Source organism: Pseudomonas sp. FG29 (assembly GCF_057809355.1).
In genome coordinates this window covers 110,372-164,892 of sequence record NZ_JBMDJU010000010.1, presented here as the reverse complement: position 1 = coordinate 164,892, position 54,521 = coordinate 110,372, and the positions used below count along the sequence as shown (strand labels likewise).

At 64.4% G+C, this 54,521-nt stretch carries 52 protein-coding genes (1 of these 52 cut by a window edge); 34 read left to right on the top strand and 18 right to left on the bottom strand.

The genetic code is table 11. The features are described 5' to 3' along the window. Window positions 1–127: 127 nt before the first annotated feature. Genes ACODS1_RS13175 through ACODS1_RS13155 form a run of 5 tightly spaced genes read right to left on the bottom strand, consistent with a single transcriptional unit; the run spans window position 128 to window position 4,661 of the window. Window positions 128–2,164, bottom strand: coding sequence for an LTA synthase family protein (locus ACODS1_RS13175; RefSeq protein ID WP_489085998.1), 2,037 nt, complete (start codon window positions 2,162–2,164; stop codon window positions 128–130). Further along, the gene (locus ACODS1_RS13170) at window positions 2,161–2,751 is read right to left on the bottom strand and encodes a hypothetical protein (protein WP_268180258.1); all 591 of its coding nucleotides are present in this window, start codon (window positions 2,749–2,751) and stop codon (window positions 2,161–2,163) included. Before ACODS1_RS13170 ends, ACODS1_RS13175 begins: the two co-directional genes overlap by 4 nt. Continuing rightward, window positions 2,744–4,024, bottom strand: a complete 1,281-nt coding sequence (locus ACODS1_RS13165) for a sialidase family protein (RefSeq protein ID WP_268180256.1) — start codon at window positions 4,022–4,024, stop codon at window positions 2,744–2,746. The genes ACODS1_RS13170 and ACODS1_RS13165 overlap by 8 nt, the downstream gene beginning before the upstream one ends. 10 nt (window positions 4,025–4,034) lie before the next feature. Beyond that, window positions 4,035–4,337, bottom strand: a complete 303-nt coding sequence (locus tag ACODS1_RS13160) for a PepSY domain-containing protein (protein WP_268180254.1) — start codon at window positions 4,335–4,337, stop codon at window positions 4,035–4,037. A gap of 54 nt (window positions 4,338–4,391) precedes the next feature. Further along, window positions 4,392–4,661, bottom strand: a complete 270-nt coding sequence (locus tag ACODS1_RS13155; RefSeq protein WP_489085997.1) for a PepSY domain-containing protein — start codon at window positions 4,659–4,661, stop codon at window positions 4,392–4,394. 212 nt (window positions 4,662–4,873) lie between these two features. Between ACODS1_RS13155 and ACODS1_RS13150 the strand changes: the two genes are divergently transcribed. From ACODS1_RS13150 to ACODS1_RS13070, 17 genes are all read left to right on the top strand, one after another. After that, window positions 4,874–5,902 (top strand): histone deacetylase family protein, encoded by a 1,029-nt coding sequence (locus tag ACODS1_RS13150; protein WP_428642595.1) that lies wholly within the window; start codon window positions 4,874–4,876, stop codon window positions 5,900–5,902. Window positions 5,903–5,966: 64 nt separating this feature from the next. Further along, window positions 5,967–7,061 carry a polyamine ABC transporter substrate-binding protein gene (locus ACODS1_RS13145; protein WP_489085996.1) on the top strand — a complete coding sequence of 365 codons (1,095 nt, stop codon included), beginning with the start codon at window positions 5,967–5,969 and terminating at the stop codon, window positions 7,059–7,061. A gap of 1,093 nt (window positions 7,062–8,154) precedes the next feature. Continuing rightward, entirely contained in the window at window positions 8,155–9,123 is a 969-nt protein-coding gene (locus tag ACODS1_RS13140) for a PstS family phosphate ABC transporter substrate-binding protein (protein WP_322979612.1), read from the top strand. A gap of 176 nt (window positions 9,124–9,299) precedes the next feature. Then, window positions 9,300–11,579, top strand: coding sequence for an ABC transporter permease subunit (locus ACODS1_RS13135; RefSeq protein ID WP_489085995.1), 2,280 nt, complete (start codon window positions 9,300–9,302; stop codon window positions 11,577–11,579). A 16-nt stretch (window positions 11,580–11,595) separates the two neighbouring features. Continuing rightward, window positions 11,596–13,278: a phosphate ABC transporter permease PstA gene (gene pstA, locus ACODS1_RS13130; protein WP_322979610.1), complete on the top strand. Its 1,683-nt coding sequence runs from the start codon at window positions 11,596–11,598 to the stop codon at window positions 13,276–13,278. An 89-nt stretch (window positions 13,279–13,367) separates the two neighbouring features. After that, the gene (pstB, locus tag ACODS1_RS13125; RefSeq protein ID WP_322979609.1) at window positions 13,368–14,201 is read left to right on the top strand and encodes a phosphate ABC transporter ATP-binding protein PstB; all 834 of its coding nucleotides are present in this window, start codon (window positions 13,368–13,370) and stop codon (window positions 14,199–14,201) included. Between the two features lie 115 nt (window positions 14,202–14,316). Then, window positions 14,317–15,042 carry a phosphate signaling complex protein PhoU gene (gene phoU, locus ACODS1_RS13120; RefSeq protein ID WP_322979608.1) on the top strand — a complete coding sequence of 242 codons (726 nt, stop codon included), beginning with the start codon at window positions 14,317–14,319 and terminating at the stop codon, window positions 15,040–15,042. Window positions 15,043–15,176: 134 nt separating this feature from the next. Next, the gene (locus ACODS1_RS13115) at window positions 15,177–16,091 is read left to right on the top strand and encodes a response regulator (protein WP_489085994.1); all 915 of its coding nucleotides are present in this window, start codon (window positions 15,177–15,179) and stop codon (window positions 16,089–16,091) included. 252 nt (window positions 16,092–16,343) lie between these two features. Continuing rightward, on the top strand, window positions 16,344–17,240 hold the full coding sequence (locus ACODS1_RS13110) for a peptidoglycan DD-metalloendopeptidase family protein (protein ID WP_489085993.1): 897 nt from the start codon (window positions 16,344–16,346) through the stop codon (window positions 17,238–17,240). A gap of 238 nt (window positions 17,241–17,478) precedes the next feature. Continuing rightward, window positions 17,479–18,774 carry a flagellar filament capping protein FliD gene (gene fliD / locus ACODS1_RS13105; RefSeq protein ID WP_489085992.1) on the top strand — a complete coding sequence of 432 codons (1,296 nt, stop codon included), beginning with the start codon at window positions 17,479–17,481 and terminating at the stop codon, window positions 18,772–18,774. Next, a complete protein-coding gene (fliS, locus tag ACODS1_RS13100) occupies window positions 18,774–19,172 on the top strand; it encodes a flagellar export chaperone FliS (protein ID WP_322979604.1) in 399 nt (132 codons plus the stop codon). The genes fliD and fliS overlap by 1 nt, the downstream gene beginning before the upstream one ends. Then, on the top strand, window positions 19,156–19,473 hold the full coding sequence (locus ACODS1_RS13095) for a hypothetical protein (protein ID WP_489085991.1): 318 nt from the start codon (window positions 19,156–19,158) through the stop codon (window positions 19,471–19,473). The genes fliS and ACODS1_RS13095 overlap by 17 nt, the downstream gene beginning before the upstream one ends. A gap of 12 nt (window positions 19,474–19,485) precedes the next feature. Further along, window positions 19,486–20,571 (top strand): flagellar hook-length control protein FliK, encoded by a 1,086-nt coding sequence (locus ACODS1_RS13090; protein WP_489085990.1) that lies wholly within the window; start codon window positions 19,486–19,488, stop codon window positions 20,569–20,571. Window positions 20,572–20,597: 26 nt separating this feature from the next. Beyond that, window positions 20,598–21,068, top strand: coding sequence for a flagellar basal body-associated FliL family protein (locus ACODS1_RS13085; protein ID WP_322979601.1), 471 nt, complete (start codon window positions 20,598–20,600; stop codon window positions 21,066–21,068). 44 nt (window positions 21,069–21,112) lie between these two features. Then, window positions 21,113–21,847, top strand: coding sequence for a FliA/WhiG family RNA polymerase sigma factor (locus ACODS1_RS13080; protein ID WP_322979600.1), 735 nt, complete (start codon window positions 21,113–21,115; stop codon window positions 21,845–21,847). Between the two features lies 1 nt (window position 21,848). Further along, the gene (gene motA / locus ACODS1_RS13075) at window positions 21,849–22,721 is read left to right on the top strand and encodes a flagellar motor stator protein MotA (protein WP_322979599.1); all 873 of its coding nucleotides are present in this window, start codon (window positions 21,849–21,851) and stop codon (window positions 22,719–22,721) included. Continuing rightward, entirely contained in the window at window positions 22,718–23,659 is a 942-nt protein-coding gene (locus tag ACODS1_RS13070; RefSeq protein WP_489085989.1) for a flagellar motor protein MotB, read from the top strand. The genes motA and ACODS1_RS13070 overlap by 4 nt, the downstream gene beginning before the upstream one ends. 8 nt (window positions 23,660–23,667) lie before the next feature. Here ACODS1_RS13070 and ACODS1_RS13065 read toward each other — a convergent pair whose 3' ends face one another. From ACODS1_RS13065 to glcD, 12 genes are all read right to left on the bottom strand, one after another. After that, a complete protein-coding gene (locus ACODS1_RS13065) occupies window positions 23,668–24,141 on the bottom strand; it encodes a hypothetical protein (RefSeq protein WP_489086004.1) in 474 nt (157 codons plus the stop codon). Further along, window positions 24,141–24,974, bottom strand: a complete 834-nt coding sequence (locus ACODS1_RS13060) for a winged helix-turn-helix domain-containing protein (RefSeq protein WP_489085988.1) — start codon at window positions 24,972–24,974, stop codon at window positions 24,141–24,143. Before ACODS1_RS13060 ends, ACODS1_RS13065 begins: the two co-directional genes overlap by 1 nt. Before the next feature lie 292 nt (window positions 24,975–25,266). Continuing rightward, window positions 25,267–26,178, bottom strand: a complete 912-nt coding sequence (gene lafA, locus ACODS1_RS13055) for a lateral flagellin LafA (protein WP_489085987.1) — start codon at window positions 26,176–26,178, stop codon at window positions 25,267–25,269. A 139-nt stretch (window positions 26,179–26,317) separates the two neighbouring features. Next, entirely contained in the window at window positions 26,318–27,154 is an 837-nt protein-coding gene (gene lafA, locus ACODS1_RS13050; protein WP_489085986.1) for a lateral flagellin LafA, read from the bottom strand. A 134-nt stretch (window positions 27,155–27,288) separates the two neighbouring features. Continuing rightward, window positions 27,289–28,128: a lateral flagellin LafA gene (gene lafA / locus ACODS1_RS13045; protein WP_322979593.1), complete on the bottom strand. Its 840-nt coding sequence runs from the start codon at window positions 28,126–28,128 to the stop codon at window positions 27,289–27,291. A gap of 217 nt (window positions 28,129–28,345) precedes the next feature. Further along, window positions 28,346–28,513, bottom strand: a complete 168-nt coding sequence (locus ACODS1_RS13040) for a rubredoxin (protein WP_003242223.1) — start codon at window positions 28,511–28,513, stop codon at window positions 28,346–28,348. 113 nt (window positions 28,514–28,626) lie between these two features. Then, entirely contained in the window at window positions 28,627–30,327 is a 1,701-nt protein-coding gene (locus ACODS1_RS13035; RefSeq protein WP_489085985.1) for an L-lactate permease, read from the bottom strand. A 293-nt stretch (window positions 30,328–30,620) separates the two neighbouring features. Next, window positions 30,621–32,798, bottom strand: coding sequence for a malate synthase G (locus ACODS1_RS13030; RefSeq protein ID WP_489085984.1), 2,178 nt, complete (start codon window positions 32,796–32,798; stop codon window positions 30,621–30,623). Window positions 32,799–32,932: 134 nt separating this feature from the next. Next, window positions 32,933–33,331 carry a heme-binding protein gene (locus ACODS1_RS13025; protein WP_489085983.1) on the bottom strand — a complete coding sequence of 133 codons (399 nt, stop codon included), beginning with the start codon at window positions 33,329–33,331 and terminating at the stop codon, window positions 32,933–32,935. A gap of 76 nt (window positions 33,332–33,407) precedes the next feature. After that, complete coding sequence (glcF, locus tag ACODS1_RS13020) at window positions 33,408–34,625, bottom strand: glycolate oxidase subunit GlcF (protein ID WP_489085982.1); 1,218 nt, start codon at window positions 34,623–34,625, stop codon at window positions 33,408–33,410. 3 nt (window positions 34,626–34,628) lie between these two features. Further along, complete coding sequence (glcE, locus tag ACODS1_RS13015; protein WP_489085981.1) at window positions 34,629–35,684, bottom strand: glycolate oxidase subunit GlcE; 1,056 nt, start codon at window positions 35,682–35,684, stop codon at window positions 34,629–34,631. Continuing rightward, the gene (gene glcD, locus ACODS1_RS13010; RefSeq protein ID WP_489085980.1) at window positions 35,684–37,183 is read right to left on the bottom strand and encodes a glycolate oxidase subunit GlcD; all 1,500 of its coding nucleotides are present in this window, start codon (window positions 37,181–37,183) and stop codon (window positions 35,684–35,686) included. The genes glcE and glcD overlap by 1 nt, the downstream gene beginning before the upstream one ends. A gap of 238 nt (window positions 37,184–37,421) precedes the next feature. Here glcD and glcC point away from each other — a divergent pair, with 238 nt between their 5' ends. After that, entirely contained in the window at window positions 37,422–38,195 is a 774-nt protein-coding gene (glcC, locus tag ACODS1_RS13005) for a transcriptional regulator GlcC (protein ID WP_322979586.1), read from the top strand. 351 nt (window positions 38,196–38,546) lie between these two features. Here glcC and flgA read toward each other — a convergent pair whose 3' ends face one another. Continuing rightward, window positions 38,547–39,242 (bottom strand): flagellar basal body P-ring formation chaperone FlgA, encoded by a 696-nt coding sequence (gene flgA / locus ACODS1_RS13000; protein ID WP_489085979.1) that lies wholly within the window; start codon window positions 39,240–39,242, stop codon window positions 38,547–38,549. A 188-nt stretch (window positions 39,243–39,430) separates the two neighbouring features. Here flgA and ACODS1_RS12995 point away from each other — a divergent pair, with 188 nt between their 5' ends. The 16 genes from ACODS1_RS12995 to ACODS1_RS12920 all read left to right on the top strand — a co-directional run. Continuing rightward, window positions 39,431–39,784: a flagellar basal body protein gene (locus ACODS1_RS12995; protein ID WP_322979584.1), complete on the top strand. Its 354-nt coding sequence runs from the start codon at window positions 39,431–39,433 to the stop codon at window positions 39,782–39,784. A 2-nt stretch (window positions 39,785–39,786) separates the two neighbouring features. After that, window positions 39,787–40,215 (top strand): flagellar basal body rod protein FlgC, encoded by a 429-nt coding sequence (flgC, locus tag ACODS1_RS12990; protein ID WP_322979583.1) that lies wholly within the window; start codon window positions 39,787–39,789, stop codon window positions 40,213–40,215. Continuing rightward, window positions 40,215–40,892: a flagellar hook assembly protein FlgD gene (flgD, locus tag ACODS1_RS12985; protein ID WP_489085978.1), complete on the top strand. Its 678-nt coding sequence runs from the start codon at window positions 40,215–40,217 to the stop codon at window positions 40,890–40,892. The genes flgC and flgD overlap by 1 nt, the downstream gene beginning before the upstream one ends. A 35-nt stretch (window positions 40,893–40,927) precedes the next feature. After that, on the top strand, window positions 40,928–42,115 hold the full coding sequence (gene flgE / locus ACODS1_RS12980; protein WP_489085977.1) for a flagellar hook protein FlgE: 1,188 nt from the start codon (window positions 40,928–40,930) through the stop codon (window positions 42,113–42,115). 9 nt (window positions 42,116–42,124) lie between these two features. Next, window positions 42,125–42,856 carry a flagellar basal body rod protein FlgF gene (locus tag ACODS1_RS12975; RefSeq protein WP_489085976.1) on the top strand — a complete coding sequence of 244 codons (732 nt, stop codon included), beginning with the start codon at window positions 42,125–42,127 and terminating at the stop codon, window positions 42,854–42,856. A 188-nt stretch (window positions 42,857–43,044) separates the two neighbouring features. Further along, window positions 43,045–43,830, top strand: coding sequence for a flagellar basal-body rod protein FlgG (flgG, locus tag ACODS1_RS12970; protein ID WP_322979579.1), 786 nt, complete (start codon window positions 43,045–43,047; stop codon window positions 43,828–43,830). Between the two features lie 5 nt (window positions 43,831–43,835). After that, window positions 43,836–44,498, top strand: coding sequence for a flagellar basal body L-ring protein FlgH (flgH, locus tag ACODS1_RS12965; protein ID WP_489085975.1), 663 nt, complete (start codon window positions 43,836–43,838; stop codon window positions 44,496–44,498). Between the two features lie 12 nt (window positions 44,499–44,510). Next, a complete protein-coding gene (locus tag ACODS1_RS12960) occupies window positions 44,511–45,605 on the top strand; it encodes a flagellar basal body P-ring protein FlgI (RefSeq protein ID WP_489085974.1) in 1,095 nt (364 codons plus the stop codon). A 3-nt stretch (window positions 45,606–45,608) separates the two neighbouring features. Further along, the gene (locus ACODS1_RS12955; RefSeq protein WP_489085973.1) at window positions 45,609–46,766 is read left to right on the top strand and encodes a lytic transglycosylase domain-containing protein; all 1,158 of its coding nucleotides are present in this window, start codon (window positions 45,609–45,611) and stop codon (window positions 46,764–46,766) included. Next, window positions 46,763–48,130, top strand: coding sequence for a flagellar hook-associated protein FlgK (gene flgK / locus ACODS1_RS12950; protein WP_489085972.1), 1,368 nt, complete (start codon window positions 46,763–46,765; stop codon window positions 48,128–48,130). Before ACODS1_RS12955 ends, flgK begins: the two co-directional genes overlap by 4 nt. 26 nt (window positions 48,131–48,156) lie before the next feature. Then, window positions 48,157–49,071: a flagellar hook-associated protein FlgL gene (gene flgL, locus ACODS1_RS12945; protein WP_489086003.1), complete on the top strand. Its 915-nt coding sequence runs from the start codon at window positions 48,157–48,159 to the stop codon at window positions 49,069–49,071. Window positions 49,072–49,084: 13 nt separating this feature from the next. Next, entirely contained in the window at window positions 49,085–50,119 is a 1,035-nt protein-coding gene (locus ACODS1_RS12940) for a hypothetical protein (protein ID WP_489086002.1), read from the top strand. Between the two features lie 293 nt (window positions 50,120–50,412). Further along, window positions 50,413–51,195 carry a type IV pili methyl-accepting chemotaxis transducer N-terminal domain-containing protein gene (locus ACODS1_RS12935; RefSeq protein WP_489085971.1) on the top strand — a complete coding sequence of 261 codons (783 nt, stop codon included), beginning with the start codon at window positions 50,413–50,415 and terminating at the stop codon, window positions 51,193–51,195. Between the two features lie 78 nt (window positions 51,196–51,273). Next, window positions 51,274–52,245: a GGDEF domain-containing protein gene (locus tag ACODS1_RS12930; RefSeq protein WP_489085970.1), complete on the top strand. Its 972-nt coding sequence runs from the start codon at window positions 51,274–51,276 to the stop codon at window positions 52,243–52,245. A 105-nt stretch (window positions 52,246–52,350) separates the two neighbouring features. After that, window positions 52,351–54,012 (top strand): malonate decarboxylase subunit alpha, encoded by a 1,662-nt coding sequence (gene mdcA, locus ACODS1_RS12925; protein WP_489085969.1) that lies wholly within the window; start codon window positions 52,351–52,353, stop codon window positions 54,010–54,012. Next, window positions 54,012–54,521: the 5' portion of a triphosphoribosyl-dephospho-CoA synthase gene (locus ACODS1_RS12920; RefSeq protein WP_489085968.1), read on the top strand. Its footprint extends 369 nt past the window's final position; the window shows 510 of its 879 coding nt (coding positions 1–510); the start codon lies at window positions 54,012–54,014; its stop codon lies off the right edge, out of view. The genes mdcA and ACODS1_RS12920 overlap by 1 nt, the downstream gene beginning before the upstream one ends.

The following is a 54,521-nucleotide window of genomic DNA, read 5'->3' as shown; positions in this document are numbered from 1 at the left end:
GGCGAAAGTTCGACCCCGAACTCCATGTCGCTTGCGTCAAATAACAGTATCTACGAGCTCACACGCCCCGTAGGAGCGGCTTTAGCCGCGATAAAGCTCGCCGCTGAAGCGCCTCCCACAGGTGTGCTCACTCCTCTGTTTGCACGTTACGATACATCTGCAACCGCGCCGCCTCGTGCAGGCCACGACTCAGCGCCAGCAAGCGCTGGAATTCCTTGGGATGCTGCTCGGCGACGTTGTCGCGCGGCGTGGGCGAGCGCAGGTCGTGCAGGGTCGGCGAGCTGCCGTCGTGCTGCATCTGCACGAGGAAATCACGGGTCACCGCGCCGATCACCGGGAAGGTGCCTTCCTGCAGCACCAGCGGTACCACACGTTCGCCTTCCGGCGCGGGGCGCTGCAGGTCGCGGCCGAGACCGCCGTTGTCGAAGGGCACGCCGACCAGGCCGGCCACCGTCGGCAGCAGATCGGCCAGGCCCACGGCTTCGTCGAATTCGCGCGGCGCCAGCCATTTCGGCGCGTGGATCAGCAGCGGCACGTTGTTGCTCTCCAGCCCCAGTTGCTCGAAGGCCGGCGCCATGTGCGGGATCTGGCTGATGCGGGTGTTGTGGTCGCCGAAGAAGACGAAAATGCTGTCGTCGTAAAAACCCTGCTCCTTGGCCAGCTCCATCAGACGGCCGATGTTGAAGTCCAGCAGGCGCACCGCGTTGTACTGCTCGACGCTGCGCGAGCCGGCCTGCTGCACCTGTTCCAGCGGCAGGTCGAGTGGCTCGAAACCGTCGTTGTCCTTGGGGATGGTGAAAGGGCGGTGGTTGCCAGAGGTCTGCAGGTAGGCGAAGAACGGCTTGTCCTTGGGCAGGGCGCCGAGGATGCGCGTGCTTTCCTTGAAGAAATCTAGGTCGGAGATACCCCACACATCCACCTGCGGCGACTGCCAGTGGCGCTCCTCGTAGAGCTGCACGCCGTCGATGCTCTGGCGGATCAGCGCGTTGATGTTGGCCCAGCCGGCGTTGCCGCCGATCATGTAGAACTTCTCATAGCCGTCGAGCGCATTGATCAGCGTGCGCTGGCGGGCGATCAGCGGATTGCGCGTGGCGGTCTCCTGGCGCGATACGTCGGGGATGCCGGTGATGCTCGCCCACACCGTCTTGGCGGTGCCGGTGACCGGCACGTAGAAGTGACGGAAGAACCAGCTTTGCTGGGCCAAGCGATCCAGATTCGGCGTCGGGTTCAGCGGGTTGCCGTAGGCGCCCACGGCGCTGGTGCCGAGGGATTCGAGCATGACGAAAATCACGTTGGGCGGGCGCTCGGCCTGGATGCGGTGTGCCTGCACCGGCTGGTGACGGAAGAAGTTCAGCCCCTGCGCATCGCGTTCGCTGACGCCCAGGTAATCGGCAACCACGTCGTAGTGCTCGCGCGTGGCGGCCTCGTCGAAGGCGGCGGGTTCGAGCTTGAGGGTGTCGAAGAGAAACAGCGCCGGGTTGAGGCCGAGCGCGCCGATCTGGCTGTTGCCGCTGTAGAAGGCGTCGCTCCAGCGCAGCGGCACCGGGTTTTCCAGGTTCAGCGCGCTGGCGCGGCCGAGCAGACCGAAGAACACCAGCACGCCCACCACTGCCGCACCACCGATTGCCGGCAATACGCCGACTCGCTGCGTTTGCGGGCGATCCAGAGTGACGCGTTCCAGACGCAGCAACGCCCAGGCCCACAGCGCCACACCGGCCAGCCAGGCCAGGGTTATCCACAGCACGGGGTAGGTCTGCCAGAGCATGCCGGCGGAGATCTGCGCATCGCCGGCAAAGCGCAGCACCGTGGCGTTGAGGCGCACGCCCAGATAGGCGTAGTGGCCGAAATCGATGATGTACAACAGGCACAGCGCCGCCACGGCCAACACCAGGTAACCACGCAGCAGCCAGCGCACGGCGCGAAAACGCGCCAGGCGCAGCCTGGGCAAGGCCAGCAGAAGCCCTGCCGGCAGCATCAACAGCAGGGCCAGGCGCAGATCGAAGCGCAGGCCGATGCCGAGGGTGGGTAGCACGTCCGGGTCGCTGACGCTGTCGACGGCAGAAAAGCCCAGTACAAACAGCCCGCGCAGGGCGGCAAAGAGGAGGAACAGCAGCGCCGTCAGGCCTGCCAGGTAATGCAGGCGGCGGGATTTCAGCCAGCTCATGCGAGGTTCCTTGTCGGACGGCCCAACAGCCAGCGTCCGCCTGCGATCAGCAGCGCGCCGAGGCTGTAGAGGGCCAGGTAGGGGTCGATCAGGTAGTCCCAATAGTTTGCCGAGGCCCCCAGGCGCAGGGCGAAGGCCAGGGTCGCCAGTACCAGTGCCACGGCGCCGAGCCAACTGCGCTGGACGATCAGCACCGCGCACAGCAGGCCCAGCACCAGCAGCATCGGCCGCGGCTCGAAGCCGAGCTGGTAGGGGTCGGCATAACTCAGGCCCAGCGCCGCCGGGTAGAGCAGCACGGCCAGGCCGGCGAACAGTGCCAGGCTGGCCAGGCGATCACGGGCGCCGGCAGGAGGCACGCCGAAGCGGCACAGGGTCGCCCAGCCGAGCAGCACCAGGCTGGCCACCGACAGGTCACCGATATAGGTGCGCAGATGCAGCGCCAGACTGATGCCCTGCACTGACACCAGGCTGAGCAACAGGCAACCCGCCAGCAGGATGCTGCGTTGTGTCGTATTGCGCGTCAGACGCGTGAAGATCAGGAAAACCAGCAGGGCGAAGGCCAGGTGCGGCAGCCAGAAGTCAGTCATGCGGGCGGCGCTCCGACAGCCAGGCCTCGTTGAAGGCCAGGTGCTTGATGAACATGTCGTTCCACGAGTAGACCAGGTGGTAGGTACCCTCGCGGTCGCGGGTGAAGTAGGGGTACTCGTAGTCGAAGGTGCAGCCATCGGCACTGCACATGCGCGCCGTCACCCGTTCGAGAAAGCGCGCCTGCTGCTCGGGCCTGCCGCCGCTGGCACGGAATTTCTCGCCGACCACGGCGGGAAATTCGTCGCGCGGGATCGGCTCGCCCCAGGGGTTGGGCGTCTCGTCCAGTTCGCCCAGGGTGCGCCAGTTGCCCAGCTTGGCGTCGGTGGCGTAGAGGGTCAGGCGGAAACGCCCGTCCTCCAGATCGTTCATCGCCACCAGCAGGCTGCCGTCGGGGCGACCGACCGCCGCCAGGGACGAGTTGGGGTTGCTCGGCTCGACCGGCTGCGGCCGGCTCCAGCTACGCCCGGCGTCCTCGCTGTAGCTGGCCAGCACACGGTGATGCGCTTCGCCGGCATAGCGCAGCAAGGCCACGGCGCGGCGCTCGTCCAGCGGCACCACGGTGGGTTGCAAGGAGTAGCGACCCTTGCCGATGCGGTACTTGCCCAGCACCTCACCCTTCGCGCTCAGGTGCAGATACTCGGGAAACTTGCCGAGGAACTCGTGGTACACCGGCAGGCCGATGCTGCCGTCGGCATGGAACACCGGCGCGGCGCGCACCAGGGTGCTGATGTTGAGAAAGGGGCTGGCGACCAGTTGGCGGGGCGCCGACCAGGTTTCACCGAGGTCATCGGAGACCATGGCGTTGACCGCACTGCCAGCCCAGCCGCCGAGCGACACCGAGACGTAGAACAGCCACAGGCGGTTGTCCGGTGCCAGACTGATCACCGGATTGCCCAGCTTGCGAATGTGCTTGCCGACCGCGCGTTGGGTGGCTTCACGGGTGGCCAGCACGCGCTCGGCGCTCCACTGACCGCTGGTGGCATCGAAGCGCGCGGCGCGGATTTGCACGTCCGCGGCGCCTTCACGTGTGCCGGCGAACCAGGCCGCCATCAGGTCGCCGCCGGGCAGACCGGTGATCGAGGCGGAGTGGACGAAATCTTCCAGATCGGAGGAGGCGAAGTGCGCGGCCAGAGCCGGAGCTGTGTCGGTCGTCGGCTGCGCCGGCTGGCTGGCGAAGGGTGCCAGCACATGGGGCGCGGCGCTGAGCCAGGCGCAGACGAACACCGTGGCTGCACCCAGTAGCGGGGTGCAGGTCTTGAAGGTCGAGATCATGGTCGGTGGCTCAGGGATGTCTTGGCGATTCCAGGGATGACCTGGCGACTTCTTCTACTGGGCGGGCGTCGACCGGGTCGTAGTAGATCTCCAGCTTGCGGCCGTCACGGTCGAAGCCATAGATCTCGTAGCAGTGGCCGGGGGTAATGCGGAACTTGGTGATCTGCACGCCCTGGCGTTTCATCTGCTCGCGAAATTGCGACTCGGGCATCCAGGCGCTGCGGTCGGGGCGGGCGCAGTCGGCATCTGCCAGTAGCGGCGTGGCACCCAGCAGGAGCAGGCTGCCCAGAGTGGCTCGGGCTAAAAGAGGCATGGCAGGTTCTCTTCAGGGAAGCGCCAGCCCTCAGGGCTGGCACCAGGATTGAGATCAGTCTTCGATCTCGGTCTTCACCGCCTTGCCGCTGACCGGGTCGTGGTAGATCTCAACCTTGCGGCCTTCCTTGTCGAAACCGTAGATCTCGTAGCAGTTGCCTTCGGTAACCTTGAACTTGTTGATCTTGTAGCCATCGGCCACGAGCTTGGCCTGGAACTGCTCGGGGTCTTGCCAGGTGGAGCGGTCGGCGCTGGTGCATTCGGTTTTGGCGAAGGCCGGCGCGGTGCAGGCGAGCAGGGCGGAAACGAGCAGTAGACGGCGCATGGTGAGGCTCCAGATAAGGTTCGGAGCCGTCACCTTCGACGCGGTGGCTTAACGAAAACTTAAGGCTCACACCCCGTTACATCTTGCCGGCGAGCATCCGGGTGGCAGGGCAATTTGGCCATTTCGATCCCCTTTTGGCCGTTGCCAGCGTTCTCCCACAAGGCGAGGCGAGCGAACAATGCAGGCACAACAACGAGCCTGGAGCGCTTTGCATGCTCACCTACTACAGCGACGACCACCACCTGCATCACGGCAAATGCGAGCTGATCGACGGGCAACTGATGCCCTGCTTCGAGAAACCGCAACGCGCCGACCACATCCTCGCACGCGTGAAGAACCGCCAGCTCGGCGAGGTTCGCGCACCCAAGGACTTCGGCCTGGCGCCCATCGAGCGCATTCACAGCAAGGCCTATCTCGAGTTCTTCAAGAGTGCCTGGGCGCGCTGGCAGGAGCAGGGTGGCAAGGGCGACCTGCTGCCCTTCACCTGGCCGGCGCGCACGCTGCGGCGGATGATCCCCAATGACCTGCATGGTCAGCTCGGCTACTACAGCTTCGATGGCGGCGCGCCGATCACCGCCGGTACCTGGCAGGCCGCCTACAGCGCGGCGCAGGTGGCGCTCAGCGCCCAGCAGGAGATCGCCAACGGTGCCCACAGCGCCTTCGCCCTGTGCCGTCCGCCAGGCCACCATGCCGCAGGCGACGTGATGGGTGGTTACTGCTACCTGAACAACGCTGCCATCGCCGCTCAGGCCTTCCTCGACCAGGGCCGTAAGAAAGTCGCCATCCTCGATGTCGACTACCACCACGGCAACGGTACCCAGGACATCTTCTACCAGCGCAGCGACGTGCTGTTCGCTTCCATCCACGGCGACCCGGCCGAGGAATTCCCGTTCTTCCTCGGTTATGCCGACGAACTGGGCGAGGGCGCCGGCGAGGGCTACAACTTCAATTACCCGTTGCCGATGGGCAGCTCCTGGGAAACCTGGAGCGCGGCGTTGGAGCAGGCCTGCCAGCGCATCGCCGAGTACGGCGCGGAAGTCGTGGTGGTATCGCTGGGCGTGGACACCTACATGGAAGACCCGATTTCGCAATTCAAACTCGACAGCCCGGACTACCTGGCCATGGGCCGACGCATCGCTGCACTGGGCCTGCCGACGCTGTTCATCATGGAAGGCGGCTACGCGGTGGAGGCCATCGGCGTCAACGCGGTCAATGTACTGGAAGGGTTCGAGGGCGCCTGATAGGCGCCTCTTCAGCAATCAGAAATCTGCCAAACAAGAGCAATATTTCAGGGGTGCTAGAACGATGAAAGCCATCAAACAGATGCTCGGCGCTGCCCTGTGCGGCGCCACCCTGCTCAGCGGAGCGGTACAGGCCAAGGAGCTGCGCGTGTACAACTGGGCGGACTACATCCTGCCGTCCGTGCCCAAGGACTTCCAGAAAGAGTCCGGTATCCAGATCACCTGGGACACCTTCGAGACCAACGAGGCGCTTGAGGCCAAGCTGCTCACCGGCAACTCCGGCTATGACCTGGTCATTCCCTCCAACCAGTTCCTCGAAACCCAGATCAAGGCCGGCGTCTTCGCCAAGCTGGACAAGTCGAAGATCCCCAACTGGAAGAACCTCGACCCGGCGCTGCTCAAGCTGCTGGAGAAGAACGACCCGGGCAACCAGTACGGCGTGCCCTACATGTACGGCACCGTGCTGATCGGCTACAACCCGGACAAGGTCAAGGCCGCGCTCGGTGACGATGCGCCGGTCAACAGCTGGGATCTGGTGTTCAAGCCCGAGTACATGGAAAAGCTGAAATCCTGCGGCGTGGCCATGCTCGACTCGCCCACCGAGATCATTCCCATCGCCCTGCACTACCTGGGCCTCGACCCCAACAGCACCAACCCGGCCGACTATGACAAGGTCACCGAGCTGCTGCTGAAAGTGCGTCCGTACGTGGCCTACTTCCACTCCGCCAAGTACATGACCGATATCGCCAACGGCGACATCTGCGTGGCCATTGGCTATTCGGGCAGCTTCTACCAGTTCGCCAACCGCGCCAAGGAAGCCGGCAACGGCGTGACGATCAACTGGCGTCTGCCGAAAGAAGGCGCGCCGATCTGGTTCGATACCTGGGCCATCCCCAAGAGCGCGCAGAACGTCGACGAAGCGCATGCCTTCATCAACCATCTGCTCGAGCCCAAGGTGATTGCGCCGATCAGCGATTTCCTCGGCTACCCCAACCCCAACGTGCCGGGCATGCAACTGGTGGGCAAGGACATTGCCGACGATCATGACCTGACACCGACGCCGGAGCTGCAGAAGTCGCTGTATGTGGTGCAGCCACTGCCGCAGAAGATCGAGCGGGTAAGGACGCGGGCGTGGACTTCGATCAAGTCGGGTAAGTGATCTGCGGGTGATGCATTTGTGTGCTTTGGGGAGTTTCTGACGCCGCTCAAGTGCCTTCAGAAACTCCTTGTTTCGCCCCCTCGGGCGACTCACTTTTCTTTGAAGTGCGCAAAGAAAAGTAAGCAAAAGAAAGCGCACCCCGCCATCCGGGTCTCGCTTCGCTCGACTTCCCTCACTCCGGCACCGCTCCGGGGTCGGCGTACATGGGCCATCCCTGGCCCATTACGCCTCTCGCGGCATCCATGCCGCTCGCCCCCTGCGCAATGCCTGCGTTCGGCCTCCTGAAGGGGGAATTTCGCGCGCCTGAAACTATTGGTTTAACTCCGCAGCTACGTCGGCAGTTCTTGATCCTGCTCGACCATTCTGAAGAGTCCCGGCGTCCGTAGGGCGGATCGGAACGCCGGCCGCTCGTAGCGAAGCGAACAGTCCGCCGGATCATGCAGCGTCCGCCACTATGGCTCATGCCCAATACTCCCACCAGCGGCGTACTGCTTCGCGAGTACGCCCTACGCGACCAGGTCGATCACCGTTGCTCTTGCCAGAGCACTCCCAGCTACACCTGAGTTACCGCAGGCTCAGGCGCGTGCAGAGCCCGCCCAGGAGGGCGAACGGAATCGTCGTGGAAGAGGTTGAGCGACATGGATGTCGCGAGAGCCACGATGGGCCAGGGATGGCCCTTCGTGGCGGGCCTCTGGAACGATGATGGAGTGAGCGAACCCTGGCGAAGCCAGGGCCGGATGATCGGGCGGAGGGTTTTGGTTACTTTTGCCCGCAAAAGTCACTCGCCTGGGAGGGCGAAACCAAAGACATCAACAAAAACGCGGCAATTCGGAACTGAGCCCTGAACAACCAATCCCGAATTGCCAGTCCGGTATCAAACAAGCCGCCTCCAGTTGAAAACGCACTCAAAGGTGCGCTTTTCATTCAAGACCAAGTCCCCTGCAAACCTGCATCAATCCGCCATCCACCACCCACCTCATCCACAAACCCAGCGACGTTCATCTAACTGTCACATTGGTTTCATAGAGTGTTCACAAGGCCTGCTGATACTTGGGCCCGTTCCATCCAACACTAATCCTGCTAGGAGCAAGGCATGAAACTGAAGCGTTTGATGGCGGCCCTGACGTTCGCCGCTACCGGCGTAGGCGCCGTAACCGCAATGGCTGCCATCGACCCGGCTCTGCCGACCTATGAAAAGACTTCCGGTGTATCGGGTAACCTGTCCAGCGTCGGTTCCGACACCCTGGCCAACCTGATGACCCTGTGGGCAGAGGACTACAAGAAGCTCTACCCCAACGTGAACATCCAGATCCAGGCCGCTGGTTCCTCCACCGCGCCACCCGCTCTGACCGAAGGCACCTCCAACCTCGGCCCGATGAGCCGCAAGATGAAGGACAACGAGCTGCAGGCCTTCGAAGAGAAGTACGGCTACAAGCCGACCGCCATCCCGGTCGCCATCGACGCCCTTGCCGTGTTCGTGCACAAGGACAACCCGATCAAGCAGCTGACCATGCAACAGGTCGATGCCATCTTCTCCAGCACCCGTCTGTGCGGTGAAGCCAAGGAAATCAAAACCTGGGGCGACGCTGGCCTGACCGGTGACTGGGCGGCCAAGCCGATCCAGCTGTTCGGTCGTAACTCGGTATCCGGCACCTACGGTTACTTCAAGGAAGAAGCCCTGTGCAAAGGTGACTTCCGCTCCAACGTCAACGAGCAGCCGGGTTCGGCTTCCGTGGTGCAGTCGATCTCCAGCACCGTCAACGCCATTGGTTATTCGGGCATCGGTTACCGCACTGCCAGCGTTCGCGCCGTTGCCCTGGTGAACAAGAAGGGTGAGGTCGAAGAGGCTACCGAAGCCAACGCCCTGTCCGGCAAGTACCCGCTGTCGCGCTTCCTCTACGTCTACGTCAACAAGGCGCCGAACAAGCCGCTGGATCCGCTGGAGGCCGAGTTCGTGAAGATGGTGCTGTCCAAGCAAGGCCAGGAAATCGTGGTCAAGGATGGCTACATCCCGCTGCCGTCGAAAGTGGTCGAGAAGACCAAGAAAGAACTGGGCCTGTAATTCAGCCCGGCAGGGCGCTGGCAGCGATGTCATGCGCCCTGTACGACACGCCCGCGACTCCTGTGAGTCGTGGGCGTTGTCGCGTCACTGCGCTGTAATTTTTCTGTCATACAAGCCCGATAGAGTGAAGCACCTCACAATGTGCGGGCGATGTCCGCCGTGCCCGAGACCTCCTCATGAATGACCTGGCCAATAACCGCATGAGCGCTTCCGATAGCCACCGGATCGACTTCGATACCCCCGTCCTGAAACGCAAGCGCCGGATTCGTGCGCTCAAGGATCGCGCCGCGCGCTGGTATGTTTCCATTGGTGGTCTGGCCGTACTGGCCTGCATCACCCTGATCTTCTTCTACCTCGCCTATGTTGTAGCGCCGATGTTCGCCGGTGCCGACATGGAGGCGCGCAAGGTTCAGCAGCCGGCCTGGCTGGCCGAGCAGGGCGAGCCGCTGATGCTGGCGCTCGAAGAGCAGAACAAGGTCGCCATGCGCCTGTCGCGCAGCGGCCAGGTGCAGTTCTTCATGCTCAAGGATGGCGCGGCGCTCAAGGCCATGCAGATCCAGTTGCCGGCAGGCGTCAGCATCGTCTCCCATGCCGAGGATCAACCCGGTAGCCATCGCGCCGTACTGGGCCTGTCCAACGGCCAGGTGCTGGTGTTCCAGGTTGCCTACAAGGTGACCTACCCGAACAACGTCAAGACCATCGAGCCGCAGATCCAGTACCCCTTCGGCGAGGCGCCGATCAGCCTCGACAGCCAAGGGCGTGCCATCGAGCACGTGGCCATGAGCGAGAACGGCGAAAGCCTCATGCTCAGTGGCTCGGTCGGCGCCGAACTGCAGCTGCTGAACATCAGCCGCGAAGAGAACATGATGACCGATGAGGTCACGCTCGAGGAAACGCGCATCGATCTGCCGCAGATCGCCGAACCGATCAAGGCCATGGTCATCGACCCGCGTCAGCAGTGGCTGTTCGTGGTCAACGGCAAGGCCACGGTCGATGTCTTCGACCTGCGCAGCAAGTCGCTCAATGGCCGCTACACGCTGCTGCAGGGCGACGCCGAAGTGAGCACGGTCAATCCGTTGCTCGGCGGTATCTCGCTGATGATCGGTGACACTCGAGGCGGCATCGCCCAGTGGTTCATGGTGCGCGACGCCGACGGCAAGTCCGTGCTGACCCGCATCCGTGACTTCAAGCTGGGCAACGCCGCGATCACCCAGATCATCCCCGAGGAGCGCCGCAAGGGCTTCATTGCGCTGGACGCCGATGGCCGCATGGGCATCTTCCACAGCACCGCACACCGCACCCTGCTGACCGAGAAGATCGCCGACGGCGCCAGCATCGGCGCCTTGTCGCCGCGTGCCAACCGCCTGCTGGTGGAGTCGGACGGCAAGCTGCAGCGCTTCTACATCGACAACCCGCACCCGGAAATCTCCTGGAGCGCGCTGTGGGGCAAGGTCTGGTACGAGAGCTATGACGAGCCCAAACAGGTCTGGCAGTCCACGTCGGCCAACGGCGACTTCGAGCCCAAGCTGAGCCTGGCGCCGCTGACCTTCGGCACGCTGAAAGCCGCCTTCTACGCCATGCTCCTGGCCGCCCCGCTGGCCATTTGCGCGGCGATCTACACCGCCTACTTCATGGCCCCGGCCATGCGCCGCAAGGTCAAGCCGGTGATCGAACTGATGGAAGCGCTGCCGACGGTGATCCTCGGCTTCTTCGCCGGCCTGTTCCTGGCACCCTACGTCGAAGGCCACCTGCCGGGCATCTTCAGCCTGCTGTTGCTGACCCCGGTCGGCGTGCTGCTGGCCGCCTATGGCTGGAGCCGCCTGCCGGAGCGCATCCGCCTGATCATCCCGGATGGCTGGGAAGCCGCGCTGCTGATCCCGGTGATCCTGCTGGTCGGTACCGGTTCGCTGGGCATGAGCGGCCACCTGGAGAACTGGTTCTTCGGCGGCGACATGCGCCACTGGATCAACCACGAACTGGGCATCAACTTCGACCAGCGCAACGCTCTGGTGGTCGGCCTGGCCATGGGCTTCGCGGTGATCCCGAACATCTACTCGATCGCCGAAGACGCCGTGTTCAGCGTACCCAAGAGCCTGACCTTCGGCTCCCTGGCCCTCGGTGCCACGCCCTGGCAGACCCTGACCCGTGTGGTGATCCTCACCGCCAGCCCGGGCATCTTCTCGGCGCTGATGATCGGCCTGGGCCGCGCCGTCGGCGAGACCATGATCGTGCTGATGGCCACCGGCAACACGCCGATCATGGACATGAACATCTTCGAGGGTCTGCGCACGCTGGCCGCCAACGTCGCGGTGGAAATGCCCGAGTCCGAGGTGGGCAGCACCCACTACCGCGTGCTGTTCCTCTCCGCGCTGGTGCTGCTGAGCTTCACCTTCGTGATGAATACCTTGGCGGAGCTGATCCGTAACCGTCTGCGCAAGAAATACGCGTCGCTCTGAGAACTGGGGAAGACAGATGTCCTTGAAAAGCAAAGAGCAAAACTTCGCCACCTGGTTCAAGGGTGGCTCGCCCTGGGTGTGGATGACCGCCAGCGGCGTGTCGATCGCGGTGATCGTCACCATCGGCCTGCTCGCCGTGATCGCCGTGCGCGGCCTCGCTCACTTCTGGCCGGCCGACGTGATCGAAGCCACGTATCAGGTGCCGGGCGAAGCGCCGCGCGTGATGGCGGGCGAGCTGGTGCAGGAAGAGCTGGTGCCGCGTGCCCGTCTGGCCGATGCCGGCCTGCCGGTGGACGTCAACGGCGGCGAGTTCCTTACCCGTGAGTTGTTCAAGGTAGGTAACCGCGAAGTCTACGGTGCCGACTTCAGCTGGGTCGTCGCCGAGTGGATGAAGGATCTGCGCACGCCGCAGGCGCTGCTGGTGCTCGAGCGCCGTGAGTGGGGCAACTTCTACGGCTACCTGCTCGAGGTCAAGGAGAGCGGCCAGGTGGTGGCCCAGGGCGATGCCGCCTGGGCCGAGCTGCAGCAGCGCATCGCCCGTGTCGATGGCCTGCAGAGCAAGCTGGCCGCGTTGCAGAAGAGCGATATCGGCAGCATCAACCACGGTCTCGAACAGCTGCGCCTGCAGGCGCGCCGACTGGAATTGGGCGGCAAGCTGGACGCCGCCGCGCAGGCCGACATGGACGCCCGTCGCGCCGAACTCGACGCGCAGTACAAGGTGCTCGAAGGCCAACTGGTCGACCTCAACCAGCAACTGGCGCGCGACAGCATCCGGGTCAAGACCGTCGATGGTCGTGAGCAGGACATCGCCCTGAGCAAGGTGGTGCGGGCCTACCAGCCCAATGCCATGGGCACCGGTGCCAAGCTCGGCTTCTACTTCGCCAAACTGTGGGAGTTCGTCAGCGACGAACCGCGTGAGGCCAACACCGAGGGCGGCATCTTCCCGGCCATCTTCGGCACCGTGATGATGACCCTGATCATGGCCGTGATCGTCACCCCGTTCGGCGTGCTGGCGGCCATCTACCTGCGTGAGTACGCCAAGCAGGGCACCCTGACGCGCATCATCCGTATCGCCGTGAACAACCTGGCGGGCGTTCCGGCCATCGTCTACGGCGTGTTCGGCCTGGGCTTCTTCGTCTATGTGCTGGGTGGCTCGATCGACCGCCTGTTCTTCCCCGAAGCCGCGCCGGCGCCGACCTTCGGCACGCCCGGCCTGCTGTGGGCTTCGCTGACCCTGGCGATCCTCGCCGTGCCGGTGGTGATCGTCGCCACCGAGGAAGGTCTGGCACGTATCCCCCGCGCCCTGCGCGAAGGTTCGCTGGCGCTCGGGGCAACCAAGGCCGAGACGCTGTGGAAAGTGGTGCTGCCGATGGCCAGCCCGGCGATGATGACCGGCATGATCCTCGCCGTGGCCCGTGCCGCTGGCGAAGTGGCGCCGCTGATGCTGGTCGGCGTGGTCAAGCTGGCGCCGAGCCTGCCGGTCGATGCCAACTACCCGTATCTGCACCTGGATCAGAAGATCATGCACCTGGGCTTCCACATCTACGACGTCGGCTTCCAGAGCCCCAACGTCGAGGCCGCCCGCCCGCTGGTGTACGCCACCGCGTTGCTGCTGGTGCTGGTGATCGTCCTGCTCAACCTGAGCGCCGTCTTCATCCGTAACCACCTGCGCGAGAAGTACAAGGCGCTGGATCACTAATTCTGCTGCAGGCCGCACGCTGCAGGCGTCAGGCACAAGCCGACCTGCAGCCTGCCGCTTGAAGCCTAGGGCCTCCGAAGGAGACTGTTATGCAACACGAAGTACACACCCACGGTATCGACATGGCCGCTCTTGGCCGCCAGAAGCAGGGCCTGAAACTGGCCGACGAGACCGTCGCCCTGGAAGTGCCCGGCCTGAACCTGTTCTACGGCGACAAGCAGGCGCTGTTCGACGTGTCGATGAACATTCCCAAGCAGCGCGTCACCGCCTTCATCGGCCCGTCGGGCTGCGGCAAGTCGACCCTGCTGCGTACCTTCAACCGCATGAACGACCTGGTCGATGGCTGCCGCGTCGACGGCGAGATCCTCCTCGACGGGCAGGACATCTACCAGAAGGGCGTGGACGTCGCCGAACTGCGTCGTCGTGTCGGCATGGTGTTCCAGAAGCCCAACCCCTTCCCCAAGAGCATCTACGAGAACGTGGTCTACGGCCTGCGCATCCAGGGCGTGAACCAGAAGCGCGTGCTCGACGAGACCGTCGAGTGGGCCCTGAAGAGCGCGGCACTGTGGGACGAAGTGAAGGATCGCCTGCATGACTCGGCACTCGGCCTGTCCGGTGGTCAGCAGCAGCGTCTGGTGATCGCCCGTACCGTGGCGGTGCAGCCGGAAGTGCTGCTGCTCGACGAACCCTGCTCGGCGCTCGACCCGATCTCCACGCTGAAGGTCGAAGAGCTGATCTACGAATTGAAATCCAAGTACACCATCGTCATCGTCACTCACAACATGCAGCAGGCGGCGCGGGTCTCCGACTACACCGCGTTCATGTACATGGGCAAACTCATCGAGTTCGGCGACACCGATACGCTGTTCACCAACCCGGCCAAGAAGCAGACCGAAGACTACATCACCGGTCGTTACGGTTGAGGGCAGCGGCAAGCGACACGCCGCAAGCTGCCAGCCAGCTCGCGGCAACCAGACACTTCACCGATCGGCTTGCAGCTTGGAGCTTGCCGCTTGAAGCTTTCGCGGAGCGAATTTCATGAACAAAGACAACCTGACCCAGCACATCTCCCAGCAATTCAACGCCGAGCTGGAGGAAGTTCGCAGCCACCTGCTGGCCATGGGTGGCCTGGTGGAAAAACAGGTCAACGACGCCGTTACTGCCCTGATCGATGCCGACTCCGGTCTGGCCCAGCAGGTGCGCGAGATCGATGATCAGATCAACCAGATGGAGCGCAACATCGACGAGGAGTGCATCCGCATCCTCGCCCGTCGCCAGCCGGCAGCCTCCGACCTGCGTCTGATCATCAGCATCTCCAAGTCGGTGATCGACCTCGAACGCATCGGCGACGAGTCCACCAAGATCGCCAAGCGCGCCATCCAGCTCAGCGAGGAAGGCGAGGCGCCGAAAGGCTACGTGGAGATTCGTCACATCGGCGACCAGGTGCGCAAGATGGTACGTGACGCGCTGGACGCCTTCGCCCGCTTCGATGCCGAACTGGCCCTGGCCGTGGCTCAGCACGACAAGACCGTCGACCGCGAGTACAAGACTGCCCTGCGCGAGCTGGTCACCTACATGATGGAAGACCCGCGCTCGATCTCCCGTGTGATCAACGTGATCTGGGTGCTGCGCTCGCTGGAGCGGATTGGCGATCATGCGCGCAACATCGCCGAACTGGTGATCTACCTGGTGCGCGGCACCGACGTTCGTCACCTGGGCCTGACCCGCATGCGTGAAGAGGTCGAGGGCAAGCCAGGGGCCTGATGCCTGGCGCTGAACAAACGGCCCGCCTATGCGGGCCGTTTCGTTTACGCGATTTGCATGTTGTCCGACGTTTTCCGTTGGCCTTTGGCGACTGGCCATGACTATGCTTAGCGTCATTGATACAGGAGTAGCCGATGAGCAAAGTCAGTGTGCTGGTAGTGGACGACGCGACCTTCATTCGAGATCTGGTCAAGAAGGGGTTGCGCGACAACTTTCCCGGCGTACAGATCGAAGAGGCAATCAACGGTCGCAAGGCCCAGCAGATGCTGACGCGCCAGGCGGTCGACCTGATCCTGTGTGATTGGGAAATGCCGGAGATGTCTGGTCTCGAACTGCTGACCTGGTGCCGTGAGCAGGAAAGCCTCAAGGGCGTTCCGTTCATCATGGTGACCAGCCGTGGCGACAAGGAAAACGTCGTACAGGCCATTCAGGCCGGGGTCTCCGACTTCATCGGCAAGCCCTTCTCCAACGAGCAACTGGTCACCAAGGTGAAGAAGGCCATGAGCCGCGCTGGCAAGCTGCAGGCGCTGGTTTCCGGTGCCGCGCCCAAGATGCTCGGCAGCGGCGCGCTGGCCAATGATTCCCTGGCCGCCTTGACCGGTGGCAAGGCCGAGGTGGTCAAACCGACTGCCAAGCCTGCCGCCAGCGCGGATGCCGCCGCCGTGTTCGCCAAGCCGGCAGCGCCTGCGGGCAAGGCGTCCGCGGCACCGAGTGGCCGTGGTCAGGGGCAACTGCGCCTGCCCGGCGGCAGCATGCCCTGCGTGATCAAGGCGCTGAGCCTCAAGGAGGCACTGCTGCTGGTCAAGCGCGTCGAGTTGCTGCCGCAGGTACTGGAAAGCGCCGTGCTCGATCTGGAGCAGGGCGAGGCGGCGGAAACGGCGCGCCTCAATGGTTACCTGCATGCGGTGGTGGCCCATGAGCCCAAGCCCGACAGCGAGTGGCTGCAACTGACCTTCCGCTTCGTCGACCGTGACCCGCAGAAGCTCGATTACCTGTCGCGTCTGATCGCGCGCGGCACGGCGCAGAAGCATTTCGTCCCCGGCGCGTAGCCCGGACTGGAAAGCCACAAGCGCACGGACTTCCTGTGGGAGCGAGCTCGATGTGCGTTCTGCTGCCTCCTCCCGGCCGAGGCCACGCCATGAGCCGGCCTGTAGCCCGGATGCAATCCGGGGCCTCTCGCATCAGGCTGGGCCATGGCGGTGAGCCGGTTCACAGCCTGACGGTCGGTAGCTCGCGCCAGCCCTTCAGCGCTGCTAGTCTTTCCAACCCGGATATCAAAAAGCCATTCGATCCGAGTAGCCATGCTAGGGCGTCTGATTCTTCTCTGCAGTCTGCTGGCCCTGAGCGGCCAGGTGGCTGCCCTGACCATCTACAAGTACGTCGACAAGAACGGCGTGGTCACCTATAGCGACCAGGCCGCGCCCGGCGCGCAGGTATTCGTGTTCAACGACCGCATGGTCGAGCGTCTCGACACCCAGGTGAAGCTGGAAACCAAGAAGCACGAGGCCGGTGAGACCATACTGGTGCGCAACGACCTGTTCGCCCCCGTGGAAGTCGAGCTGAAGCTGGAGCAGGTGCAGAACGCCGTCGGCGCACCGGACAAGCCGATTCGCTGGGTGCTGCCGCCGCGCAGCCACATCCGCCTCGCCACGCTGACCGCCGAAGACCCATCCAGGCCCCTGCGCTACAAGCCCAAGCTGCGCTATGCCCTGGGTGACCCGCGCCTGCAGCCGAGCATTCATCGTTATCCGCTGCCCTGGCGTGGCGGGCCCTTCCGCCTGACCCAGGGTGCCAACGGCACCTACAGCCACTTCACGCCCAAGGGCCGCTACGCGGTCGACATCGCCATGCCCGAGGGCACGCCGATCGTCGCCGCGCGCGGCGGTGTGGTGGTCAAGACCGAGGGCCAGCAGAGCGGGCGTGGCAACAACCCGGCCGGCAACTTCGTGCGCATCCTGCATGACGACGGCACCATGGGTGTCTACCTGCACCTGATGCGCGGCTCGGTCAGCGTCAAGGAAGGCCAGCGCGTGGAGACCGGCACCCTGCTCGCACGCTCCGGCAACACCGGCAACAGCACCGGCCCGCACCTGCACTTCGTGGTGCAGCGCAATGTCGGCCTGGCCGTCGAGTCCATCCCGTTCAACTTCCGCCAGCCGGTGGACAGCCTGCCCAATTTCGCCGTCGGCGGCGAATAGCTCCGCCGCCGTTCAATCGCGCCTCACCCGCTTAAGCCCCTCGATCCGAATGTCGCCTGTGTAAAGGGCACCTCCGTCGTGCGCGCCGCACGGGCGGAAGGTGTCTTTCCGCTCGTCTTCCGCTGCCGTGCGGGCGGAAATGATTTTTCACCGATTGCCAAGGCCAAACCCTTATGAATCAAGGGCTTCAGCTGTTGGCACCGCTATTGCTATCTCACAGGAAAACGGGTGTCCGACTATGGCTATCGATACAGACTACGTACAGAGCATGGCGACCCAGCTGGCCCAATATGAAGTACAGGGCCAACTGGCCAAGGCCAATCGCAACCAGGCCGCCTATAAGGCCCAGCTCAACGCCTTGACCACGCTGGACACGGCGCTGAAGGCGTTCAAGTCCAGCGCCAATGGCCTGAAGAGCGCTGGCGGCAGCATGCTGATCAACAGCGCCAAGTTCAGCCAGGAGGGTTATGCCACCGCGACGGTCAGCAGCAAGGCGGTCAGCGGCAGCTACGACTTCTTCGTCGAGCAGCTTGCCAGCAAGAGCCAGCTGGCGCTCGAAGGCCTGCAGGACTCGGATCTGGGCAGCGGTAGCCTGACCCTCGGTCAGGGCAGCGACTCGTTCACCATCGACCTCAGCGCCACCACCACGCTCGACCAGGTAGCCGCTGCCATCAACGGCGCGGCTGACAACACCGGGGTCAAGGCGACGCTGGTGCGCAGCAACGGCCAGGTCAATCTGGTGCTGACCAGCGAGAAGACCGGTGCCGATCAGGCCATCAGTCTGTCCGCCAGCGGCAATGCCGCCGTACAGAACGCCGTGGCCAACAAGCGCGAACTGTCCGTGGCCAAGGACGCCATCGTGCGTCTGGGCGGCGAGGCTGGCATCGAGTTGCGCAGCAGCAGCAACACCTTCGACAACGTCATCGACGGCGTCAGTCTGACTTTCAGCAAGGCTCAGCAGAGTGGCGACGCCCCGATCAGCGTCGACATTGCCCAGGATCAGAAGGCCACCAAGGAAAAGGCGCAGTCCTTCATCACCGCCTTCAACACCCTGATGAGCAGCTTCGACTCGCTGACCGCCAGCGGTGGCGAAAACGGTACCCGTGCGGTTCTGGCCGGTGATGCCAGCGTGCGTGCCATCGAAGGCATGCTCAACCAGATGATTAGGACCTCGTTCGGTGGCGTCAGCCTGATCGAGTTCGGCATCGCCGCCGATCGCAACGGCAAGCTCACCCTCGATGCCGCTCGCTTCGAGAAGGCCATCGCGGCCAACCCCGAAGGCTTCGACAAGCTGTTCAGCGGCAAGGGCAACCTGCTCGAAACCCTGGACAAGAACCTGGCGGCCTATACCAGCAGCGCCGGTGGCCTGCTCACCGACCGCAAGGACAACCTCAACAACCAGTTGCGCCGTGTCGATGAGCAGCTCGACACCATCCAGAAGCAATACGACTCCTACTACAACCGCTATCTCCGCCAGTACACCAGCCTGATGCAGACCATGGCGGCGATGGAACAGACATCCGGAATGTTCTGATGAGCGCCTATACCTTCAACGAAAGCTACGACAACTACCGCACCGTCGACCTCGAAGCGCGCGCTGCCGCCGCCTCGCCCTACGAACTGGTGCTGGTGCTGTTCGACGGCCTGCTCGACGAACTGGCGCGCGCCCGTGGCCATATCGAAGCCAAGCGCTACCAGCAGAAGGGGCAGTCGCTGGAGAAGTGCCTGAACATCCTCGGTGGTCTCAACGGCGCGCTCGACTACGAGAACGGTGGCGAGGTGGTGCAGGGGCTGGCACGTCTCTATGACTACTGCATCTATCGCCTCTCGGACGTCAGCGTGACCCTCTCGCTGGAAGGTCTCGACGAAGTCGTCGGCCTGGTCGGCGTGCTGCGCGAGGGCTGGGAAGGCGTGAATGCAGCGCGCAAGTGAATTGCGCGCCCTGGAGCAGTTGCATCAGCAGTTGGACGAAGCACTGCGCCAGGGCGACTGGACACGTATCGCCGAGATCGATTCGGTGATCCGTGCCTGCCTGCAGTTGCTGACCGGCCTGCCGTCGCTTTCCGCCGAGGTGCGTGCGGCCAAGCACAGGCTGCAGCAGTTGCACAGCCAGGCGCTCAGCGCCTGTGCCGAAGAATGCGAACGGGTGCGGCGGATACTCCTGACGCATCTTGAATACGCCGAAGGGCGCAGTGCCTACATGCACGTCGATCTGTTCCAGGGTGGGAGTTAACAGGTGTTGCAGATGATCCCCAGCAGTGCGCAGAGCACGTCCGGCGCAGCCGGTGGCGAGACCTTGCCGGCCGGTTTTGCGCAGGCTCAGACGGCCAGCGGCGAGGGCGTACTACCGGTATTCGACCTGCAACTGGCCAACACGCCAGAGGCGCAGGCGATCACGGTGCATGCGCTGAGTGCTCCGGCCGCAGAGGCTGAGGTTGCTGAGATTGCAGCCGAGCCGAATGTCGAGCAGTGGCTGCAGGGCATGCTGGATCAACAGCAGGTGCAGGTGGAGGCGCGCGAGGGCCAGCCACAGGCCGCCGCGCGTGACAGCGAGGAGCAGGCGCCTGATCCACTCGACGCCGAGCCTGTGGTGAATCCGCAGGCGCCGGTGCTGCAACGCCAGGCCGAGCCGCTGCCGGCAGCGGCCAATGAACCTGTGCCGAAGGCGCGGGTGGTGCTGCCGGGCGTCGCCAACGCCGTATCTGTGCCGGCGCTGGCCCTACCGGTACACGACAAGAGCGTGGTACTGCCGACGGAACTGAGCGAGGCCGGCGATACGGCCCTGGATTTCAGCCTGCTGGAACGCAGCAGTGCCACCCACCAGGACGCCGACGGCAGCACGCCGACCACCAGCAATCCACCCGCACCCGCCTCGCAGGCGGTGACGGGCGAGCGCGCCCTGCGTCTGCAAGGTGCCCCGGCACAGTGGGGCGAGCAGATGCTGCAAAGCCTGCGTGAGCATGTCGATCTGCAGATTAACCAGCGCATCCAGAACGCCACCATCCGTCTCGACCCGCCTGAACTGGGCAGTCTGGAGATTTACCTCAGCCACGAATCCGGTCGTCTCAGCGTGCACCTGTCGGCGGCCAACGGTGACGTTGCCAGGCTGCTGCAGCAGACCAGCGAGCGTTTGCGCCAGGAACTGGTCGGGCAGAACTTCGTGCAGGTCAACGTGCAGGTCTCTGCCGACACCCAGGGTGGTCGTCAGCAGGGCCAGACGCCGCGCCAGGCCTGGGCCGCCGATGAACAGGTGGCGGCAGCCAGCATCCTGCCGAGCGAAAACGAGCGCAACACCACGGAGTCGGCCCGCGATGTGCTGGTCACCGTCTAATCCTTGCAAGTGAATCGAGAGTAGTTATGACAGCGCCGCGGATCCTCCTCCTGCTGGTTATCCTCAACACCCTGGTGGTGATCGGTAGCACGGTTTTCAATTACACCCAGATCAAGGCCCTGCAGTCCGGCCAGAGCGCGACCGGTGCGGCACCTGCCGAAGCTGAAGGCGAAGGCGAGAAGGTCGAGTATCAGTTCTTCCCCATCGAGAAGGTCATCGTCAGCCTCAAGGGGCAGACCCGCGAGCATTACTTCGTCCTCGACCTGGTGCTGCAGACCGACATCGAAGCGGATCCGAAGAAGCTCGAGCAGATCGACCCGATGGTGCGTAACTCGGTGGTCGCTCACCTCTCGGCGATGACCTTCGAGCAACTGCGCGCGATGCCCATCCCGGAATTGCAAAGCACCCTGGAGCGCGCGCTGTTCGACGACTTCGCCAGCAAGAAGCTGGCGATTCCCTTTGCCAACGTGCTGGTCAGCAAGTTGATCGTCCAGTAGCACGCCGCCACGCGGCGATGCCGAAACGGGAGCAGCCCCTAGCCATGAACGCCACCTGCGCCATCGACTACCGCTACGCCGCCGAACAGGGCGGTGCGGCTCTGTTCGCCCCTGGCGCCGAGCAGAAGTGGTTGCTGCAGTACCTGCCGCTGGTCAAGCGCATCGTCCGCCAGCTGTCGCTGCAGGCCAACCAGGTGCTCGACCGCGAGGACATGGAGCAGATCGGCCTGATGGGCTTGCTCGACAGCCTGCGTCGCTACGGCACGCCGGACGAGCAGTTCGGCCGTTTCGCTGCGCTGCGCGTGCGCGGTGCGATTCTCGACGAGCTGCGTCGCCAGGACTGGCGACCGCGCCAGGTGCGGCAGCAGACGCACAAGATGCGGGATGCCATCCGCCAACTGACGCGCCAGCTCGGGCGCATGCCGCAGGACGAGGAAATCCTCGCGGCCACCGGCATGAGTGCCAAGGATTATCAGGATTTCCTCCAGGCCGATGCCTGCGAGGCCATCGAGAGCCTCGACGAGTTGCTGCAAAACGGCCACGAGGCCTTTATCGAAGGGGGCAGCGCCGTCGAGGAGCGTGTGCTCAAGGAGCGCCTGCTGGCGCAGGCCCTGAGCCAGCTCAGTGAGCGCGAACAACTGGTGCTGACCCTTTACTACCAACACGAGCTGAGCCTCAAGGAAATCGCCCTGGTGCTGGAGTTGAGCGACGCGCGCGTCTGCCAACTGAGCAAGCAGGCGATCGCCAAGGCCAGCCGCTACCTGAACGAGAGAGGCTAGGGTGCAGAAGTTACTCGGTGCATTGATCATCGTCGCCTGCGTGCTGGGCGGCTACATCATGGCGCACGGCCAATTGGCCATGCTCTGGCAGCCGGCCGAGGTGATCATCATCCTTGGCGCCGGTCTGGGCGCCCTGGTGGTGGCCAACCCCAAGGACGTGCTGATGGAAATGCTGCACCAGATCAAGGACGTGTTCGTCTACAAGAAGCGTGGCGAGGAATTCCAGCGGCAGTTGTTGATGCTGCTCTACGAGCTGCTGGAAATGGTCGAGGTCGGCGGCCTCAAGGTGCTCGATGCGCACATCGAGGAGCCCGAGCAGAGCGACCTGTTCGCCAAGTACCCCTTGATCCGTCAGGAAAAGAACCTGATGGCCTTCATCGCCGACAACTTCCGCCTGATGGCCATGGGCAAGATCAGCGCGCACGAACTCGAAGGCTTCCTCGAGCAGGAACTGGAGGCCATGGAGCACGTGCTGCTGCAGCCGTCGCGCTCGCTGCACAAGATCGGTGAGGCCATGCCCGGCTTCGGCATCCTCGCGGCGATCCTCGGCATCGTCATCACCATGGGCAACATCGGTGGCTCGGTGGCCGAGATCGGCGCCCACGTGGCCGCGGCGCTGGTGGGCACCTTCCTCGGCATCTTCATGTGCTACTGCGTGATGGATCCGCTGTCGAGCGCCATGGGCCAACGCATCAAGACCGAGATGTCGGCGCTCGAATGCGTGCGCACCACCCTGGTCGCCCACGTCGCCGGCAAGCCGACGCTGCTGGCGGTGGACGCCGGGCGCAAGCTGATCGAGCAGGACGTCAAGCCGGCCTTCAAGCAACTGGAGATCTGGGTCAACCGCTACGAGGATGAAAGGGACGCGGCATGAAGAAGCGTGGCGGCGAAGAACACGAGATCATCGTCAAGCGACGCAGCAAGAAGGGCGGCCACGACGAGCATGGTGGTGCCTGGAAGGTAGCCTTCGCCGACTTCACCATGGCCATGATGGCGCTGTTCATGGTGCTGTGGATCATCCAGCCACAGACCCAGGAAGCCAGCCGCGCCAATGCCGACATGATGAACAATCCGCTGGTCGACGGCGGTGCTGGTGTCTTCGACGGCAACAGCACCACGCCGCTGGATCTCGATGGCGTGCCGGTGCAGGTCAGCCCGCGTCAGGATCGCGAGAATCAGGCGCGCACGCCAGACGAAGATCCCGGCGCGAGCATGGATGATGCGGCACCAGGTGCACCGCGCCGGCCGCACTATGACGACCCCGAGCAGATGCAGGAGCTGGCCAAGCTGATGCAGGAACTGGCGCTGCAACTGGACGCCGAGGCCAATGTCGAGATCAAGGTCGTGCCACAGGGCCTGCGCATCCTGATCAAGGATGACCAGAAGCGTTTCATGTTCAACCGTGGCAGCTCGCAGCTCGATCCGCAGTTCGAGATCCTCCTCAAGCGCCTGGCCGGCATTCTGGCCAAGGTCGATAACCACCTGATCATCAGTGGCCACACCGATTCCACGCCTTACCGTGGCATCGTCGGCGGTTATAACAACTGGAACCTGTCTGGCGACCGTGCTCTGCGCGCGCGCAACGTGCTGGTCGACGGCGGCCTGCCGGGTACTTCGGTGCTGCAGGTCACGGCCCAGGCTGATGGCATGCCGCTGCTACCGAACGATACGCAAAATGGCGCCAATCGCCGCATCGAGCTGCTGCTGCTGACCACGCGGGCCGAGGGGCTCTATCGGCAGCTGTTCGGCGAACAGCAGGCGCGTGTCGAGTATCGTGAAAAAGGCGCGCAGTTCAGCGCACCGGAGGGCTGATGGCCGTGTCAGGGGCGTTGCGGGCGTTTGGCGGGGCAATACAGCTGGCGCGTTTCCAGGGCGTAGAGGCAGTCATCGACGCGTGTCAGGCGGATGGTCGCGCCCTTGTGCCGGCCATAGAGCAGGTTGAACACCAGTTCGTCGTCGGTATCGCTGCTCAGCCCGGTGACTTCGCCGTCCTCCACGCGCAGGCGGTAGTTGCCGAGAAAGCCGTACTCCACCTCGCCGGAGGTTTCCAGAATGCTGTCGCCCTGGCGGGTCATGGCATAGAAGCGTCCATCGTTGATCTGCAGGCTGTGGCTGATGTCCAGTACCTGGCCAGTGCTCAACTGCACCTGGCCATATGACTGGTAACGGCCGTCGAGCTCGGCGCTGGAGCGAAAGTTCAGCCATAGCGCCAGCGTGCTCAGCAGCAGTACCAGGACGCACAGAAACGCGCCCAGCAGCCAGCGCTGGCTCGGCTGCAGCCGTGTGCGGGGCATCATGGCAGGCACCTGCGCAGTTGCGTGTCGGCGATGTGCTGCAACTGACTTTCATGGAACATCAGCGAGCGAGCGCCGCCGCCGGGCTGCAGGCAGAGCAATTCGTAGAAACCGCCGTGCAGGCCGAGCATCAGCGTGGCCGGTTTGTCGGCCAGTACGGACAGCCGGCTGGTCAGGGCATGGGTCTGCAGGATCAGTTGCTGCAGGCGCTGTTTGTCCGGGTCGATGTAACGCATCTTCAGTTGACCCTGGGTCATCTCGCTGCTGAATACGCGTTCGGGCTGGCTGACGGCGTATAAATAGGCGAACAGGCCGATGCCCAGCAGGCTGCACAAGGCCAGCAGAATGATCCAGGGGGCACGCTGGCACCCATGGTGCTGCAGGAAGGGCGCATTGGGCGGCGCAGGGAGCGCCTCGGCGGGCTCTTCGGCCTCGTCGACGCTCGGCGGACAGACCAGATAACTGGGGTTGAGCAGGTAGCCGCGGCGCGGCAGGGTCTGGATGATCTCGCGGCTTTTTTCGTCGCCGAGCACCTGGCGCAGGGTATAGATCTGCTGGTTGAGGCTGCCCTGGCCCACGATGCGATCGGCCCAGGCGTAGCTCATCAATTCTTCGCGTGACACCACCTCACCCGGCTCTCGAAGCAGGCGTTCGAGCAGGCGGCTGCCGGAATAGCCCAGGTCGATCTTCTCCTCGATGCCGCCTTTGATCAGCGTGAGCTGGTACAGCGCCGGATAGAAGTGCGCAAGGCAGTCATTACGTCCTGTCTGGATGATCAGGCAGGCAATGGCACTTCCCGGTTCGGCTGGTAGCGTCTCGGTGCTGTTATTCATGCGTTCCTGCAGGTGGGCAGCATTTCCGTGAGGTATTTCAAGGCGACAAACGGTCGGCATTCTGGCGTCAGGATCTTGCAGTGGCAAGTCTTGTGCCATCACTGGCTTGGCTGAATGTGATCGACAGGCGTGCGGACGTTCGCATGAAACCCCAGCTTCGTCATCGTGCATGGCAACAATGACAGTCTTGCAGGCTTGTGCGAAGAGGGGGCGCGAACGGCGCCGAAATGAAAACGCCCCGCGAGGGCGGGGCGTTCGGGGGGCGATCCTTCGCCCGTGGATGACGTGCGGATCAGCCCAGCAGGGACATGACCATGCCGGGCATCTGACCGGCTTGCTTGAGCATGGAGATGCCGGACTGCATCAGCATGCTGTTCTTGGTCATGTTGGCGCTTTCCTTGGCGAAGTCGGCGTCCATGATGCGACCCTTGGCCATGTCGGTGTTGTCCTTCATGTTGGCCAGGTTGTTCGACGTGTGGTTCAGGCGGTTGATGTTGGCACCGAAACTGGCACGCAGCGCACCAATGTCGTCCAGCGCGTCGCTCAGGGTGTCGACCATCGCGTTGGCGTTGGTGTTGAGCGCAGTGGTCGGATCCTGGGTGGTGGCCAGTTCGGTACCCGGGGTGCCGGCGGTGGTGTAAGTGTCGGAAATGGCGGCCAGGGAGGTGCCCAGTGCGGTCAGCTTGGCGCTTACGTCCAGCTCCAGGGTTTCGGCCGAGCTGGAACCGATCTGGAAGTTCACCGCAGCGGACAGCTTGCCGTCGGCACCCGTCACGGTGGTGCCGTCGCTGAACAGGTTCTCGCCAGCGTACTTGGTGTTCTTGACGATATTGGCCATTTCCTTGCCGAGTTCGTCGTACTCGTTCTGCAGGGCGATCAGGTCTGCGCCGCTGTTGGTGGCGTTGGAGGCCTGAGTGGCCAGATCCTTCATGCGCTGGACGATGTCGGTCATCTCGCTGAAGGCGCCTTCGGCGGTCTGCAGCAGGGAGATGGCATCGCCGGTGTTGCGCATGGCCACGTCCATGCCGCGCGATTGAGCGTTGAGGCGGGTGGCGATCTGCAGGCCGGCGGCGTCGTCGGCGGCGCTGTTGATGCGCAGGCCGGTGCCCAGGCGCTGCTGGTTGGTGCCCAGGGCGTTGTTGGTCTTACCCAGATTGGTCTGGGTCACCAGCGAGGAGTAGTTGGTATGAATCGAGAGAGCCATGGTCGTAATCCTTCGTGCGTGAACGCCTGGAAGCGGTGCTGTAGGAACAGGGCGACCGTCTTCGCGAATGCCTTAAGGGCGTTGGCGTTCAATCGTGAAATGGGAGTGGCGCAGTCCCTTGCGCCGTCGCGGCCTGCGATCAGCCCAGCAGGGACATGACCATGCCGGGCATCTGGCCGGCTTGCTTGAGCATGGAGATGCCGGACTGCATCAGCATGCTGTTCTTGGTCATGTTGGCGCTTTCCTTGGCGAAGTCGGCGTCCATGATGCGACCCTTGGCCATGTCGGTGTTGTCCTTCATGTTGGCCAGGTTGTTGGAGGTGTGGTTCAGGCGGTTGATGTTGGCACCGAAACTGGCACGCATCGCACCGACATCATCCAGCGCGCCTTCCAGTGCGGTGATCGCCGCGCCGGCGTTGGTGGCGCTGTCCAGGGTCAGGGCAGTCACGTCGGTATTGAGCGTGGTGTTCAGGGTGCCCAGATCGGTGCTGACGTCGAAGCTCAGGGTTTCTGCCGAGCTGGAGCCGATCTGAAAGCTGACCGCAGCGGCGAGCTTGCCGGTGAACAGCGCTTCGCCCGCGTACTTGGTGTTGTTGAAGATATTGGTGATTTCTTTGGCCAGCTCGTCGAACTCGGACTGCAGGGAGGTGCGGTCATCGGCGGAGTTGGTGTCGTTCGCTGCCTGGGTGGCCAGATCCTTCATGCGCTGCAGGATATCGGTGGTTTCGTTGAACGCACCTTCGGCGGTCTGCAGCAGGGAGATGGCATCACCGGTGTTGCGCATGGCCACGTCCATGCCGCGCGACTGGGCGTTGAGGCGAGTGGCGATCTGCAGGCCGGCGGCGTCGTCGGCGGCGCTGTTGATGCGCATGCCGGTGCCCAGGCGCTGCTGGTTGGTGCCCAGGGCGTTGTTGGTCTTGCCCAGGTTGGTCTGGGTGACGAGCGAGGAGTAGTTGGTATGAATCGAGAGAGCCATGATCGTAATCCTTCGTGCGTGAACGCCTGGAAGCGGTGCTGTATGAACAGGGCGACCGTCTTCGCGAGATTCTTAAGGGGCGTTTAATCGTGCAATGGGAGGGGCGCAGTTTCCTGCGCCGGCTAAGCGCGTGATCAGCCCAGCAGGGACATGACCATGCCGGGCATCTGGCCGGCTTGCTTGAGCATGGAGATGCCGGACTGCATCAGCATGCTGTTCTTGGTCATGTTGGCGCTTTCCTTGGCGAAGTCGGCGTCCATGATGCGACCCTTGGCCATGTCGGTGTTGTCCTTCATGTTCGCCAGGTTGTTCGACGTGTGGTTCAGGCGGTTGATGTTGGCGCCCAGCTGCGAACGCAGGGTGCCCACGGCGTCCAGAGCGGTTTCCAGCTCGTCCATGGCGCCACCGGCGTCGGCGGCAGTGGCCAGGGTTTCGGCCTTGATGGTGGTGATCGCGCCGGTGACGGCGGTGAGGTTGGCGGTGGCGTTGAACGTCAGGGTTTCAGCGCTGCTGGAACCGATCTGGAAGGTCATTGCCGCGGTCAGCTTGCCACCGGCCGCGAACAGGGCTTCGCCGGCGTACTTGGTGTTGCTGATGATGTTGGTCAGCTCGTTGCCCAGTTCGTCGTACTCGGACTTCAGCGAGGTACGGTCGTCGGCGGAGTTGGTGTCGTTCGCCGCCTGGGTGGCCAGATCCTTCATGCGCTGCATGATGTCGGTCATCTCGCTGAAGGCGCCTTCTGCGGTTTGCAGCAGGGAGATGGAGTCGCCGGTGTTGCGCATGGCTACGTCCATGCCGCGCGACTGGGCGTTGAGGCGGGTGGCGATCTGCAGGCCGGCGGCGTCGTCGGCGGCGCTGTTGATGCGCAGACCGGTGCCCAGGCGCTGCTGGTTGGTGCCCAGCGAGTTGTTGGTTTTACCCAGGTTGGTCTGGGTGACGAGCGAGGAGTAGTTGGTATGAATCGACAAGGCCATGATCGTAATCCTTCGTGCGATGAGCGCGGAATGAAGCTGGCTGTGATTGCCTGCTGAAGGTGAAGGGCGACCGGCCTTTGGCGTGGATTAAATGGCGTTGTCGATTTTCTGAGCGTGATACGTCCATTGGCGAGGGCGGCTGGCGCAGCCGATACCCGCGCAGCACAAATGAAAACGGCGACCCGAGGGTCGCCGTTTTCATTTGGCCAAGGCCGAATCAGCCGATTTCGATCATCTCGAAATCCATCTTGCCGACGCCGCAGTCGGGGCACAGCCAGTCTTCCGGCACGTCTTCCCAGCGGGTGCCGGGAGCGATGCCGTCATCCGGCCAGCCCTGGCTCTCGTCGTAAATCAGTCCACAGACCACGCATTGCCACTTCTTCATATCGACCTCGGGTGAATCTCACGGTGTCGGCACGCTACCGCAATTGCTCGAAGGCGCCAAGCTGGCGGAAGGCAATCGCCGCCCGCCAGCGGCCAACCAAAGTCGGGTTGGCCTTATCGGGCGGTCAGAAGCGGGTCACCGATGCCCATGACATACATGCTGAACAGAGCGATGCCGCCGGCCATGATCAGGTAGTACAGCGTCGGCAGGATGGTCTTGCGCAGGGTGATGCCCTCGCGCCCGAGCAGGCCGACGGTGGCCGAGGCCGCCACCACGTTGTGGATGGCGATCATGTTGCCCGCCGCCGCGCCAACCGACTGCGCGGCCACCATCATCGCCCCGGATACCCCCAGCAGTTCGGCGGCGTTGAACTGGAACTGCGACAGCATCAGGTTGGACACCGTGTTGGAGCCGGCGATAAAGGCGCCCAGGGCGCCCACTGCCGGGGCGAAGAACGGATAGATGGCGCCGACGCTGTCGGCCACCAGCTGCGCCATGGCCACCGGCATCGAGGCCAGCTCACTGCCGTTGACCCCCGAGTTGATCAGGATACGCACCATGGGAATGGTGAAGATCAGCACGAAGCCGGCACCGAGCAGGGTCTTGCTCGACTCGCCCACTGCCGCCTTGAGTTCGGAAAAGCGCATGCGGTGCAGGAAGAAGGTCACCAGCACCACCATGCACAGGATGCCGCCCGGCAGGTACAGCGGCTCGATGGTGCCGGACACGCCGGTTTCACCGAGGATGTCCTTCCAGCCAAAGGTAAAGCTCATCAGTGCCGCTTTCACTTCGGGGAAGGTACGCGAGATCACCAGGAACACTGCCAGCAGCAGGTACGGCGCCCAGGCCATGGGCACCGAGATCGGCGCCTTGCCCGCCACCTCGTCCAGCTTCATCTCGATCTTGCCCATCCACTCCGCAGGCCAGTCCTTGGCCTCGGCGAAGTCCCAGGTGTCCTTCGGCAGCAGGAAGCCGGCCTTGGCGGCCGGTACCACGATGGCCAGACCGACCAGGGCGCCGATCATCGAGGGGAACTCCGGGCCGAGGAACACGCCGGCGGCCATGTATGGCAGGGAGAAGGCGAAGGCGGTGAAGATGGCGAACGGCGCAATGGCCAGGCCCTCCTTCCAGCTCTGATTCTTGCCGAAGAAGCGCGTCATGATCATCACCATGATCAGCGGCATCAGCAGGCCGATCAGGCCGTGGGTAATGGCCACGCGCGAGTAGATCAGGTGGAAGAAGGTTTCCCAGGTACTGCCGTTGGCCACCAGTTGCTCGGTCAGGCCGGTCTTGTCCAGGCCGGCACCAACACCCACCAGAATCGGTGTGCCCACCGCACCGAAGGATACCGGTGTCGATTGCACCATCATCCCCAGCACCACGGCAGCCAGTGCCGGGAAGCCCAGTGCCACCAGCAGCGGTGCGGCCACTGCAGCCGGAGTACCGAAGCCGGATGCGCCCTCGATGAAGCAACCGAACAACCAGGCGACGATCAGCGCCTGCACGCGGCGATCCGGACTGATATTGGAGAAGCCCCGGCGAATCGCGGCGATGCCGCCGGAGTGCTTGAGGGTGTTCAGCAGCAGGATCGCGCCGAAGATGATCCACAGGATCGCGGCGGTGAGTATCAGCCCCTGCAGGCTGGAGGCGATGACCCGGTTGAGGGACATGTCCCAGGCCAGCAGGCCGATCAGGGCGGTGAGGACGAACACCAGCGGCATCGCGTACTTGGCCGGCCAGCGAAAGCCGATCAGCAGTACACCCGCCAGTACCAGTGGCACGAAGGCCAGGATGGACAGCAGCGTTTGACTCATGGGTTGGTTCCTTCTTTTTCTTGTGAACCACAGTTTTCCGGGGACACCCGGCGCCACGCATCTGGAAGGGCCGGGCGCTACGGCGCCGACCTTTCCGTGAGCCGCGACGGCAGCCGCCGCGCTCATGCTCGAAAGCCCCGACGACCAGAAACCGTCAGGGCTTGTTGCTGCTCCGTGAGGGCGTCAAGAGCCATCCACGGTCGTGAACTCACTTGTGTAGGAGCCCCGCCCCGGGGCGAAGCTTTTCTCCAGCTTCGCGGCGAGGCGCCGCTCCTACATGGTCGCTGAGATGCTCAAACCTCCTCTTTGAAACGCAAACGCCAGGCATGCAGCAGCGGCTCGGTGTAGCCGGACGGCTGCTCGCGGCCCTTGAACACCAGATCACTGGCGGCGCGGAAGGCGTGGGAGTGCTCGAAGTTCGGCGCCATCGGGCGATAGGCCGGATCGCCGGCGTTCTGCCCGTCGACCACTTGCGCCATGCGCTGCAGCGTCTCGCGTACCTGGGCCTCGCTGACCACGTCGTGGTGCAGCCAGTTGGCAATGTGCTGGGCGGAAATCCGCAATGTGGCGCGGTCTTCCATCAGGCCGACGTTGTGGATATCCGGCACCTTGGAGCAGCCGACGCCCTGTTCGACCCAGCGCACCACGTAACCGAGGATGCCCTGGCAGTTGTTGTCCAGCTCCTGCTGGATATCGCTGGCGCTCCACGGCCGCTCGGCGCTGACCGGCACGCTGAGCAGGTCATTCAGCAGGCTATCGCGCTGGCTGGCCAGATCGATCAGCTCCAGTTCGGTCTGCACCGCTTGTACGTCGATCTGGTGGTAGTGCAGGGCGTGCAGCACAGCGGCGGTCGGCGACGGCACCCAGGCGGTGTTGGCGCCGGCTTTCGGATGGCCGATCTTCTGCTCCAGCATGGCCGCCATCAGATCCGGCATGGCCCACATGCCCTTGCCGATCTGCGCCTTGCCACGCAGGCCGCAGGCCAGGCCGACCAGCACGTTGTTGCGCTCGTAGGCCTGGATCCAGGCGCTGGATTTCATGTCGCCCTTGCGCAGCATCGCGCCGGCTTCCATGGCGGTGTGCATCTCGTCGCCGGTGCGGTCGAGGAAACCGGTGTTGATGAAGGCCACGCGCGCGCTGGCGGCCTCGATGCAGGCCTTGAGGTTGACGCTGGTGCGCCGCTCCTCGTCCATGATGCCCATCTTCAGGGTGTTGGCCGGCATGCCCAGCAACTGTTCGACGCGACCGAACAGCTCGTTGGCGAAGGCCACTTCGAACGGCCCGTGCATCTTCGGTTTGACGATATAGACGCTACCGGTGCGCGAGTTGCCGCGACGCTGCAGGTCATGCAGGGCGATCAGGCTGGTGACCACCGCATCGAGGATGCCCTCAGGAATCTCGTGACCCTCACCGTCGAGGATCGCCGGGTTGCTCATCAGGTGGCCGACGTTGCGGATGAACAGCAATGAACGACCGTGTAGGGTCAGTTCGCTGCCATCGGCGGCGGTGTAGATGCGATCCGCATTAAGGCGGCGGGTGATGCGCTTGCCACCCTTGTCCAGCTCCTCGGCCAGGTCGCCTTTCATCAGGCCCAGCCAGTTGCGGTAGACCACCACCTTGTCGGCGGCGTCGACGGCAGCCACGGAGTCCTCGCAGTCCATGATGGTCGACAGCGCCGCTTCCATGAGCACGTCCTTCACCCCGGCGGCGTCGGTGCGGCCGATGGGGCTACCCGCGTCGATCTGGATCTCGAAGTGCAGGCCGTTGTTCTTCAGCAGCACGGCGCTCGGCGTGGCAGCCTCGCCCTGGAAACCGACGAACTTCTCCGGTTGCGCCAAGGAGGTTTGCGCGCCGCCGCTCAGGGTCACCTGCAGCTGGCCGGCGACCACGGCGTAGGCACTGGCATCGGCGTGCGAGCCCTTGGCCAGTGGCGCCGCCTGGTCGAGGAAGGCGCGGGCGAAGGCGATCACCTTGGCGCCGCGTACTTCGTTATAACCCGGCCCCTTGCTGGCGCCGCCTTCTTCACTGATCGCGTCGGTGCCATACAGGGCGTCGTACAGCGAGCCCCAGCGGGCGTTGGCGGCGTTGAGCGCGTAACGTGCATTCATCACCGGCACCACCAACTGCGGGCCGGCCTGGGTGGCGATCTCGCTGTCGACGTTGGCAGTGGTGGCCTTGACCTTGTCCGGCTGCGGCAGCAAATAGCCGATGGAGCCGAGGAAGGTGCGGTAGGCGCTCATGTCACGGATCGGGCCAGGGTTGGTGCGATGCCAGGCATCCAGCTCGGTCTGCAGACGATCACGCTCGGCCAGCAGGGCGCGGTTGCGCGGTGCCAGGTCATGCACCAGCGCGTCGAAACCGCTCCAGAAGGCATTGGCCTCGATACCGCTGCCGGGCAGCACTTCGCTTTCGATGAATTGCTTGAGCTCGGCGGCTACTTGCAGGCGCTGACATTGCACGCGTTCGGTCATTTTCCTGTTCTCCTGTCTGCAGCCGCCCATGGCGGCGCTGGTCAATCAATCTGTTGTAGGAGCCCCGCCCCGGGGCGAAGCGCTTGATGTTTTGTTCGCCGCGAGGCGCGGCTCCTACAGGCTGTCGTCAGTCTTTACAGCGCTGCTATCCCCGCCTTGGCCACCTGCGCATCCTGTTCGGCCTTGACCCCGGATACACCGACGGCACCGACCACCTGGCCGTCCACCAGCACCGGTACGCCGCCCTCCAGCGAGGTCAGCAGTGGCGCGCTGACGAAGGCGGTACGACCGCCGTTGACCATGTCTTCGTAGCCCTTGGTTTCGCGGCGGCCGATGGCAGCGCTGCGAGCCTTCTCGGTGGCGATGTAGGCGCCGATCGGCGCGCAGCCGTCGAGGCGCTCCAGGGCCAGCGGATGACCGCCATCGTCGACCACGGCGATGGCCACGGCCCAGCCCTGTTGCTGCGCTTCGCTGCGGGCCGCCTGGAGGATCTGGGCGACTTCGTTCTGGCTGAGTACGGCTTTGTGTTGCATGGCATACCTCGTGTTCTTGGCTTTTTCTCCCCTCTCCCGCTTGCGGGAGAGGGGCCGGGGGAGAGGGTTCAGGCTTTCAGCCCATCGCTTCTTCGACGATCTCGATCCAGTGCCTAACCGGCGTCCGGCCGGCGCTGTCCAGATGGGTCTGGCAACCGATATTGGCGGTGACGATGGCGTCGGGTTTGCCGCTTTCCAGGGCGTTCAACTTGTTGTCACGCAGCTGCCGCGACAGCTCCGGCTGGGTCAGCGAATAGGTGCCGGCAGAACCGCAGCACAGGTGGTTATCCGGCACCGCCGTCAGACCGAAACCGAGGCGCGTCAGCACGCCTTCAACCGCGCCGCCGAGCTTCTGCGCGTGCTGCAAGGTGCAGGGGCAATGGAAGGCCAGGCGCTGTTCGGCGCGTACCTGCAGCGTCTCCAGCGCCTCGCCTTGCAGCACCTCGACCAGATCCTTGGCCAGGGCGCTGATCCGCGCCGCCTTGCTCGCATAAGACGGGTCACCGGCGAGCAGGTGGCCGTAATCCTTGACGAAGGCGCCGCAGCCGCTGGCGGTCTGCACGATGGCCTCAGTGCCGGCTTCGATGGCCGGCCACCAGGCGTCGATGTTCTGCCGCGCGCGTTGCAGCCCGGCTTCCTGTGCGTTGAGGTGGTAGTCCACGGCGCCGCAGCAGCCGGCCTCGCGGATCGGCGTGATGCTGATGCCGAGGCGATCCAGCACGCGCGCGGTGGCGGCATTGGTGTTGGGCGACAGCCCCGGCTGCACGCAGCCTTCGAGCATCAGAACGCGGCGCGCATGTTGCTCGGTCGGGCGCGGCTTGGCCGGGCGAACCGCACGCGGCAGCTTGGCCTTGAGCGTGGCTGGCAGCAGCGGGCGCAGCGCCAGACCGGCCTGGGTCAGCGCCTTGAACAAGGCCGGGCGCGGCACCACGGCGCGCAGGCCCTGGCGCAGCAGGCGCTCGTTCAGCGGTCGCGGCACCGCCTGCTCGGCCACTTCGCGGCCAATGTCCAGCAGGTTGTGGTACTGCACGCCGGACGGGCAGGTGGTTTCGCAGTTGCGGCAGGTCAGGCAGCGATCCAGATGCTGTTGGGTCTTGGCCGTGACTTCATTGCCTTCGAGCATCTGCTTGATCAGGTAGATGCGCCCGCGTGGGCCGTCCAGCTCGTCGCCGAGCAGCTGGTAGGTCGGGCAGGTGGCGTTGCAGAAGCCGCAATGCACGCAGGAGCGCAGGATGCGTTCGGCTTCTTCGGCGCGCGGTAGGCGTTTGGCCTGTTCACTCAGATTGGTCTGCACGTCTTATACCTCGGCGTACATGCGGCCAGGGTTGAAAATACCCTGGGGGTCGAGCTGGTTCTTCAACTGGCGCTGGTAGCGCAGCAGTGGCGCGGCCAGCGGCTGGAAAGGTTGCGCCTGGCCGGCGGCGAAGCAGGTGGCGTGGCCGCCGAGCTTGGCCGTCACGCGCTGAATCAGCTCGCCGTCGGCGTCGGTCTTCAGCCAGCGCTGCGCGCCGCCCCAGTCGATCATCTGGCGACCGGGCAAGTCGAGCAGACCGCTATTGGCCGGCAGCGACAGGCGCCAGAGCGTGCCGCTGGCGCTGAAGAACGGCAGGCGCTGTTCGCGCAGTTGCTGCCAGTAGCCGTTGTCGATCTCCTCGCCACCGAGGCGTTGGCGCGCGGCCAGCACCGAACCTTCGCCGCCTTCCAGGCGCAGGTGCAGCGCGGCACCGTCATGGCTGGCGGCGCTGATCGGCAGCGGCTGTTGGCCCCATTCTGCGAGCTTGTTCAGCGCATGCAGGGCGTCCACTTCCAGGCGCAAGCTGAGCACCTGGCGTGGTTTGGGCAGCACCTTGAGCGAGACTTCGGCGAGCAGGCCGAGGCAGCCGAAGCTGCCGGCCATCAGGCGCGACAGGTCGTAGCCGGCGACGTTCTTCATCACCTCGCCGCCAAAACGCAGCAGCTTGCCCTGGCCGGTGATCACGCGGGTGCCGAGCACCTGGTCACGCACCGAGCCGGCCCAGGGCCGGCGCGGGCCGGACAGCCCGGCGGCAACCATGCCGCCCAGGGTGGCGCCATCGCCCAGGTGCGGCGGCTCGCATGGCAGCATCTGATTGTTCGCCTCTAGCGCCGCCTCGATCTCGGCCAGCGGCGTGCCGGCGCGAGCGGTGAGTACCAGTTCGGTGGGGTCGTAGCTGACGATGCCGCGATGCTGGCGGGTATCCAGTACCTCGCCGTTCGTGGCGCGGCCCAGATGAGCCTTGCTGCCGCTGCCCTGGATGCGCAGCGGGGTGGCGCTGTTCAGCGCGTGGTTGACCTGTTCCAGCAGCGCGGCGCTGGCGTCGAAATCATGCGACATCAAAAACGCTCCAGTTCCGGGAAGGGCAGTTGGCCGTGGTGCACGTGCATGGCGCCGAACTCGGCGCAGCGATGCAGGGTGGGGATGTTCTTGCCCGGATTGAGCAGGCCGCTGGGGTCGAACGCCGCCTTCACCGCGTGGAACAGGGTGATCTCGTCGCTGTTGAACTGCGCGCACATCTGGTTGATCTTTTCGCGGCCAACGCCGTGCTCGCCGGTGATGCTGCCGCCGACCTTGACGCAGAGTTCGAGGATCTTGCCGCCGATGGCTTCGGCGCGCTCCAGCTCGCCAGGCACGTTGGCATCGAAGAGGATCAGCGGGTGCATGTTGCCGTCGCCGGCATGGAACACGTTGGCCACGCGCAGGCCGTACTCCTCGGACAGCTCGGCGATGCCACGCAGCACGCCAGGCAGCTCACGGCGGGGGATGGTGCCGTCCATGCAGTAGTAGTCCGGCGAGATGCGCCCGACTGCGGGGAAGGCGTTCTTGCGCCCGGCCCAGAATTTCACCCGCTCGGCCTCGTCGCGAGCCAGGCGTACTTCGGTGGCACCGGCTTTCTCCAGCACTTCACGTACGCGCTCGCAGTCGTCGGCGACGTCGGCCTCCACGCCGTCCAGCTCGCAGAGCAGGATGGCTTCGGCCTCCACCGGGTAACCGGCGTGAATGAAATCTTCGGCGGCGCGAATGGCGAGGTTATCCATCATCTCCAGGCCACCGGGGATGATGCCGGCGGCGATGATGTCACCCACGGCGCGGCCGGCTTTTTCCACCGAATCGAAGGCGGCCAGCAGCACTTTGGCCACCTGCGGCTTGGGCAGCAGCTTGACCGTTACTTCGGTGACGATGCCGAGCATGCCTTCGGAGCCGGTGAACAGCGCCAGCAGGTCGAAACCCGGCGCGTCCAGGGCGTCGCTGCCGAGGGTCATGAACTCGCCTTCGACGGTGAGGATGTCCACCTTGAGCAGGTTGTGCACGGTCAAACCGTACTTCAGGCAATGCACGCCGCCGGCGTTCTCGGCGACGTTGCCGCCGATGGAGCAGGCGATCTGCGAGGACGGATCAGGGGCGTAATACAGGTCGAAGGGGGCGGCCGCCTGGGAAATCGCCAGGTTGCGCACGCCGGGCTGGACGCGGGCGAAGCGCCCTTCGCGGTTGATCTCGAGAATCTGGTTGAAGCGCGCCATCACCAGCAGGATACCCTTTTCCAGCGGCAGCGCGCCGCCGGACAGGCCGGTGCCGGCGCCGCGTGCGACCACCGGTATGCCACGGGCGTGGCAGAGCTTGAGCAACTGCTGCACCTGCTCGATGCGCTCGGGCAGCACCACCAGCATGGGCGTGGTGCGATAGGCGGACAGGCCATCGCACTCGTAAGGCTTGAGGTCTTCCTGGGTGTGCAGGATGTCGAGGTCGGGAAGGCGCTGGCGCAACTCGGCCAGCAGGGCGGTCTTGTCGACCTCGGGTAGCGCGCCGTCGACGCGCTCGTCGTACAGAATGCTCATGGCAGGCTCAATCGTGAACGTTGTTGTTATTGGCGGTCATGCCGCGACCTTGGCCTGCATGTTTAGGCGGCCCGACGGGCCGCGTCCATCGCGATACCTGCTGGTATGACCAGTTTCTTTCGCCTACCTTTCAACAAATTCGTGCGCAGGGGCTTATGATTCTTGGGGCTTCGCGTATTGCTCGAAGCATTCCCGCACAATCTTCTGCACTGGTACGACCAGTTTGGGTGAGGTGAAAATGGACACCGAACAGGGCACGACGAGGCGCCAGGTGAGTGACGTGGTGGCCGAGCGCATCGAGCGGCTGATCGTCGATGGTGTGCTCAAGGTGGGCCAGCCGCTGCCGTCCGAGCGACGCTTGTGCGAGAAGCTGGGCATCTCTCGCTCGGCCCTGCGCGAAGGGCTCAAGGTGCTGCGTGGGCGCGGCATCATCGAGACAGCGCAGGGGCGTGATTCACGGGTGGCCAAGCTGAGTGGCGAGCGCGATGCCAGCCCGCTGATGCACCTGTTCGGCTCGCAGCCGCGCACCCTCTATGACCTGCTGGAAGTGCGCGGCCTGCTCGAAGGCGAATCGGCGCGCCTGGCGGCGCTGCGTGGCACCCAGGCAGACTTCGTCATCCTGACCCGGCGCTACGAGGAGATGCTCGCCGCCCATGCCCAGGAGCAGCCGGTCGATCCACGCGAGCATGCGCGCCTCGACCACGCCTTCCACCTGGCCATCTGCGAGGCCTCGCACAACCCGGTGCTGGTGCACACCTTGCAGTCGCTGACCGACCTGATGCTCAGCACCGTATTCGCCTCGGTGAACAACCTCTATCACCGCCCGGCGCAGAAACGCCAGATCGACCGTCAGCATTCACGGCTGTACCACGCAGTGATCGAACGCCTGCCGGAACAGGCCCAGCGCGCCGCGCGCGACCACATCAACAGCATCCGCGACAACCTGCAGGAGATCGAGCAGGAAGAGCAGCGCCTGGTGCGCGCCACCATGCGCCTGGAAGGTTGGACGTAGGGCGGGTGCAACCCGCCACAAGACGCCGGCGGGTTTCACCCGCCCTACGGGCTACCCGTGGATGAGCGGCGTGGGTGTCTCAGACTCGGATAAAGGGTGTGCGCCGCGTAACCCACCAGGCAATGGTGAGGTATCACGCCGATGCGTCGAGCGTAGGGCGGGTGCAACCCGCCATAAGGCGCCGGCGGGTTTCACCCGCCCTACGGGCTACCCGTGGGTGAGCGGTGTGGGTGTCTCAGACTCGGATAAAGGGTGTACGCCGCGTAACCCACCAGGCAATGGTGAGGTATCGCACCGATGCTTCGGGCGTAGGGCGGATGCAACCCGCCACCAGTGCCCCGGCGGTACCGCTTAGCGAAAGGTGCTGGTCACCACCCCTTCTTCCACCACCTGCGCCTCGATCACCTTCTGGCTACCGATGTTGCGCACGCGGATCACCTCGCCGGCGCGGCCGTGGGCCAGTGCTTCTCCTTTGACCGAGGCGGAGATGCCGTCCTGGCTGGCGACGATAGTCACCTGCTGGCCACGCCGCACCAGCAGCGGTTCGCTGAGCAGGTTGGGGGCGATCAGTTGGCCGTTGCGGATGCGCCGTTTGGCGCCCTGGCCGATCACGTCCTGCGGGTCGTTATAGAAGCCGCGCACGTTGCGCGCGATGTTGACGTTCTGCAGTTGCAGTTGTTCGGCGCTGATGGTCTGGCCGCGCTCGATCACCGTCGCGGCGTGTACCACGGGCAGCTGTACGTTGGCCTGCACCAGGGCCACGACCTGCCAGCCGGCCTGATCGGCACACTTCACTTCCAGGCGTTGGCGCTCCAGTGGCGAGGGATCGTCGCTGCGCCGTTCGACCTGCAGGGGTTGGCTACAGGTGGCGAGCGACTCGGCATTGTTCAACAGTGTGGTGCTGAGGCTGTGGCGCATGCCTTTCCAGGCCTCGCGCCTAGCCTGCGCGTCCAGTTCCTGCTGCATGTGGCTGGCGATGGCCTGGTCGATCTGCTCGGCGGCCGTGGGGCCGGCCTGGGCGTTCGTGGTGTCCAGCAGGAGCAGCAAGGCGCAGGCGGAAAAGGCGCTTCCGCATTTCCCCAGCGCAGCGCGTCGATGCGGAAAACGGGCGACGCCGCGAGGCCCTGGAGAATCGGTGAAGCCTTTGTAAATCAAGAACATATACAAGCCTTTGGGGTTGGGCACGCTTTGTGCTGAAGGCCCTGCATGCAAAACCTTGGTAAGGGTGTCGGCCGATGAGTATACGGATTGATGATGTGGTGGGCCTGCATTCGCGCGCGCTCGAACTGCGCATGCAGCGCAGTGAGATTCTCGCCGCGAACCTGGCGAACGAAGACACCCCGGGCTTTCAGGCGCGGGACATCGACTTCGCCGGCGAGATGCAGCGGCTCGATCCGCAGCAGCCATTCACTGCCAGCACGGCGGATCTCAAGTACCGCGTGCCGACCCAGCCATCGCAGGACGGCAATACCGTCGAGCTGAGTGTCGAACAGACCGAGTTCTCCAAGAACTCCATGGATTTCCAGACCAGCCTGACCTTCATCAGCATGAAGCTGCGCGGTCTCAAACAAGCCATCGAGGGGCGTTGAGCATGGCGTTCGATTCCATCTACCGCATCGCCGGCTCGGCCATGAACGCGCAGACCGTGCGCCTCAATACCGTGGCCAGCAACCTGGCCAATGCCGACTCGGCTGCTAGCAGCGCCGAGGACGTATACCAGGCGCGACGCCCGGTGTTCGCTGCCGTTTACAACAACGACCAACTTACCCGCAGCGCCGGCATGGGCGGCGCCCATGTGCAGGTGCTCGACGTGGTCAGCGAGACCCGCGAGCCGGTACGCCGCTACGAGCCGGATAACCCGCTGGCCGACGACCGCGGCTACGTCTTCTACGCCCCCGTCGACCAGATCGAAGAGATGACCGACATGATGTCGGCCACCCGCAGCTTCGAGACCAACGTCGAAGTGCTCAACCGCCTCAAGAGCATGCAGCAAGGCCTGCTCAAACTCGGAGAATCCTGATGGCCACCGTCAGCAACGATACGCAGCAAAGCGCCGTCTACGGTATCGACGAGGCGGTGAAGCAGTCGGTCAACGTCAGTGACGCGACCCAGTTGGAAAACAACTTCCTCACCTTGATGGTTGCGCAGATCCAGAACCAGGATCCGACCAAACCGGTGGACAGCACCGAGTTCCTCAACCAGTTCGCCGCCATGAGCCAGGTCAAGAGCCTGGAAAACATGGCGTCGATGAGCAAGAGCAACCTGGTGTTGCTGGACAACCTGCAGACCCTCACCGCTGCCGGCCTGGTCGGCCAGGAGGTCAAGGTGGCGGCCGAGCAACTGGAGCTGGGCAAAGACAAGGTCAATGGCGAGATCAACCTGGAGCACGCTGCCGGCAAGCTGAGCCTGGTGCTCACTGACAGCAACGGTGTGAAGAAGGAGATCAATCTCGGCAGCCAGGAGCCTGGCCGCGTGCCCTTCGCGGTGGATCCTGTCGCCCTGGGCCTGGCGCCGGGTAGCTACAAGGTCGAGGTCAAGAGCGATAGCGGCGAGTACCCCAAGGTCGAGGTGGCCGGCCGCGTCAACCAGGTACGCGTTAGCGCCGAAGGCCCCGTGCTGGACGTTGCCGGCGTCGGTTCCGTGCCCTTCTACACCATCACCGAATTTGGCCAGACGCAGACCGCCGGTCTGCTCTGAACCGTTTTTCCAGCTTCTGCAAAGGTCTAGTCGCCATGAGTTTCAATATCGCCATGACCGGCCTCAGTGCCGTCAACGAACAGCTCAACACCATCAGCCACAACATCGCCAACGCCGGCACCACCGGCTTCAAGTCCTCGCGCACCGAGTTCGGCAGCATCTACGCCGATAGCCAGGCGATGGGCGTGGAAGTGCTGGGCTCTACCCAGAGCATCAGCCAGGGCGGTTCCCTGGTGACCACCGGGCGCAGTCTGGATCTGGCCATCTCCGGCGGTGGCTTCTTCGTCACTCAGGGCAGCAATGGGGACATCAGCTACACCCGTGCCGGGGTGTTCGGCGCCGACAAGGACAACTTCATCGTCAATGCCGCCGGGCAGAAGCTGCAGGGCTACGCGGTAGACGCCGCCGGCAACCTGCAGGTCGGCGCCATGGGTAACCTGCAGCTGCAGAATGCCAACCTGCCGGCCAAGGCCACCGACACCCTCCAGTTCTCCATGAACCTGGACGCCAACGAGGATGTACCGACGGTCACGCCGTTCGACCCGGCCAACGTCAACAGCTACAACTCCACCTACACCACCAAGGTGTTCGACTCGCAGGGCAAGGAACACACCCTGACCCAGTACTTCGTCAAGACCGCGGACAACAACTGGGACGCTCATTACTACGCTGACGGCGCCTCCGTAGCCGGTCCGCAAGCCATGACCTTCGGCACCAACGGCGCGCTGGCCACCCCGGCGGCTCCGGTTACTGTCGCGTTCCCGCTGCCGGGCGTCGATGCGATGAGCATCGCCATCGACTACAGCACCTCCAGCCAGTACGGCTCCGATTTCGTCGTCACCACCAACCGCGCCAGCGGCTATGCGGCCGGCGAGCAGACCGGCCTGTCGGTGGAGAAGGACGGCATGGTCTATGCCAACTACAGCAACGGCCAGCGCATGCTGCAGGGCCAGGTGGCGCTGGCCAACTTCACCAATGCCGGTGGGCTGAAGAACGTCAGCGGTACCGCCTGGGTGGAAACTGCCGACTCCGGCGCGGCGCTGATCGGTGTGCCGGGCGTCGGCCCGTTCGGTGAAATGGTGGCCGGCTCGCTGGAGAACTCCAACGTCGACCTGACCCAGCAACTGGTCGGCCTGATGGAGGGCCAGCGCAACTACCAGGCCAACACCAAGGTGCTGACCACCAACAAAGAACTCACCCAAGTGCTGTTCAGCGCGATCTGAGGCTGACCCATGGACCGTCTTGGTTACACCGCGATGACCGCCGCCAGCCGCACCATGAGCTCGCTCACGGTACGCGCCAACAACCTGGCCAACGTCAACACCCCCGGTTTTCGGGCCGACCTGGAGCAGGCCCAGGCCGTTGCCGTCGAGGGCTACGGCTACGACAGCCGGCACCTGGCGCAGGTCAAGAACAACGGCGTGAGCCTCGCCCCCGGTGCCCTAATGGCCACCGGTCGCGACCTCGACGTGGCGCTCCAGGGCCCCGGCCTGTTCGTCGTCGAAGGTGACGACGGCACCGAGCGCTACACCCGCAACGGCGCCCTGCAGGTCGACGCCGAGCTGCGTCTGACCCTGAACGGTCGTCCGGTGATGGGCGAGGGCGGCCCCATCGTGCTGCCCGAGTACGACAGCCTGAGCGTCGGCCGTGATGGCACGGTGTCGATCATCCCGCGTGGCGATTTCGTCACCGCCGAGGTCGATCGCATCCGCGTGGTCGACATCGAGGCCGGCGCCCTGAGCAAGGACGCCAGCGGCCTGCTGTCGCGTACCGACGGCCAGCCCGCCGAGGATCTGGAAACGCCACTGGTGGTGTCCGGTTACCTCGAGGCGAGCAACGTCGGCGCCATCGACCAACTGGTGGCGACCATGAGCCTGAACCGTCTGTTCGAGACCCAGGTGAAGATGATGAAAGCGGCCGAAGACCTCTCCGATGCCGGCAACCGCATGATTCGCGGCGGTTGATGGAACCGCTCGTAGGGTGGGCTTCAGCCCACCATTGCCGAATGAACCAGGTGGGCTGAAGCCCACCCTACAGCGGATCGCTGCCCGGCCCGCCCTTTGGTTGACCGAATACGACGAGTAGCCCGGATGCAATCCGGGAACGATTTCCCCGGATTGCATCCGGGCTACAGACAGACGAGGTAACGCACATGAGTTCCGCACTGTGGGTCAGCAAGACCGGCCTGGCCGCCCAGGACAAGGCGATGACCGCCGTGGCCAACAACCTGGCCAACGTCAATACCACCGGCTTCAAGAGCGATCGCGTGGTGTTCGAGGATCTGTTCTACGCCATCGAGAAGCAGCCCGGCGCTCAGGCTGACCAGGTCAACACCGTACCGTCGGGCATCCAGCTCGGCAGCGGCGTGCGCGTCGCCGGTACGCAGAAGGTGTTCACCGAGGGCAGCATCCAGACCACCGGCCAGCCGATGGATCTGGCCATCATCGGCAGCGGTTTCTTCCAGGTCGAGGCGCCCAACGGCGACATCTACTACACCGAGAGCGGCCAGTTCCAGCTCAACGCCGAAGGCATGATCGTCAACGCCCAGGGCCTGCCGCTGACGCCGAACATCGAAGTGCCGGCTGGCAGCAGCCGTTTCACCGTGGGCAGCGATGGCACCGTGACCGCCGTGCTGGCCGGTGACACCCAGCCCAGTGAGCTGGGCCAGATCACCCTGGTCAACTTCCCCAATCCGGGTGGTCTGGAAGCGTTGGGCGGCAACCTTTATCGCGAGACCGTGGCCAGCGGCGAGCCGGCCGAAGGTGCGCCCGGCGAGGAGGGCCTCGGCAACCTCAAGCAGGGCGTGCTGGAAGGCTCCAACGTGCAGGTGGTCGAGGCCATGGTCAACATGATCTCCATCCAGCGCGCCTACGAGGCCAACGCCAAGGTGCTCGACGCCGCGTCGGGCATGCAGCAGTTCCTCAACCAGACCGTGTGATTGCCATGATGCGCCTGCTCCCGTTCGTCCTGCTATCGTTGCTCGGCGGTTGTGCCAGCTTCAACGAAATGCTGCCCGACGAGGACTCCAGCGAGTATCAGCCACTGCCCTTGGATTACAGCGTGCCGCCGGCCAGCAGTGGCGGGTTGTTCCGCAGCGGCTACAGTGGCTCGCTGATCGGCGACAAGCGCGCGGTACGGGTCGGCGACATCCTCACCGTGGTGCTCGACGAGTCGACCCAGTCGAGCAAGAGCGCCGGCACCAGCTTTGGCAAGACGGCCACCGCTGCCATCGGCATTCCCACCGTGCTCGGCAAGCAATATGACCAGGTGGAGAGTTCGGCCGATGCCAAGCGCAATTTCGATGGTTCGGCAAAGAGCTCGCAACAGAACACCCTGCGAGGCTCCATCGCCGTGACCGTGCACCAGGTGCTGCCCAACGGCACCCTGCTGATCAAGGGCGAAAAGGCCCTGCGCCTGAACCAGGGCGACGAATACATCCGCCTGGTTGGCCTGGTGCGCGTTGACGACATCAACCGCGCCAATCAGGTGTCTTCGCAGAACGTAGCCAATGCACGTATTTCCTACGCCGGGCGCGGCGCGCTCAACGACAGCAACTCGGCAGGTTGGCTGACGCGCTTCTTCACCAGCCCGCTATTTCCTCTCTAAAGGCGCTCCAGCATGCTCAAACGTCTTCTCGTGGCCTGCATCCTGATCTGGCCCGTATCTTCCAGGGCCGTACCGCTGATGGATCTGGTAGACATCGAAGGCATCCGTGGCAACCAGTTGATCGGCTACGGCCTGGTGGTGGGCCTCGATGGCACCGGTGACAAGAACCAGGTGAAGTTCACCAGCCAGTCGGTGGCCAACATGATCAAGCAGTTCGGCATCAACCTACCGCCGAACGTCGACCCCAAGCTGAAGAATGTTGCCGCGGTCACCGTCACCGCCGAGATTCCGCCGTCCTACAGCCCTGGGCAGAGCGTGGACGTCATCGTTTCCTCGCTCGGCGATGCCAAGAGCCTGCGTGGCGGCCAACTGCTGATGACACCGCTGCAGGGCGTTGACGGCGAGACCTATGCACTGGCTCAGGGGGCATTGGTCGTTGGCGGCCTGAATGCCACTGGCCAGAGCGGCTCCAGCGTGGCGATCAACTCCGCCAACAGCGGCCGCATTCCCAACGGCGCCACCGTCGAGCGCATGATCCCCAGCGACTTCGCCACCCGCGATGAGGTCATGCTTAACCTGCGTCAGCCCAGCTTCCAGACTGCCGCCAAGGTGATCGAGGCGGTCAACGGGCGTTTCGGCAGCGGCACCGCCACGGCGCTGGACTCGACCAAGATTTCCATTCGCGCGCCGCTCACCAGCACCCAGCGCATCGGTTTCATGGCCATGCTCGAAGGCCTGGATGTGGAAGAAGGCCGTGAGCGGCCGAAAGTGGTGTTCAACAGCCGCACCGGCACCGTGGTGGTTGGCCAGGGCGTACGGGTGAAAGCCGCTGCCGTGGCCCACGGCACGCTGACCGTGACCATCAGCGAGAACCCCCAGGTCAGCCAGCCCAACGCCTTCTCCGGCGGCCAGACCGCCGTCACGCCGAGTTCCGACGTGGCCGTCAGTCAGGACAAGAACGCCATGTTCAAGTGGCCCGATGGCGCCAGCCTCGACAGCATCATCAATACCGTCAACAGCCTGGGCGCCACCCCGGACGATGTCATGAGCATCCTCCAGGCGCTGGAGCGCGCCGGTGCCCTCAACGCCGAACTGATCGTGATCTGAGCCATGAGCATCGTTTCCCTCGCGCAACACATGAACAGCCAGCGTGGCGCTGCCGACGGCATCGGCGCCGCCCGTGAACAGCAACTGCAGGCTGCGGCCGAGCAGTTCGAGGCGCTATTTTTGCAGCAGATCCTCAAGCAGATGCGCAAGGCCAGCGACGTGCTCGCCGAAGGCAACCCGATGCGCAGCCGCGAGATGGACACCATGCGCGACTTCTACGACGAAGTGCTGGCCGAGACCCTGGCCGGGCGCAAGCAGACCGGCATCGCCGATATGCTGGTCAAGCAGCTGTCCGGCGGCGCCGACAGTGCCCCCGATCTTGATGGTGCAGCGGCTGCGGCACGTTCGGCCGAGCTGCCTGCACGCACCGGCAGCAGCCTGCTGGAGCCGCTGCGCGCCACCTGGCAGCGTGGCCTCGACAGCCTCGGTCGGGCCTGGGACAAAGGCTCGGCCGGTTTCGTCGCGCTGGTCGATGGGGTCATCCGCCAGGAGTCCGGCGGTCGTGTCGATGCCGTCTCGGCCAAGGGCGCACGCGGCTTGATGCAATTGATGCCTGATACCGCGCGGGACATGGCCGCCGAACTGGGCCTGCCGTTCGACGAGGCGCGCCTGACCACCGACGCTGCCTACAACAAGCGCCTCGGCACGGCCTATCTGGACAAGATGCTGCAGCGTTACGACGGCCACCAGGCGCTGGCGTTGGCCGCCTACAACGCCGGCCCGGGACGTGTCGACGAGTGGCTGAAGGTCAATGGCGACCCGCGCAGTGGCGAGATCGGCACCGGCGCCTGGATCGAGCGCATTCCCTTCCAGGAAACCCGCGACTATACCCGGCGCATCCTCGGCGATCTGCTGCGTGCCGAGGCGCCGCGTGCCGCGCCCGTCGAGGCGCAGAGCCAGGCGCCCTTGAGCGCGCAGACCCGCCAGCAACTGGCCAGCGCACTCAGCGCCGGCAGTGGCGTACTGCTGGGCAGCGTTGCCAGCCGCAACATCCTCGGCAACGAGCCCGATGCCCGGCGCGAGCCGGCATTTAAGTCCGCTGCAGATTCCGTCGCCCATACATCGGTAACAACGGAATCCACCGCCGTCGGTGCCCAGGGCGCCAGTCTGGCGGCCTTTGCTCAGCCGATGCGGTTCGAGCGCCAGGAGAGCAAGTCGTGAGCACCCTCAACCAGATCGCCATGAGCGGCGTGCGTGCCAGCCAGGTGGGCATGGCCACCACCGGGCAGAACATCGCCAACGTCAAGACGCCGGGCTTCAGCCGCCTGCAGACCGTCACCGGTTCGCTGGCCGGGCAGGGCGGCCTGAGCGTCGGCGGCGGTGTCGAGGTGATCAGCATCCGCCGCATGACCAACGAATTTCATAGCCAGCAACTGTGGCGCGCCACCACCGAAGAGCACTTCTACGATGCCTCGCAGCAGTACCTGACCGCGCTCGAAGCACTGATGTCCGGCACCGGTTCGAGCATCAGCGCCGGCCTCGACCAGTTCTTCGCTGCGCTCAGCGAGGCCAGTGCCACGCCGGGCTCCATCGCCCTGCGCCAGCAGATCATCAGCGAGTCCGGCAACCTGGCGCAGCGCTTCAACGGCCTGAGCAGCAACATCGATGCGCAGATCAAGGCGCTGCAGGAGCAGCGCACGGCCATGGCTACCGAAATCAACGGCCTGACCGCGAACATCGCGCTGCTCAACAAGAAGATCGTCGAGACCGAGTCGGTCAAGGGTGACAGCACCGCGCTGCGCGATCAGCGCGAGAGCCTGCTGGGCGACCTCACCCAGTATGCCAAGCTGCGCATCAACGAAACGGCGGATGGTTCGGTCAGCGTCGCCCTGGCCAACGGCCAGCCGCTGGTGGCCGGGCCGACTGCCGGCCAGCTCAAGGTGAGCATGACCGCCAGTGGCGAGCAGGAAGTCAGCCTGGCCTTCGCCGGCACCAGCTTCCCCCTGCATCAGGATGGTTTCGGCGGCGCCTTCGGCGGCCTGCATGATGCCGAGTACAACAGCCTGCGGCCGAACCTGACCGCCCTGCACGACATGGCCAGCCAACTGGCGCAGATGGTCAACGACGTGCTTGCCACTGGCTTCGACCTCAATGGCAACCCTGGCCAGCCGCTGTTCGTCTATGACGCCAGCAGCACTACGGCGCTGCTGCGTATCGAGCCGCTCACCGCCGAACAGCTGGCGTTCTCCTCGGCGGCTGGCGAAAGCGGCAACAACGAGGTGCTGCTCGATCTGCTCGAGCTGAAGAACCAGACCATCACCCTGAACGGCAGCCAGGTCACGCTCAACGACGCCTACGCCGGGCTGCTCGGCAAGGTCGCCAGCGACAGCCGGCAGAACCAGGCCGACCTCAAGTCCGCGATCACCGTGACCCAGCAGGCGCAGGCCCAGCGCGACAGCGTCAGCGCCGTCAGCCTGGACGAGGAAGCCGTCAACCTGATGACCTATCAGCAGGCCTATCAGGCCAACATGAAAGTGATCAGCACCGCCAACCAGTTGTTCGACGACATGCTCGCCGCGTTCTGACGCGCCGATAAGAGAGCCCGACCATGATGCGGATCACCAACTCGCAGATCACCGCGATGATGCACAACTCGATGAACGCCAGTTCCGCCGAGTTGAGCAAGCTGATGCAGCAGATGGCCACCAGCCAGCGCATCCTGCTGCCGTCCGACGACCCCATCGCCAGCGTGCGGGTGCTGCGTGTGCAGCGCGAGGAGGCGAGCCTGGAGCAATACGCGAAGAACATCGCCAACGTCTCCGGCAACCTGTCGACTCAGGAGGCCAACCTCAAGTCCACCTCCGACGCCATGCTCAACGTGCGTGACCTGCTGATCTGGGCAGGCAACGGCGCCAATACCAGCGAAGACCTGGCAGCCATGGCCGGTGAACTGTCGATCATCGAAGACACCCTCTTCAGCTTCGCCAACGTGCGCGACGAAGAGGGCCGCTACCTGTTTTCCGGCACCCTCAGCGACACCCCGGCGCTGAGCTTCGATGCCGCGACCCAGACCTACAGCCTGACCGGCAATGACAAGCACCGTCAGGCCGCCGTGGCCAACGGCGTGCTGGTCGACGAGAACGTCACCGCCGCCAGCGTCTACGGCACGGGCGTGGACATGCTCAACCAGCTGCGGGGGCTGCTCAACACCCTGCAGGATCCGGCCCTGGACTCCAGTGATCCGGCGGTACGCCAGCAGATCAGCGACATGATCGACACCCTCGACGACAGCCACGGCCGCGTGCTCGGCGCCATCACCGAACTGGGTGGCCGGCAGAACGCCCTGACCCTGCTGACCGACAGCAACGAAGAGGTGTCCCTGGTCAATCGGAAGATCGAGGGCGAGCTGTCGCAGCTCGACTACGCGGGCGCGTCCATCGACCTGAACAACTACCAGTTGGCCCTGGGCGCGACCCAGAAGACCTACCTGAAGATCAACCAGATGTCGTTGTTCAGCCTGCTGTAAGGAGCCTGCGGTGATCAAGGTCGACAAGCAGCTCCCGGTCGTCACCTCCCTCGATCCGCAGGGCCGTCGCCCGGTGCAGGGCGAGCCGTCAGCGCCGCTCGTGCGCCGTGGCGAGGCCAATGCCGAGCAGGCTCAGGCGCAGGCCCAGGTGCGCAGCAAGAGCGCCAGCTTCAACCTGCAGCTCAACCAGCAACTGACCTCGATGCAGGCCGCCGACAGCTACCTCGGCGAACTGGCCGGGCGCCTCGGCCAGCTCAAGCTCAGTCTCAGCCGTGAGCTGAGCAATGCCCAGGCCGGTGATCGCGACAACCTCAAGCGCGAGCTCGATCAGGTGCGCAAGCTGCTCGCCGAGCGCAGCCAACGCTCCGGCCAGTCCCTGGATGCCGGCTTCAGGCTGCGCCTCAATGAACCGGTACGCAGCCGCTTCACCCTCGAAGGGCTGGACTCCATCGCCACCCTGCAGCAGGCCGGCAAGGAAACCCTGCTATTCAGCGCCGGGCGCAAGCTCGACGAGCCGTTGGCCGTGGTGCTGGAAGAAGGGCTGAGCGAGCAGCAGATCCTGCGTCGCTTCAATGCCGGGCTCGGCCAGGCCGGTATCCGTGCCGAGCTGGATCATGGCGGCGGCCTCAAGTTCAGCGCCCGCGAGAGCGAGTGGCAGGAACTGCGTGGCGAGTTGCGCGTGCAGGGTGAAGGCACGCTGGCGAGCAAGACCCAGACGCCGGTGGTGAGCCACGAGGAGCAGATGCTGCGCCTGCCCGATGCGGCGCGTCTGGACAGCGCGCGCGAACTGCGTCGCGCCCTCGACGAGGTCGTCACGGCGCTGGACAAGATCGGCTCGCTGCGCGAGCAGCTCAGCCATCGCCAGGATGAAATCCGCGACTTCCTCGCCCGCCATGCCGAACAGAACGAACGCGAATGGGCGCGCGACTTCGCCGGCGAGGTGTTCAACCTGATGCGGCGCAGCCCCAGCAGCTATTCGGCCGTCACCCAGACCGTCGTCGCCCAGGCCAACATCAGCCGTACCACGGTGGTCAGCCTGCTGTCCTGATCACCACCCGCTTGACTGCCGGCCGCCTCCCCCACTCCGGCGGTGGGCGGTCTTTTTACCGCTCGGCATACTGCTCTGTGCGAGTGACCACTGATCCGAATCTTGACCCGCTGCGCAGAATGATGGCGTTTTAGCAGCTATCATCGCGCCCTTTTTCGCAGTACCGGGATGCCGCGTTCGCGTTTCCTGTCTTTACTCATTCCTATAAAAACCCAGCATTCAAGGGGTTGACCCGCTACCGACGGCAAGGGCCGACCGGTGCATGCCTCATTCTCGAATTTGGAGTACCCGACGTGTTGAAGAAGTATCTGATCCTCCTCGCCCTGGGCTTTTCGGCCCTGGTGCATGCGCCTGCCTGGGCCCAGACCACGGACTCGGAAGCCATGAACATGGCCGGTCTGCAGCGCTCCCTGGGCCAGCGCATGGCCAAGGACTACCTGATGCTGGGCGCCGACGTGCGCGTGGACGCCGCCCAGCGTCAGCTCAAGGAAACCGTCGAGCGCTTCGACGCCAGCCAGAAGGCGCTCAACGCCTATGCGCCCAACCCCGAGATCAAGGCTGCGCTGGCCAAGGTCGATGCCACCTGGGCCGTCTATCGCCAACAGGTCGAAGCCAAGCCGGATCACGCCAAGGCCGTCGAGCTGCTGGCCACCAGCGAAACCCTGCTGCAGCAGACCCAGGCCGTTACCGACGCAATGGCCAAGCACCTCGGCGAGATGGGCGCGACCGTCAACCGCAGCGGCTGGGCGCGCGTGCAGACCCAGCGCATCGCCATGCTCTACATGGCCCAGACCTGGAACGTGCCGATGCCGGATCTGAACGCCAAACTGGAGAAGTCGGTGCAGGACTTCGAGACCATCCTCGCCGAACTGGAAGCCCGTGGTACGCCGAACGAAGAAATCGCCGCAGCGCAGCGCCGTGCTCGCGCCCACTGGGGCTTCACCGTCAAGGGCATCGACCTGAAGAACACCCAGGCCGTCGTACCCACCGTGATCACCGTCAGCACCGACTCCCTGTTCCGCCAGCTCAACGAACTGACCCGCCTCTACGCCGGCCTGAAAGCCAGCGAGTCCTGATCGGGATTCGCTAGCTCGTCACCTTGGTGACCAACTTTTGCGCTATAAACAGGCGCTAGTCGGGCTGAGGTGACGAGCATGAGCGAAACAACTGATCAGGCGGTCTACAAGACCCTGCTGGAGTCCACCCGGGCGATCCCCTGGAAGATCGACTGGAAGACCATGACCTTCGCCTACATCGGCCCGCAGATCGAGACGCTGCTGGGCTGGTCGCAGGCCAGTTGGGTCAGCGCCGAGGACTGGGCGGCGCGCATCCACGCGGATGATCGCGACAGGGTCGTGGAATTCTGCATCTCGCAATCGCAGAACGGTGTCGACCATGAGGCCGACTACCGTGCGCTGACCGCCGCTGGCGACTACGTATGGATTCGCGACGTGGTGCATGTTGTGCGCGACGACAACGGCGAGGTGGAATCGCTGATCGGTTTCATGTTCGACATCAGCGAGCGCAAGAAGACCGAGGAACAGCTGCTGACCCTGCAGAAGCAGCTGGAAGAATATTCCTACAAGGACGGCCTCACCGGCGTCGCCAACCGGCGCATGTTCGACAGCGTGCTGGCCACCGAGTGGGCCAATGCCCAGCGCACTTTGCAGCCATTGTCATTGATCCTGCTGGATATCGATCACTTCAAGCAGTTCAACGACCATTACGGCCATATCCAGGGCGACGATTGCCTGAAAAGCGTCGGTCAGGCGCTGAGCCTCGCCGCCAGCCGGCCACGGGACTTCCTCGGCCGTTTCGGCGGTGAGGAGTTCGTCCTGGTGCTGCCGGAAACCGACGAGGCTGCCGCGCGCCATATCGCTGAGCGCTGCCGCCAGCAGGTGCGCCAGCAGCGCATACCGCACGAGCGCTCGTCAGTATCGTCCATGCTCACCATCAGCCTCGGCGTGGGCACCATCGTGCCGGGCGCGCATGATCGTCCGCTGGATTTCCTCAACGCCGTGGACAAGCTGTTGTACCAGGCCAAGCAACTTGGCCGTGACCGCTCGCAGGTGGCCAAGGTCGCCTCCCAATCGCTCCCCGACAAGTCTGCAGACGCCCGTGCTTGAGCAACCGTTAACCTGAGCGTAACGATTACTCGACCTGCTTGATTGATGACCTCTTGGTCACGCCCCTAAGGTGCCTCCACGACAGCGGAACTCGTGGAGTCTTCAATGACAACAACAATATCCCCACCGCCGCAGTGGTCGCGTCGTCGCGCTGAAAAAGCCCGGCGACTCGATCAGGTGCGCAACCTCGCCGATGGCGTGGTGTTGCCCAGCGACAAGATCGTCGCGGCGCTCGAAGCGCTGATCGCCCCCGGCGATCGCGTGGTGCTCGAAGGCAACAACCAGAAGCAGGCGGATTTTCTTTCCCGCTCGCTGGCCAAGGCCGATCCCGGCCGTCTGCATGACCTGCATATGATCATGCCTAGCGTCAGCCGCGCTGAGCACTTGGATCTCTTCGAGCGTGGCATCGCACGCAAGCTCGACTTTTCCTTCGCCGGGCCGCAGAGCCTGCGCATCGGCCAATTGCTCGAAGACGGGCAGATGGAAGTCGGCGCCATCCACACCTATATCGAACTCTATTCGCGCCTGCTGGTGGATCTGATCCCCAACGTCGCGCTGGTCGCCGGCTTCCAGGCCGACCGCCACGGCAACATCTACACCGGCCCAAGCACCGAGGACACACCGGCCCTGGTCGAGCCCACTGCGTTCAGTGACGGCATCGTGATCTTCCAGGTCAACGAGATCGTCGACGAGCTGCCGCGCGTGGACATCCCCGCTTCCTGGGTCGACTTCGTGGTGGTGGCCGACAAGCCGTTCTATATCGAGCCGCTGTTCACCCGCGACCCGCGCCATATCAAGCCGGTGCACGTGCTGATGGCGATGATGGCGATCCGCGGTATCTACGAAAAACACAACGTCCAGTCGCTCAACCACGGCATCGGCTTCAACACCGCCGCCATCGAGCTGATCCTGCCGACCTACGGCGAGTCCCTGGGCCTGAAGGGCAAGATCTGCCGTAACTGGACGCTCAACCCGCACCCGACGCTGATCCCGGCCATCGAGACCGGCTGGGTCGAGAGCGTGCACTGCTTCGGCACCGAACTGGGCATGGAGAACTACATCGCCCAGCGCCCGGACGTTTTCTTCACCGGCCGCGATGGCTCGATGCGCTCCAACCGCATGATGTGCCAGTTGGCCGGGCAGTACGCGGTCGACCTGTTTATCGGCGCCACCTTGCAGGTCGATGGCGACGGGCATTCCTCCACCGTCACCCGTGGCCGTCTGGCTGGCTTCGGTGGTGCGCCGAATATGGGCCACGACCCACGCGGTCGGCGTCATTCGACGCCAGCCTGGCTGGACATGCGCCCTGGCGACAGCGAAGCGCCGCTGCTCGAACGTGGCAAGAAGCTGGTGGTGCAGATGGTCGAGACCTTCCAGGAAGGCGGCAAACCGACCTTCGTCGAGCGTCTGGATGCCGTCGATGTGGCGAAGAAAGCCGGCATGCCGCTGGCGCCGATCATGATCTACGGCGACGACGTCACCCACCTGCTCACCGAGGAAGGCATCGCCTACCTGTACAAGGCGCGCACCCTGGAAGAGCGCCAGGCGATGATCGCTGCCGTGGCCGGCGTCACCGCCATCGGCCTGCGTCATGACCCGAAAGACACCGCGCGCATGCGCCGCGAAGGGCTGATCGCCCTGCCCGAAGACCTCGGCATCCGCCGCACCGATGCCAGTCGCGAACTGCTCGCGGCCAAGAGCATCGCCGAGCTGGTCGAGTGGTCGGGCGGCCTGTACAACCCGCCTGCCAAGTTCAGGAGCTGGTGATGAATGCACTCACTGCAATTCAGCCCCAGCTTTCGCTGAGCGACTGGTTGGCCGACCTTGCCGTCGATGCGCTGATCGACGAGGCCGACCTGTCGCCCAAGCCGGGGCTGGTCGACCGTCGTGGCAGCGGCGCCCACACCGACTTGCACCTGGGTCTGATGCACGCCTCGGCGCTGGCTCTGTGGCCCAGCTTCAAGGCCATGGCCGAGGCTGCCCAGCAGCGTGGCGAGATCGACCAGGCACTGCGTGAGGACGTCGGCCGCATCGGTCGCGAAGGCGAGGTGGAGATGCTGCGCGTCACTGGCGGCGTCAACACCCATCGTGGCGCGATCTGGGCGCTGGGGCTGCTCAGCGCCGCTGCCGCGTTGGATCCCAGCGAGTTGGCTCCAGCGCAGGTCGCCCTGCGCGCCGCACGCCTGGCCCTGCTCAACGACCGCGCTGTGCCCGTCACCGGCGATAGCCATGGCGCGCAGGTTTGCCGCCTGTACGGCGTGCATGGCGCCCGTGAG

Coding starts and splice junctions, on each gene's coding strand:
- glcD (WP_489085980.1), bottom strand. CDS start 37,183: ATGAGCATTCTGTACGACGAGCGCGTCGACGGCGCGCTACCCGAGGTC.
- flgL (WP_489086003.1), top strand. CDS start 48,157: ATGCGGATCACCAACTCGCAGATCACCGCGATGATGCACAACTCGATG.
- fliD (WP_489085992.1), top strand. CDS start 17,479: ATGGCTATCGATACAGACTACGTACAGAGCATGGCGACCCAGCTGGCC.
- ACODS1_RS13115 (WP_489085994.1), top strand. CDS start 15,177: ATGAGCAAAGTCAGTGTGCTGGTAGTGGACGACGCGACCTTCATTCGA.
- lafA (WP_489085987.1), bottom strand. CDS start 26,178: ATGGCTCTCTCGATTCATACCAACTACTCCTCGCTGGTGACCCAGACC.
- glcC (WP_322979586.1), top strand. CDS start 37,422: ATGGACACCGAACAGGGCACGACGAGGCGCCAGGTGAGTGACGTGGTG.
- ACODS1_RS13060 (WP_489085988.1), bottom strand. CDS start 24,974: ATGAATAACAGCACCGAGACGCTACCAGCCGAACCGGGAAGTGCCATT.
- ACODS1_RS13090 (WP_489085990.1), top strand. CDS start 19,486: ATGATCCCCAGCAGTGCGCAGAGCACGTCCGGCGCAGCCGGTGGCGAG.
- ACODS1_RS12975 (WP_489085976.1), top strand. CDS start 42,125: ATGGACCGTCTTGGTTACACCGCGATGACCGCCGCCAGCCGCACCATG.
- ACODS1_RS12955 (WP_489085973.1), top strand. CDS start 45,609: ATGAGCATCGTTTCCCTCGCGCAACACATGAACAGCCAGCGTGGCGCT.
- ACODS1_RS13070 (WP_489085989.1), top strand. CDS start 22,718: ATGAAGAAGCGTGGCGGCGAAGAACACGAGATCATCGTCAAGCGACGC.
- flgD (WP_489085978.1), top strand. CDS start 40,215: ATGGCCACCGTCAGCAACGATACGCAGCAAAGCGCCGTCTACGGTATC.
- ACODS1_RS13095 (WP_489085991.1), top strand. CDS start 19,156: ATGCAGCGCGCAAGTGAATTGCGCGCCCTGGAGCAGTTGCATCAGCAG.
- flgH (WP_489085975.1), top strand. CDS start 43,836: ATGATGCGCCTGCTCCCGTTCGTCCTGCTATCGTTGCTCGGCGGTTGT.
- fliS (WP_322979604.1), top strand. CDS start 18,774: ATGAGCGCCTATACCTTCAACGAAAGCTACGACAACTACCGCACCGTC.
- ACODS1_RS13035 (WP_489085985.1), bottom strand. CDS start 30,327: ATGAGTCAAACGCTGCTGTCCATCCTGGCCTTCGTGCCACTGGTACTG.
- ACODS1_RS13030 (WP_489085984.1), bottom strand. CDS start 32,798: ATGACCGAACGCGTGCAATGTCAGCGCCTGCAAGTAGCCGCCGAGCTC.
- ACODS1_RS13080 (WP_322979600.1), top strand. CDS start 21,113: ATGAACGCCACCTGCGCCATCGACTACCGCTACGCCGCCGAACAGGGC.
- ACODS1_RS13110 (WP_489085993.1), top strand. CDS start 16,344: ATGCTAGGGCGTCTGATTCTTCTCTGCAGTCTGCTGGCCCTGAGCGGC.
- ACODS1_RS13150 (WP_428642595.1), top strand. CDS start 4,874: ATGCTCACCTACTACAGCGACGACCACCACCTGCATCACGGCAAATGC.
- lafA (WP_489085986.1), bottom strand. CDS start 27,154: ATGGCTCTCTCGATTCATACCAACTACTCCTCGCTCGTCACCCAGACC.
- ACODS1_RS13085 (WP_322979601.1), top strand. CDS start 20,598: ATGACAGCGCCGCGGATCCTCCTCCTGCTGGTTATCCTCAACACCCTG.
- flgC (WP_322979583.1), top strand. CDS start 39,787: ATGGCGTTCGATTCCATCTACCGCATCGCCGGCTCGGCCATGAACGCG.
- ACODS1_RS13175 (WP_489085998.1), bottom strand. CDS start 2,164: ATGAGCTGGCTGAAATCCCGCCGCCTGCATTACCTGGCAGGCCTGACG.
- glcE (WP_489085981.1), bottom strand. CDS start 35,684: ATGTCGCATGATTTCGACGCCAGCGCCGCGCTGCTGGAACAGGTCAAC.
- ACODS1_RS13135 (WP_489085995.1), top strand. CDS start 9,300: ATGAATGACCTGGCCAATAACCGCATGAGCGCTTCCGATAGCCACCGG.
- ACODS1_RS12995 (WP_322979584.1), top strand. CDS start 39,431: ATGAGTATACGGATTGATGATGTGGTGGGCCTGCATTCGCGCGCGCTC.
- pstB (WP_322979609.1), top strand. CDS start 13,368: ATGCAACACGAAGTACACACCCACGGTATCGACATGGCCGCTCTTGGC.
- ACODS1_RS13025 (WP_489085983.1), bottom strand. CDS start 33,331: ATGCAACACAAAGCCGTACTCAGCCAGAACGAAGTCGCCCAGATCCTC.
- ACODS1_RS13155 (WP_489085997.1), bottom strand. CDS start 4,661: ATGCGCCGTCTACTGCTCGTTTCCGCCCTGCTCGCCTGCACCGCGCCG.
- mdcA (WP_489085969.1), top strand. CDS start 52,351: ATGACAACAACAATATCCCCACCGCCGCAGTGGTCGCGTCGTCGCGCT.
- lafA (WP_322979593.1), bottom strand. CDS start 28,128: ATGGCCTTGTCGATTCATACCAACTACTCCTCGCTCGTCACCCAGACC.
- ACODS1_RS13165 (WP_268180256.1), bottom strand. CDS start 4,024: ATGATCTCGACCTTCAAGACCTGCACCCCGCTACTGGGTGCAGCCACG.
- pstA (WP_322979610.1), top strand. CDS start 11,596: ATGTCCTTGAAAAGCAAAGAGCAAAACTTCGCCACCTGGTTCAAGGGT.
- ACODS1_RS13170 (WP_268180258.1), bottom strand. CDS start 2,751: ATGACTGACTTCTGGCTGCCGCACCTGGCCTTCGCCCTGCTGGTTTTC.
- ACODS1_RS12960 (WP_489085974.1), top strand. CDS start 44,511: ATGCTCAAACGTCTTCTCGTGGCCTGCATCCTGATCTGGCCCGTATCT.
- flgG (WP_322979579.1), top strand. CDS start 43,045: ATGAGTTCCGCACTGTGGGTCAGCAAGACCGGCCTGGCCGCCCAGGAC.
- ACODS1_RS12930 (WP_489085970.1), top strand. CDS start 51,274: ATGAGCGAAACAACTGATCAGGCGGTCTACAAGACCCTGCTGGAGTCC.
- phoU (WP_322979608.1), top strand. CDS start 14,317: ATGAACAAAGACAACCTGACCCAGCACATCTCCCAGCAATTCAACGCC.
- flgE (WP_489085977.1), top strand. CDS start 40,928: ATGAGTTTCAATATCGCCATGACCGGCCTCAGTGCCGTCAACGAACAG.
- ACODS1_RS13040 (WP_003242223.1), bottom strand. CDS start 28,513: ATGAAGAAGTGGCAATGCGTGGTCTGTGGACTGATTTACGACGAGAGC.
- ACODS1_RS13145 (WP_489085996.1), top strand. CDS start 5,967: ATGAAAGCCATCAAACAGATGCTCGGCGCTGCCCTGTGCGGCGCCACC.
- ACODS1_RS13140 (WP_322979612.1), top strand. CDS start 8,155: ATGAAACTGAAGCGTTTGATGGCGGCCCTGACGTTCGCCGCTACCGGC.
- ACODS1_RS13065 (WP_489086004.1), bottom strand. CDS start 24,141: ATGCCCCGCACACGGCTGCAGCCGAGCCAGCGCTGGCTGCTGGGCGCG.
- ACODS1_RS13160 (WP_268180254.1), bottom strand. CDS start 4,337: ATGCCTCTTTTAGCCCGAGCCACTCTGGGCAGCCTGCTCCTGCTGGGT.